General features: G+C 68.0%; 59 protein-coding genes and 1 tRNA gene (2 of these 60 cut by a window edge). 29 read left to right on the top strand and 31 right to left on the bottom strand.

The genetic code is table 11. The features are described from left to right. Together BU124_RS05370 and BU124_RS05365 are read right to left on the bottom strand one after the other, a co-directional pair. A protein-coding gene (locus tag BU124_RS05370) for a MaoC family dehydratase (RefSeq protein WP_084861427.1) crosses the window boundary here: on the bottom strand, positions 1–10 show its start. Its footprint begins 434 nt before the window's first position; the window shows 10 of its 444 coding nt (coding positions 1–10); it begins with the start codon at positions 8–10; its stop codon lies beyond the left edge, outside the window. Between the two features lie 92 nt (positions 11–102). Beyond that, positions 103–975, bottom strand: coding sequence for a TIGR01459 family HAD-type hydrolase (locus tag BU124_RS05365; RefSeq protein ID WP_084861426.1), 873 nt, complete (start codon positions 973–975; stop codon positions 103–105). A 128-nt stretch (positions 976–1,103) separates the two neighbouring features. Here BU124_RS05365 and BU124_RS05360 point away from each other — a divergent pair, with 128 nt between their 5' ends. Further along, positions 1,104–2,357, top strand: coding sequence for an aminopeptidase (locus tag BU124_RS05360; RefSeq protein WP_084861425.1), 1,254 nt, complete (start codon positions 1,104–1,106; stop codon positions 2,355–2,357). Between the two features lie 6 nt (positions 2,358–2,363). Here BU124_RS05360 and BU124_RS05355 read toward each other — a convergent pair whose 3' ends face one another. Then, the gene (locus BU124_RS05355) at positions 2,364–2,903 is read right to left on the bottom strand and encodes a GNAT family N-acetyltransferase (RefSeq protein ID WP_084861424.1); all 540 of its coding nucleotides are present in this window, start codon (positions 2,901–2,903) and stop codon (positions 2,364–2,366) included. Between the two features lie 103 nt (positions 2,904–3,006). Continuing rightward, positions 3,007–3,927 (bottom strand): manganese-dependent inorganic pyrophosphatase, encoded by a 921-nt coding sequence (locus BU124_RS05350; RefSeq protein WP_084861423.1) that lies wholly within the window; start codon positions 3,925–3,927, stop codon positions 3,007–3,009. Between the two features lie 113 nt (positions 3,928–4,040). On the opposite strand from BU124_RS05350, the gene BU124_RS05345 reads away from it, so the two are divergent. After that, a complete protein-coding gene (locus BU124_RS05345; RefSeq protein WP_084861422.1) occupies positions 4,041–4,685 on the top strand; it encodes a DUF2161 domain-containing phosphodiesterase in 645 nt (214 codons plus the stop codon). A 191-nt stretch (positions 4,686–4,876) separates the two neighbouring features. On the opposite strand, the gene BU124_RS05340 is transcribed toward BU124_RS05345, so the two are convergent. Further along, entirely contained in the window at positions 4,877–5,224 is a 348-nt protein-coding gene (locus BU124_RS05340) for a DUF7282 domain-containing protein (protein WP_084861421.1), read from the bottom strand. Positions 5,225–5,535: 311 nt separating this feature from the next. Here BU124_RS05340 and BU124_RS05335 point away from each other — a divergent pair, with 311 nt between their 5' ends. Then, positions 5,536–6,051 (top strand): peptide-methionine (R)-S-oxide reductase, encoded by a 516-nt coding sequence (locus BU124_RS05335; protein WP_179141866.1) that lies wholly within the window; start codon positions 5,536–5,538, stop codon positions 6,049–6,051. A 16-nt stretch (positions 6,052–6,067) separates the two neighbouring features. Here BU124_RS05335 and BU124_RS05330 read toward each other — a convergent pair whose 3' ends face one another. Both BU124_RS05330 and BU124_RS05325 read right to left on the bottom strand, forming a co-directional pair. After that, complete coding sequence (locus BU124_RS05330; RefSeq protein ID WP_084861419.1) at positions 6,068–7,324, bottom strand: glycine cleavage T C-terminal barrel domain-containing protein; 1,257 nt, start codon at positions 7,322–7,324, stop codon at positions 6,068–6,070. Positions 7,325–7,484: 160 nt separating this feature from the next. After that, positions 7,485–8,474, bottom strand: a complete 990-nt coding sequence (locus tag BU124_RS05325; protein WP_084861418.1) for a TraB/GumN family protein — start codon at positions 8,472–8,474, stop codon at positions 7,485–7,487. 243 nt (positions 8,475–8,717) lie between these two features. On the opposite strand from BU124_RS05325, the gene groES reads away from it, so the two are divergent. The 3 genes from groES to BU124_RS05310 all read left to right on the top strand — a co-directional run bounded on the left by groES (position 8,718) and on the right by BU124_RS05310 (position 11,678). Then, the gene (gene groES, locus BU124_RS05320) at positions 8,718–9,005 is read left to right on the top strand and encodes a co-chaperone GroES (protein ID WP_084861417.1); all 288 of its coding nucleotides are present in this window, start codon (positions 8,718–8,720) and stop codon (positions 9,003–9,005) included. 49 nt (positions 9,006–9,054) lie between these two features. Continuing rightward, the gene (gene groL / locus BU124_RS05315) at positions 9,055–10,707 is read left to right on the top strand and encodes a chaperonin GroEL (RefSeq protein WP_084861416.1); all 1,653 of its coding nucleotides are present in this window, start codon (positions 9,055–9,057) and stop codon (positions 10,705–10,707) included. Between the two features lie 119 nt (positions 10,708–10,826). Continuing rightward, positions 10,827–11,678, top strand: a complete 852-nt coding sequence (locus BU124_RS05310) for a DMT family transporter (protein WP_084861415.1) — start codon at positions 10,827–10,829, stop codon at positions 11,676–11,678. On the opposite strand, the gene BU124_RS05305 is transcribed toward BU124_RS05310, so the two are convergent. Continuing rightward, positions 11,648–12,094, bottom strand: coding sequence for an NUDIX domain-containing protein (locus BU124_RS05305; RefSeq protein WP_084861496.1), 447 nt, complete (start codon positions 12,092–12,094; stop codon positions 11,648–11,650). The genes BU124_RS05310 and BU124_RS05305 overlap by 31 nt on opposite strands. Before the next feature lie 78 nt (positions 12,095–12,172). On the opposite strand from BU124_RS05305, the gene BU124_RS05300 reads away from it, so the two are divergent. Continuing rightward, positions 12,173–12,892 carry an esterase/lipase family protein gene (locus tag BU124_RS05300; protein ID WP_084861414.1) on the top strand — a complete coding sequence of 240 codons (720 nt, stop codon included), beginning with the start codon at positions 12,173–12,175 and terminating at the stop codon, positions 12,890–12,892. 57 nt (positions 12,893–12,949) lie between these two features. On the opposite strand, the gene BU124_RS05295 is transcribed toward BU124_RS05300, so the two are convergent. From BU124_RS05295 to BU124_RS05285, 3 genes are all read right to left on the bottom strand, one after another. After that, positions 12,950–14,026 (bottom strand): 5-(carboxyamino)imidazole ribonucleotide synthase, encoded by a 1,077-nt coding sequence (locus BU124_RS05295; RefSeq protein WP_084861413.1) that lies wholly within the window; start codon positions 14,024–14,026, stop codon positions 12,950–12,952. Beyond that, entirely contained in the window at positions 14,019–14,507 is a 489-nt protein-coding gene (purE, locus tag BU124_RS05290; protein WP_084861412.1) for a 5-(carboxyamino)imidazole ribonucleotide mutase, read from the bottom strand. The genes BU124_RS05295 and purE overlap by 8 nt, the downstream gene beginning before the upstream one ends. Positions 14,508–14,580: 73 nt before the next feature. Next, complete coding sequence (locus tag BU124_RS05285) at positions 14,581–14,799, bottom strand: YdcH family protein (RefSeq protein WP_084861411.1); 219 nt, start codon at positions 14,797–14,799, stop codon at positions 14,581–14,583. 180 nt (positions 14,800–14,979) lie between these two features. Here BU124_RS05285 and BU124_RS05280 point away from each other — a divergent pair, with 180 nt between their 5' ends. Beyond that, positions 14,980–15,393, top strand: coding sequence for an Hsp20 family protein (locus BU124_RS05280; RefSeq protein WP_084861410.1), 414 nt, complete (start codon positions 14,980–14,982; stop codon positions 15,391–15,393). A 3-nt stretch (positions 15,394–15,396) separates the two neighbouring features. Next, positions 15,397–15,621 carry a DUF1150 family protein gene (locus BU124_RS05275; protein WP_084861409.1) on the top strand — a complete coding sequence of 75 codons (225 nt, stop codon included), beginning with the start codon at positions 15,397–15,399 and terminating at the stop codon, positions 15,619–15,621. A 12-nt stretch (positions 15,622–15,633) separates the two neighbouring features. Here the strand turns inward: BU124_RS05275 and BU124_RS05270 are convergent, their stop codons facing one another. After that, the gene (locus BU124_RS05270) at positions 15,634–16,290 is read right to left on the bottom strand and encodes a hypothetical protein (RefSeq protein ID WP_143529895.1); all 657 of its coding nucleotides are present in this window, start codon (positions 16,288–16,290) and stop codon (positions 15,634–15,636) included. Between the two features lie 95 nt (positions 16,291–16,385). Between BU124_RS05270 and BU124_RS05265 the strand changes: the two genes are divergently transcribed. Continuing rightward, positions 16,386–17,426, top strand: coding sequence for a succinylglutamate desuccinylase/aspartoacylase family protein (locus BU124_RS05265; protein WP_084861407.1), 1,041 nt, complete (start codon positions 16,386–16,388; stop codon positions 17,424–17,426). A gap of 91 nt (positions 17,427–17,517) precedes the next feature. Here the strand turns inward: BU124_RS05265 and BU124_RS05260 are convergent, their stop codons facing one another. Both BU124_RS05260 and trxB read right to left on the bottom strand, forming a co-directional pair. Next, positions 17,518–19,572 (bottom strand): bifunctional sulfate adenylyltransferase/adenylylsulfate kinase, encoded by a 2,055-nt coding sequence (locus BU124_RS05260; RefSeq protein ID WP_084861406.1) that lies wholly within the window; start codon positions 19,570–19,572, stop codon positions 17,518–17,520. 217 nt (positions 19,573–19,789) lie between these two features. Continuing rightward, positions 19,790–20,779: a thioredoxin-disulfide reductase gene (gene trxB / locus BU124_RS05255; RefSeq protein WP_084861405.1), complete on the bottom strand. Its 990-nt coding sequence runs from the start codon at positions 20,777–20,779 to the stop codon at positions 19,790–19,792. Between the two features lie 177 nt (positions 20,780–20,956). Between trxB and BU124_RS05250 the strand changes: the two genes are divergently transcribed. Then, complete coding sequence (locus tag BU124_RS05250; protein WP_084861404.1) at positions 20,957–21,457, top strand: Lrp/AsnC family transcriptional regulator; 501 nt, start codon at positions 20,957–20,959, stop codon at positions 21,455–21,457. Positions 21,458–21,481: 24 nt separating this feature from the next. Here the strand turns inward: BU124_RS05250 and BU124_RS05245 are convergent, their stop codons facing one another. The 5 genes from BU124_RS05245 to lgt form a co-directional block, all read right to left on the bottom strand. Continuing rightward, positions 21,482–22,165 carry a Hint domain-containing protein gene (locus tag BU124_RS05245; RefSeq protein WP_245831614.1) on the bottom strand — a complete coding sequence of 228 codons (684 nt, stop codon included), beginning with the start codon at positions 22,163–22,165 and terminating at the stop codon, positions 21,482–21,484. A 362-nt stretch (positions 22,166–22,527) separates the two neighbouring features. Then, the gene (locus tag BU124_RS14540; RefSeq protein ID WP_143529894.1) at positions 22,528–22,965 is read right to left on the bottom strand and encodes a hypothetical protein; all 438 of its coding nucleotides are present in this window, start codon (positions 22,963–22,965) and stop codon (positions 22,528–22,530) included. After that, positions 22,966–23,721, bottom strand: a complete 756-nt coding sequence (gene pgeF, locus BU124_RS05240; protein ID WP_084861402.1) for a peptidoglycan editing factor PgeF — start codon at positions 23,719–23,721, stop codon at positions 22,966–22,968. Continuing rightward, positions 23,718–24,776 carry a class I SAM-dependent methyltransferase gene (locus BU124_RS05235; RefSeq protein ID WP_084861401.1) on the bottom strand — a complete coding sequence of 353 codons (1,059 nt, stop codon included), beginning with the start codon at positions 24,774–24,776 and terminating at the stop codon, positions 23,718–23,720. Before BU124_RS05235 ends, pgeF begins: the two co-directional genes overlap by 4 nt. Beyond that, the gene (gene lgt, locus BU124_RS05230; protein WP_084861400.1) at positions 24,773–25,672 is read right to left on the bottom strand and encodes a prolipoprotein diacylglyceryl transferase; all 900 of its coding nucleotides are present in this window, start codon (positions 25,670–25,672) and stop codon (positions 24,773–24,775) included. The genes BU124_RS05235 and lgt overlap by 4 nt, the downstream gene beginning before the upstream one ends. A 103-nt stretch (positions 25,673–25,775) precedes the next feature. Between lgt and BU124_RS05225 the strand changes: the two genes are divergently transcribed. From BU124_RS05225 to BU124_RS05205, 5 genes are all read left to right on the top strand, one after another. Next, positions 25,776–26,021, top strand: coding sequence for an accessory factor UbiK family protein (locus tag BU124_RS05225; protein ID WP_084861399.1), 246 nt, complete (start codon positions 25,776–25,778; stop codon positions 26,019–26,021). A 269-nt stretch (positions 26,022–26,290) separates the two neighbouring features. Beyond that, positions 26,291–26,794, top strand: a complete 504-nt coding sequence (locus BU124_RS05220) for a type III secretion system chaperone family protein (protein WP_084861398.1) — start codon at positions 26,291–26,293, stop codon at positions 26,792–26,794. An 85-nt stretch (positions 26,795–26,879) separates the two neighbouring features. After that, complete coding sequence (proC, locus tag BU124_RS05215) at positions 26,880–27,698, top strand: pyrroline-5-carboxylate reductase (protein WP_084861397.1); 819 nt, start codon at positions 26,880–26,882, stop codon at positions 27,696–27,698. After that, positions 27,688–28,029, top strand: a complete 342-nt coding sequence (locus BU124_RS05210; RefSeq protein ID WP_084861396.1) for a tRNA-binding protein — start codon at positions 27,688–27,690, stop codon at positions 28,027–28,029. The genes proC and BU124_RS05210 overlap by 11 nt, the downstream gene beginning before the upstream one ends. Then, complete coding sequence (locus BU124_RS05205; RefSeq protein WP_084861395.1) at positions 28,023–28,973, top strand: 2-hydroxyacid dehydrogenase; 951 nt, start codon at positions 28,023–28,025, stop codon at positions 28,971–28,973. Before BU124_RS05210 ends, BU124_RS05205 begins: the two co-directional genes overlap by 7 nt. Before the next feature lie 13 nt (positions 28,974–28,986). Here the strand turns inward: BU124_RS05205 and BU124_RS05200 are convergent, their stop codons facing one another. Continuing rightward, positions 28,987–29,583 carry a thymidine kinase gene (locus BU124_RS05200; protein ID WP_084861394.1) on the bottom strand — a complete coding sequence of 199 codons (597 nt, stop codon included), beginning with the start codon at positions 29,581–29,583 and terminating at the stop codon, positions 28,987–28,989. Positions 29,584–29,747: 164 nt separating this feature from the next. Here BU124_RS05200 and arsH point away from each other — a divergent pair, with 164 nt between their 5' ends. Further along, positions 29,748–30,446: an arsenical resistance protein ArsH gene (gene arsH, locus BU124_RS05195; protein ID WP_084861494.1), complete on the top strand. Its 699-nt coding sequence runs from the start codon at positions 29,748–29,750 to the stop codon at positions 30,444–30,446. Between the two features lie 98 nt (positions 30,447–30,544). Here arsH and BU124_RS05190 read toward each other — a convergent pair whose 3' ends face one another. Next, on the bottom strand, positions 30,545–31,663 hold the full coding sequence (locus tag BU124_RS05190; RefSeq protein ID WP_084861393.1) for a beta-ketoacyl-ACP synthase III: 1,119 nt from the start codon (positions 31,661–31,663) through the stop codon (positions 30,545–30,547). A 122-nt stretch (positions 31,664–31,785) separates the two neighbouring features. Continuing rightward, positions 31,786–35,130 carry a carbamoyl-phosphate synthase large subunit gene (gene carB, locus BU124_RS05185; protein ID WP_084861392.1) on the bottom strand — a complete coding sequence of 1,115 codons (3,345 nt, stop codon included), beginning with the start codon at positions 35,128–35,130 and terminating at the stop codon, positions 31,786–31,788. A 243-nt stretch (positions 35,131–35,373) separates the two neighbouring features. On the opposite strand from carB, the gene BU124_RS05180 reads away from it, so the two are divergent. Then, the gene (locus tag BU124_RS05180; RefSeq protein WP_084861391.1) at positions 35,374–36,492 is read left to right on the top strand and encodes an aminodeoxychorismate synthase component I; all 1,119 of its coding nucleotides are present in this window, start codon (positions 35,374–35,376) and stop codon (positions 36,490–36,492) included. A gap of 1 nt (position 36,493) precedes the next feature. On the opposite strand, the gene BU124_RS05175 is transcribed toward BU124_RS05180, so the two are convergent. After that, entirely contained in the window at positions 36,494–37,729 is a 1,236-nt protein-coding gene (locus tag BU124_RS05175; RefSeq protein WP_084861390.1) for an SAM-dependent methyltransferase, read from the bottom strand. Between the two features lie 173 nt (positions 37,730–37,902). Here BU124_RS05175 and aspS point away from each other — a divergent pair, with 173 nt between their 5' ends. After that, entirely contained in the window at positions 37,903–39,681 is a 1,779-nt protein-coding gene (aspS, locus tag BU124_RS05170; protein WP_084861389.1) for an aspartate--tRNA ligase, read from the top strand. 112 nt (positions 39,682–39,793) lie between these two features. Here the strand turns inward: aspS and BU124_RS05165 are convergent, their stop codons facing one another. Both BU124_RS05165 and BU124_RS05160 read right to left on the bottom strand, forming a co-directional pair. Continuing rightward, on the bottom strand, positions 39,794–40,000 hold the full coding sequence (locus BU124_RS05165) for a hypothetical protein (RefSeq protein WP_084861388.1): 207 nt from the start codon (positions 39,998–40,000) through the stop codon (positions 39,794–39,796). A 113-nt stretch (positions 40,001–40,113) separates the two neighbouring features. Then, on the bottom strand, positions 40,114–40,830 hold the full coding sequence (locus BU124_RS05160; protein ID WP_084861387.1) for a response regulator: 717 nt from the start codon (positions 40,828–40,830) through the stop codon (positions 40,114–40,116). A 167-nt stretch (positions 40,831–40,997) separates the two neighbouring features. Here BU124_RS05160 and mce point away from each other — a divergent pair, with 167 nt between their 5' ends. The 3 genes from mce to BU124_RS05145 all read left to right on the top strand — a co-directional run bounded on the left by mce (position 40,998) and on the right by BU124_RS05145 (position 43,534). Next, positions 40,998–41,402: a methylmalonyl-CoA epimerase gene (gene mce, locus BU124_RS05155; RefSeq protein WP_084861386.1), complete on the top strand. Its 405-nt coding sequence runs from the start codon at positions 40,998–41,000 to the stop codon at positions 41,400–41,402. Beyond that, positions 41,402–41,683, top strand: a complete 282-nt coding sequence (locus BU124_RS05150; protein WP_084861385.1) for a DUF1467 family protein — start codon at positions 41,402–41,404, stop codon at positions 41,681–41,683. The genes mce and BU124_RS05150 overlap by 1 nt, the downstream gene beginning before the upstream one ends. A gap of 195 nt (positions 41,684–41,878) precedes the next feature. Then, positions 41,879–43,534: an ABC transporter substrate-binding protein gene (locus tag BU124_RS05145; RefSeq protein WP_084861384.1), complete on the top strand. Its 1,656-nt coding sequence runs from the start codon at positions 41,879–41,881 to the stop codon at positions 43,532–43,534. 28 nt (positions 43,535–43,562) lie between these two features. On the opposite strand, the gene BU124_RS05140 is transcribed toward BU124_RS05145, so the two are convergent. Together BU124_RS05140 and BU124_RS05135 are read right to left on the bottom strand one after the other, a co-directional pair. After that, complete coding sequence (locus tag BU124_RS05140) at positions 43,563–44,687, bottom strand: acetoin utilization protein AcuC (RefSeq protein WP_084861383.1); 1,125 nt, start codon at positions 44,685–44,687, stop codon at positions 43,563–43,565. Next, positions 44,680–45,201, bottom strand: a complete 522-nt coding sequence (locus BU124_RS05135) for a glutathione peroxidase (protein ID WP_084861382.1) — start codon at positions 45,199–45,201, stop codon at positions 44,680–44,682. The genes BU124_RS05140 and BU124_RS05135 overlap by 8 nt, the downstream gene beginning before the upstream one ends. Before the next feature lie 127 nt (positions 45,202–45,328). Between BU124_RS05135 and rimO the strand changes: the two genes are divergently transcribed. The 3 genes from rimO (at position 45,329) to ppk2 (ending at position 48,318) form a co-directional block, all read left to right on the top strand. Beyond that, positions 45,329–46,720: a 30S ribosomal protein S12 methylthiotransferase RimO gene (gene rimO, locus BU124_RS05130; protein WP_084861381.1), complete on the top strand. Its 1,392-nt coding sequence runs from the start codon at positions 45,329–45,331 to the stop codon at positions 46,718–46,720. 95 nt (positions 46,721–46,815) lie between these two features. Then, on the top strand, positions 46,816–47,187 hold the full coding sequence (locus BU124_RS05125) for a thiol-disulfide oxidoreductase DCC family protein (protein ID WP_084861380.1): 372 nt from the start codon (positions 46,816–46,818) through the stop codon (positions 47,185–47,187). Positions 47,188–47,442: 255 nt separating this feature from the next. Further along, the gene (gene ppk2, locus BU124_RS05120) at positions 47,443–48,318 is read left to right on the top strand and encodes a polyphosphate kinase 2 (protein ID WP_143529893.1); all 876 of its coding nucleotides are present in this window, start codon (positions 47,443–47,445) and stop codon (positions 48,316–48,318) included. 88 nt (positions 48,319–48,406) lie between these two features. Here the strand turns inward: ppk2 and BU124_RS05115 are convergent, their stop codons facing one another. After that, on the bottom strand, positions 48,407–48,658 hold the full coding sequence (locus BU124_RS05115; RefSeq protein ID WP_084861378.1) for a DUF6455 family protein: 252 nt from the start codon (positions 48,656–48,658) through the stop codon (positions 48,407–48,409). Positions 48,659–48,810: 152 nt separating this feature from the next. Here BU124_RS05115 and trhA point away from each other — a divergent pair, with 152 nt between their 5' ends. Then, on the top strand, positions 48,811–49,455 hold the full coding sequence (gene trhA / locus BU124_RS05110) for a PAQR family membrane homeostasis protein TrhA (RefSeq protein ID WP_084861377.1): 645 nt from the start codon (positions 48,811–48,813) through the stop codon (positions 49,453–49,455). Here trhA and BU124_RS05105 read toward each other — a convergent pair. Then, positions 49,452–50,153 carry a M48 family metalloprotease gene (locus BU124_RS05105; RefSeq protein ID WP_245831613.1) on the bottom strand — a complete coding sequence of 234 codons (702 nt, stop codon included), beginning with the start codon at positions 50,151–50,153 and terminating at the stop codon, positions 49,452–49,454. The two genes, trhA and BU124_RS05105, sit on opposite strands and share 4 nt — an antisense overlap. Positions 50,154–50,311: 158 nt before the next feature. Here BU124_RS05105 and BU124_RS05100 point away from each other — a divergent pair, with 158 nt between their 5' ends. Beyond that, the gene (locus BU124_RS05100) at positions 50,312–50,575 is read left to right on the top strand and encodes a hypothetical protein (RefSeq protein ID WP_084861375.1); all 264 of its coding nucleotides are present in this window, start codon (positions 50,312–50,314) and stop codon (positions 50,573–50,575) included. Here BU124_RS05100 and BU124_RS05095 read toward each other — a convergent pair. Then, positions 50,567–51,274, bottom strand: coding sequence for an EI24 domain-containing protein (locus tag BU124_RS05095; RefSeq protein WP_084861374.1), 708 nt, complete (start codon positions 51,272–51,274; stop codon positions 50,567–50,569). The two genes, BU124_RS05100 and BU124_RS05095, sit on opposite strands and share 9 nt — an antisense overlap. Then, on the bottom strand, positions 51,271–51,846 hold the full coding sequence (locus BU124_RS05090) for a nitroreductase family protein (RefSeq protein WP_084861373.1): 576 nt from the start codon (positions 51,844–51,846) through the stop codon (positions 51,271–51,273). Before BU124_RS05090 ends, BU124_RS05095 begins: the two co-directional genes overlap by 4 nt. A gap of 156 nt (positions 51,847–52,002) precedes the next feature. Between BU124_RS05090 and BU124_RS05085 the strand changes: the two genes are divergently transcribed. Together BU124_RS05085 and BU124_RS05080 are read left to right on the top strand one after the other, a co-directional pair. Beyond that, positions 52,003–52,076: transfer RNA gene (locus BU124_RS05085), tRNA-Gly, on the top strand. 126 nt (positions 52,077–52,202) lie between these two features. Continuing rightward, on the top strand, positions 52,203–53,153 hold the 5' portion of the coding sequence (locus tag BU124_RS05080) for an ABC transporter transmembrane domain-containing protein (RefSeq protein ID WP_084861372.1). The gene runs 843 nt beyond the window's last position; the window shows 951 of its 1,794 coding nt (coding positions 1–951); the start codon lies at positions 52,203–52,205; its stop codon lies beyond the right edge, outside the window.

Here is a 53,153-nt window from a genome sequence, read left to right as displayed (position 1 = left end):
TGTCGAGCATGTCACATTCCTCGGGCAACAAAAAATCCCCCACTTGGCGTGGTATGAAATTTTGTTACTTCGCGAGCGCAGAAACATCAAGGGCAAACTGCGTCAGCGCAGGAACCCGATGGCATAGGTCGGATGCACCATCTCGCGCGTCGTGTAGGCGTCGAGAGCCTGCGGGTCCGGGTTTTCGCCGGTCTTCGTTTCTTTCGCGGCCAGCCCGCCGGTGATGAAGAGGCTGTCGGTGTCCTCTTGCTGGGCGCCGAGGATATCGGTGCGGATACCGTCGCCGATGGCGATGATGCGCGGGTCGTCGATGGCCCCGGCAAGGGCCGCGTGGCGCCGCCGGGCCAGGTCGTAGATGGGCGGATGCGGCTTGCCGAAATAAAGGCTTTCGCCGCCCATCTCGGTATAGAGCGCGGCCAGCGCCCCGGCGCACCATTCCCGCGCGCCGCCGCGGTCCACCACCATGTCGGGATTGGCGCAGAGCAGTTTCAGCCCCCGCTTCTTGGCGTAAAGGAGCTGCGGCCGGTTGACCGCGGGGTCCGCGTGCGGATCGAAGGGGCCGCAGCAGACGATGCCCTCGGCCCGGTCCAGCTCTACCACCTCGATCTCGACCGGGTCGTCGATGATGCGCAGCGGCTCAAAAAAGGACCGGTCCCGTGTCTCGCCCATGAACCAGACCTTGCGGCCCACCGCGCCGCGGAACATCGCCGCGCGGGCGCTGTCGCCACTGGTGGCGATGCTGTCCCAGGCATCGGCTGGAATCCCGAGGCTGGCGACATGCTCTTCGACCGGCCCACGCGCCCGCGGGGCGTTGGTGACCAGCACGACCTTGCCGCCGCGCGCGCGAAAACCCTGCATCGCCGCCACCGCGCCGGGAAAGGCCCGCACGCCGTCGTGCATGCAGCCCCAGAGATCGACGAAGGCCACGTTGTAATTGTCTGAGATGTCGGCGAATTTTTGGATGATCTCGGTCATTGGGGGCTTTCGGGCTAGGGGGTCGCCGCCAGATAGCCCGTTTTGCCCGCCGGGGGAAAGGGGCGGGGGTGGACTGTGCCGCCGCGGCGCATATCTTGCGCCAAACCCACGGATCACGAGGCGACCCAATGCAAGACCCGCACCTGCCCTTCGACACTGACAAGCTCGACAAGCTGGCCGAGGTGGCCGTGCAGGTTGGGCTTGGGCTGCAGCCCGGCCAGGATCTCGTCCTGACTGCCCCGGTCGAGGCGCTGCCGCTGGTGCGGCGCATCGCGGCGGCGGCCTATCGCGCGGGGGCGGCGAACGTGACGCCGATCCTGTCGGACGAGGCGGTGACGCTGGCGCGCTTCGAGCACGGGCACGAGGCGGCCTTCGATTCCGCCCCCGGCTGGCTTTACAACGGCATGGCCGAGGCCTTTGCGAACAATGCCGCGCGGCTGGCGATCACCGCCGACAACCCGCTGCTGCTCAAGGGGCAGGACCCGGACAAGGCGGCGCGGGTGGCCAAGGCCAATTCCGCGGCCTCGAAGCCCGCGAAGGAGCCGGTCGTCAATTTCGACATCAACTGGAACATCGTCAGCTACCCCGGCCGGGCCTGGGCACGGCAGGTCTTTCCCGACCTGCCCGAGGATGCGGCGGTGGCGCAGCTGGCCGAGGCGATCTTCGCCGCGTCGCGGGTAGACCGGGACGACCCGGTCGCCGAATGGCAGGCCCATAACGCCACGCTGCGCGCCCGCACCGATTGGCTCAATGACCAGGCCTTCAGCGCGCTGCATTTCACCGGGGGCGGCACCGACCTGACGGTGGGCTTGGCCGAGGGGCACGAATGGAAGGGCGGCGCGTCGCGGGCCGGCAACGGCACCACCTGCAATCCGAACATCCCCACCGAAGAGGTCTTCACCACCCCCCACAAGGACCGCGTGGACGGCGTGGCGAAGGCGTCGAAACCGCTGGTCTACCAGGGCACGCCGATCGCGGATATCGAGGTGCGGTTCGTGCAGGGCCGCATCGTCGAGGCCAGCGCCAGCGAGGGCGAAGCGGCCTGGCAGAACCTGATCGACACCGACGCGGGCGCGGCGCGGCTGGGCGAGGTGGCACTGGTGCCGCACGGCTCGCCCATCTCGCAATCGGGGCTGCTGTTCTTCAACACGCTCTATGACGAGAACGCCGCCTGCCACATCGCGCAGGGCCAGTGCTATTCCGATTGCTTCGTCGATGCGGTGGCAGGTGACCCTGACAAGGTCGTGGAGGCGGGCGGCAATTCCAGCCTGATCCACGTCGACTGGATGATCGGCGGGCCAAAGACGGACGTCGATGGCATCACGCCCGACGGCACCCGCGTGCCGGTGTTTCGCCGCGGCGAATGGGCCAGCGAGGCCTGAGCCGGCTCACCAGTAGACGGGGTCGTCGATCGCCTGAACGCAGTGCAACGGCCCCGTGATCGGGGCCAGCGGCGCATCCGTAAGGGACTGGGCCTGCCAGCCCTCGGGGTATTGAAGCCGGCGCGGAGCTGGAACGGTCTCGGTCGTGGCGGGCCGGAAGCCCACCTTGCAGTAATAGGCCGGGTCGCCATAGGTCACCGCCACATCCGCTCCCGCGCGCCGCATCTCGGAAAGGCCATGCCGCAGCAACGACTGCCCCACGCCCTTGCCCTGTTGATCGGGGGCCACGGCAACCGGCGCCAGCAGGAAAACGCGGCGGTGATCGTTGGGGGCTTGCAGACGCGAAAAGATGATCGCGCCGACCATGGTGTCGACGTCCCACGCGGTGAAAACATGCAGGTCTGTATCCGGCACCTCGGACAGCATGTCGCGCGCGAGCCCGCCGATCAGCGCGCCCTCTTCGGCGCCTTCGGACGCGCCGAAGCTGTCCTCGAACAGCCGGGCAATGGCCGTGGTGCGCGACTTGAAGTCGGCCGAATACTGCATGGCGGACACCCGCCCCCTCCTATGAGTATTGCCCGAGCAGCTCGCAAAGAGGAACCCTCGCCGCGGACCACGCGGCGAGGGTGTTCCAGCCGCCTGGCGCGGCTTACAGCGCCAGGTTCGGGATGATCTGCTTCTTGCGCGACATGACGCCGGGCAAGACCACGATGTCGCCCTCGACCGTCGCGCCGAAGCTCTTCTCGGCCACCGCCTTGACGGTGTCGTTGGGCACCAGGAGCGTCGCCTCTTCGCGCAGGATATCGACGACGAAGAGCAGCACTTCGTCCACGCCATCCTCGGCGGCGACATCCCCCATGCTGGCCATCAGGCTGTCCTTGCGCCCCAGCGGCATCTCGGGTGCGGTGGTTTCCAGGACCGAGACGCGGAACTTGGTGTCTGAGACCTCGTATTCCTTGGAGTCCATGCGGATCAGCTCGGCATCCGAAAAGGCCGAGACATCGGACTTGGCCGCGAACATCTCGGCGGCGTAGTCGGTCAGGTTCAGGCCCAGGTCGGCGGCGAGGCTTTCGGCCAGCGCCTTGTCCTGCGCGGTGGTGGTGGGGCTGCGAAACTCCAGCGTGTCCGACAGGATGCACGACAGCATGAGGCCCTTGACCGGATCGGTCAGCTTGTCGGCATCGGCGCCCATGAGGGTGTGCATGATGGTGGCCGTGCAGGCCAGCGGCCGGATGGTGATGTTGATCGGGCCCTTGGTTTCCAGCCCGCCGACCAGCTTGTGATGGTCGATGATCGCCTGCACGTCGGCGCCGTTGATATTGTCGGGAAGTTCGGCGGGGTTGTTGGTGTCGACGACGACACAGGGCTGGTCGTCGGCCACGTCGGCGATGATCTCGGGCGTGTCATAGCCCCAGCGGGACAGGACGAAGGCGGCCTCGGTATTGGGCGCGCCCAGCAGGACCGGCTTGGCGTCCTGACCTTTGATGTCGGACAGATACCAGGCCCAGATCAGGGGCGCGCCGGTGGAGTCGGTGTCGGGGGCCTTGTGGCCGAAAACGAGTGTGGTCATTGTGGAAAGCCCGTGGTTCAGGTGAATTTGCCGGCCTTATAGGGGGGATGGATTGGACTGTCACGCGACACGGTGCCCGGTCTTGCATCGCGGCCACAGCGGGCGGCCCGGCGATGCGTGAGAGCGACCTCTACCCCGCGGTGAAAGCCCATCTCGCGGCGCAGGGCTATGACGTCAAGGGCGAGGTTGGCGCCGCCGACGTGGTGGCGCGGCGCGGCGACGAGGCTCCCGTGATCGTCGAGTTGAAAACCGGCTTCTCGCTGGCGCTTTTTCACCAGGCCATCGCCCGGCAGGCGGTCAGCGATCTTGTCTATGTGGCCGTGCCGAGGCCCAGGCGCGACGCGACGGAGAACGTCAGGCTGGCCCGCATGCTCGGGCTGGGGGTGATCTTCGTGCGGCCCCGTGACGGCTTTGTCGAGGTCATGGCCGATCCCGGCCCGTTCCGCCCGCGCAAGTCGAAGGCGAAGGCGGCGCGGCTGCTGCGCGATTTCGAGCGGTTGCGCGGCGACCCCAACGCGGGCGGGGCCACGCGCCACGGGATCGTCACCGGCTACCGGCAGGATGCGCTGGCCTGCGCGCGGTTCCTGGCCGCGCACGGCCCGTCGCGCGGGGCGGTCGTTGCCGAGGGGGCCGGGGTGCCGGGGGCGACGCGGATCATGGCCGACAACCACTACAGCTGGTTTCAGCGCGTCGCGCGCGGGGTCTATGACCTGACCGAGGCCGGGCGCGCGGGCCTGGTCGATTGGGGCGATGCCTGAAAGACCGACTTTCGGGAAATGGTGCTGTTTCGGGCAGACACCGGGTGGGAATTTCGGAAAAAGGAATATACCCGGACTCTCAAGGTTTTTGTAAAACGCGATGTGCATAAGAAATTCATTTTCGAACGCAAGATAATGGGCTGCCGAATTGGATCGGCAGCCCATTGCGTTTCGGGACTGGTCAAGCAGGATCAGTCCTCGATGTCGATCTCGACGCTGTCCACGGCCATCGAGGGGTCGTTGAAATTCTCGCCCACGAAGAGATAGGCGATCACGTCATTGCGCAGCGGGCGGCCCACCTGGACGCGGGTTTCATTGTTCGCGCCGCCGCGAATCGAGGCCACGCCCAGCAGGTCGCCGGTTTCGCCGCGATGGTGATCGTAGACCGCGACATAGCCGTCACCGCTGGCGCTGAACGGGTCGATGACCACGGTGCTGGTTCCGTCGTCCTGGTCGCCCATGTAGGCGAACATGTTCTGGGCCTGGGCGGCGCCGGCAACGGTGAGGGCGAGGATTCCGGCGGTGATAAGGGTTTTCATGTCGTTTCTCCTGTGCTGCGGTTTCGAAACGTGTTCGAAATTCGCGGTTTCAAAATCGCAATCGTCCTGATTGCTGTTTTCCAATTAGGGCAAAGCCAATTGAAACATCAATTCACGTCGGCATGAGTTTCACGGAGCGCACGGAAACGAGAGACTCCGTTTGAAAAAACGTGAACGGCGAAAACGCGAACGTGTTTTTCCCTGAATTCCCAGTGAGGCACGGCCACGTGAAACGACAGTGATTGAAATCGCGACTATAAAGGCGGGACAGGACAGATCGACGCAAGACATCAATGGAAAGGGGACGAGAAATGCCTGCACTTCATCGACGGGACTTTCTGCGCGGGTCCACGGTCTTCGGTGGCGCCCTCGCGCTTCCGGCTGCGGGCCGGGCCGACGTGCCCGCGGGCCGCGATCCGTTCGACTACGAGGTCATACGCACCGAGGCGGACTGGCGCGCCCTGCTGGGCGAGGACTACGCCATCCTGCGCGAGGGCCGCACCGAAGAGCCGATGTCGAGCGATATCTGGGCCGAATCCCGCAAGGGACGATACGACTGCCGCGGCTGCGAGCTGACGCAATATCATTGGGGCACCAAGGTCAACCTGCCCAAAGGCTGGCTGTTCTTCGTGGCAAGCGAACCCAATGCGCAGCTGATGTCGCAGGACTCAGGCGCGCCCATGGGCGATGATCCCAACATCATGAACATCGAGATCGAGGTGCATTGCCGCCGCTGCGGCAGTCACATGGGCCACATCCTGCTGGTCGAGGGGCAGGTCCTGCACTGCATCAACGGGGCGTCTCTGACGTTCCTGCCCGCGGCTTGAACGACGCCACCGGGGATCAATCGGGCTTTGGTGGCCCGCCCATGCCGACCGGCCGGTTCAGCCCGCGTTCGGGCATTGTGAAGGGCGTTGCGCAGGTCTCGGCCGCGAGCGGCTCGACCGAGGCCGGTGTTCGGACCAGCAGCCGTTGGCCGGGCGTTGCGCGCGCCACCGGCACGCGGGCAAAGGCGATGTTGGCACCGACCCCCGGTGAATGGAAGGCCGAGGTGACATATCCGATCTCCTCTTGCATCTCCGGGTCCAGGACGGGCCAGAAATCCGCGTTGTACCAATCTATCTGCCGGCCGCCAAAGGTCAGACCCACCAGCTTGTGAGTGACGCCACGCGCCGCGACCTCTTCCAGCGCGGCCTTGCCGACAAAGGCGCGCTTGTCCAGGTCGACCTGCCAGTCGAGGCCGACCTCGTAAGGCGTTGTCTCGAGATCCATGTCCTGGCCGTAGGACAGGATGCCCGCTTCCATGCGGCTGATGTGGTTGGGCGCGATCACCCGCAGATGATAGGGTTTCCCCGCCGCGACAAGCCCGTCCCAGAGCGCGTCGGCATCGCGGGTAGCGTTGCGCAGGTAAATCTCGAAGCCTTCCTCGCCGGAGAACCCGGTCTTGGAGATGACGACGTCGCAGCCGAAGAGCGTGGTCTCCCGAAGGTTGAAGAATTTCATCGACGTGACGTCCGCGATCCCGGCGTCCTGCAGGACTGCGGCGCTATCGGGGCCCTGCAACTGAACCGGCGCCACGTCGAGTTCGCGCACCGTGGCATCGAAGCGGCCGTCGACATTCACCCCCTGCGCCCAGAGCGCGACATCGGAGTCCGAGATCGACAGCCAGTATTCGTCCTCGGCGATCCGTAACAGGACCGGGTCGTTGACGATGCCGCCGTGCTGATTGCACAGGATCACGTAGCGCGCCTTGCCCGGGGCCAGTTCTCGGTCGCCGGTCATTGCCCGGGTGACCAGGAAATCCACGAATGCGGTGGCATCCGGCCCCTTGATCTGGATCTGGCGCTCGACCGCCACGTTCCAGAGTGTCACGTGGCGTGTCAGGTAGTCGTATTCGCCAAGCAGCCCGCCTTCGTCCGGCGAGAAGTAGAGACGGGGATGATACATTCGATTGTAGACGGTGACGGCGCGGGCGCCGTGCTCCACCGACTTGTGCCAGAACGGGGACTTGCGCACCCGTGTGCCGATCAGCATGTCGATGCGCGGTGCGCCGCTTTGGCGCAGGTTCACGGGAACGGTGCGGTCGGATGTCGGGTCCATGGTGGCCACTCCCCTCTTGCGATCCTTAACACCGTCGATATGGGCATCTGTGTCCGGCTGTTGAAGATCGGCGCGACCAAGTCGGAGAAAGGGCCGGAGTATCGCCGGCACTGTTGCGGGCTATCGGGCGGGCTCGGTGTTTTTTGGTGCCCGGCGGCGCCTAGCTGTCCAGCCGCGTCACCTGCCAGCCATTGGCCTGCAAAAGCGCGAGCACGCCCTGATCCCCGATCAGGTGGGCCGCACCGAAGGCCACGAAGACGTGGTCATGCGCCGCCGCCGCCTGTTCGATCACCGAAATCCAGCTGCGGTTGCGGTCGATCAGCATCGCCTGTTCCATCTCGCGCATTTCGGCCGTGACGTCGGCCGGGCTCAGGCCCGGCGCAAAGCGGGCCATCGTGCGATTGATGTGCCAGCTGTAGCCTGGCCGGCGGTCGAAATAGCCCTCCAGCATCGAGGCCGCCAGCGCGTCCATGATCTCCGGCGCGACCAGGCCAAGGCGCAGGTCGTCGAGCTGGTCCTCGAAGGTGCCCGCCCGAAGCAGGTCCAGCACAACCCGCCAATCCTCCAGCGCGCGCAAGGGCATCTTTCCCTCGGCCTCGGCCACGATCAGGTTGTCGAGGCCCTTTTCGCCGGCGCCCATGGCCGGAACGGCGCAGGGTGGCATGGACAGCGTCATGGACAGGAACCAGGGCTGCATCCGCGCGGCCATGTAGGGTGGCACGCCGCGGGCCCGGGCGGCCTGCGCGACCGCGTCCCAGGTGGGGCCGTCCAGCCGCTCGATCAGGCCGGGCCCCTCGGTGATGGTATAATACGCCGGGTCCTCGGCGATATGGGCCTGCACAGCGGCCTGATCGTCGGCGGTGGCTTCGACAAGCAGAAGGTTGGCGGCCTCGAGCCGAGGGCGCACACGGGCCAGGACGGCCCCCAGGCGCGGATCGGGCAGGTGGATCGTGCCCAGGAGCGTCAGGACGCGCCCGTCACGCTCGGCTTGCCAATAGAGTCCCTCGGCAAAGGGCGTCTCGGCAACGCGGGACTCGATCCGGGCGGTTTCCTCCGCGTCCAGCCGCGCCTCGAGCCCGGGACCGTTGCATTGCGCGGCCACTGGCAGCGCCAGACAGGCTAAGAGGGCGGCAAGCAGGACACGCGGCATGGGGTCTCCGAAGCGGGGTGTGACACGGCGTCGGCGTGATGCTACCGCCTCGTTTCAATTAGGAAAACACGGATTCGGTACCGTGTCCCGGTCCCAGGTTCGCCCACGGGCGATTTTGTCGCGGCGCGCCGTTGACACCCGCCCGGCACTTGCCTAAATCCCACCCGCTGGCACTCACCGTGGAAGAGTGCTAACATCCCGATGGGACCGAACAAGAACAAGTCTAGCTGAGGAGCTACAAACATGGCTTTCAAACCGCTTCATGACCGGGTGCTGGTGCGCCGCGTGGAAAGCGACGACAAGACCGCCGGGGGCCTGATCATCCCCGACAGCGCCAAGGAAAAGCCCCAGGAGGGCGAGGTCGTGGCCGTTGGCGCAGGGGCCCGCGATGATGACGGAGACCGCATAAAACTGGACGTGTCCGAGGGTGACAAGGTCCTCTTCGGCAAGTGGTCCGGCACCGAGATCACCGTCGACGGTGAAGAGCTGCTCATCATGAAGGAAGGCGACATCCTCGGCGTCATGGCCTGAGGCACCGCCTGTCCCCTGAGAACAACCAACAAAGACGAGGAACGCGACAATGTCCGCAAAAGACGTCAAATTCGATACCGATGCCCGCACCGGCATGCTCCGCGGCGTGAACGTGCTGGCCGATGCCGTGAAGGTGACCCTCGGCCCCAAGGGCCGCAACGTGGTGCTGGAGAAGTCCTTCGGTTCGCCGCGCATCACCAAGGACGGTGTTTCCGTGGCCAAGGAGATCGAGCTGGAAGACAAGTTCGAGAACATGGGCGCGCAGATGGTCAAGGAAGTGGCCAACCGCACCAATGACGAGGCCGGTGACGGCACCACCACCGCGACGGTGCTGGCCCAGTCCATCGTCAAGGAAGGCACCAAGGCCGTGGCCGCCGGGATGAACCCGATGGACCTCAAGCGCGGCATCGACATGGCCACCACCAAGGTCGTCGAAGCGATCAAGTCCGCCGCCCGCAAGGTCGAGAACTCCGAGGAAGTCGCCCAGGTCGGCACCGTGTCGGCCAACGGCGAGAAGGAGATCGGCCAGATGATCGCCGACGCCATGCAGAAGGTCGGCAACGACGGCGTCATCACCGTCGAGGAAAACAAGGGCACCGAGACCGAGACCGACGTGGTCGAGGGCATGCAGTTCGACCGCGGCTACCTGTCGCCCTATTTCGTGACCAACTCCGACAAGATGGTCGCCGAGCTGGAAGACTGCCTGGTGCTGCTGCACGAGAAGAAGCTGTCGAGCCTGCAGCCCATGGTGCCGCTGCTCGAACAGGTCATCCAGTCGCAGAAGCCGCTGCTGATCATCGCCGAGGACGTCGAGGGCGAAGCGCTGGCCACCCTGGTGGTCAACAAGCTGCGCGGCGGGCTGAAGATCGCCGCCGTCAAGGCGCCGGGCTTCGGTGATCGCCGCAAGGCCATGCTGCAGGACATCGCGGTCCTGACCGGCGGCCAAGTCATCTCCGAGGACCTCGGGATGAAGCTGGAAAACGTCACCATGGACATGCTCGGCCAGGCCAAGAAGATCGACATCACCAAGGATGAGACCACGATCATCGAGGGCAACGGCGACACCGCCGAGATCGAGGCCCGCGTCAGCCAGATCCGCCAGCAGATCGAGGACACCACCAGCGACTACGACCGCGAGAAGCTGCAGGAGCGCGTCGCCAAGCTGGCCGGCGGTGTGGCCGTCATTCGCGTCGGCGGCATGACCGAGACCGAGGTCAAGGAGCGCAAGGACCGTGTCGACGACGCCCTCAACGCGACCCGCGCGGCCGTTCAGGAAGGCATCGTTGTCGGCGGCGGCGTGTCGCTGGTCCAGGGCGCCAAGGCGCTCGAAGGGCTGGAAGGCGAGAACATCGACCAGACCCGCGGCATCGACATCGTGCGCAAGGCGCTCGAGACGCCCCTGCGCCAGATCGCGGAGAACGCCGGCGTGGACGGCTCGGTCGTGGCCGGCAAGATCCGCGAGTCCGACGACAAGTCCTTCGGCTACAACGCCCAGACCGACGAATACGGGGACATGTTCAAGTTCGGCGTGATCGACCCGGCCAAGGTGGCGCGCACCGCGCTGCAGGACGCCGCGTCCATCGCCGGTCTGCTGATCACCACCGAGGCCATGATCGCCGACAAGCCGTCCAAGGACGACGGCGGCGGCGCCGGTGGCGGCGGCGGCATGCCCGACATGGGTGGCATGGGCGGCATGATGTAAATTGCCGTCCGGTTTAACGGACACGTCAAAGGGCGCCCTGCGGGGCGCCCTTTTTCACATCGGATCACCTTGTGGGTTCGGCTCTGGCCCCGGCGGTGCATTGAAGACAAGGTGGCGACATGAAACAGGCCCTCCTCGTCCTCTTCGCCATGTGCGCCTTTGCCGCCAATTCGATCCTCAACCGCGCGGGCGTCGGCGGGGCCACGGACCCGCTCACCTTCGCGCTGGTGCGGGTCTGGTCCGGGGCGGCCATGCTTGCCCTTGTCGTCGTGCTGCGCGGCGGGCGCCTGCAGCTTCTGGCCCCGCGCCGGGCGGGCGGGGCGCTGGCGCTGGTGGTCTATCTCGTCGGCTTCTCGCTGGCCTACCTGCGCTTGGATGCGGGTCTTGGGGCGCTGATCCTCTTCGCCACGGTGCAACTGGGCCTCTTCGCCTTGGCGCTGCGCGGGCCCGACCCTGTCGGGCTGCGTCAGGTCTCGGGCATGGTCCTCGCCCTTGCCGGGTTGGTCTGGCTTCTGTGGCCCGGCGGGACGGTCGCCGTGGACCCGGCCAGTGCGGCGCTGATGATTGCCGCCGGGCTGGGCTGGGCCGCCTACACGGCGCTGGGCAAGGGGGCCACTGCGCCGCTGCAGGACACTGCCGGGAATTTCTTTCTGGCCGCGCTGGCGATGGTGCCGCTGATCCTGCTGGGGCCGGGCTGGGATGCCCGCGGCCTGGGGCTGGCGGTGCTGTCGGGCGCGCTGGCCTCTGGGCTGGGCTATGCGGTCTGGTACGCTGTGCTGCCGGGCCTTGGCACCATGCAGGCCGGGGTTGCGCAACTGAGCGTGCCGGTCCTCGCGATCCTCGGCGGCGCGGCTCTGCTGGGCGAGGCGGTCACGGCGCAGATCCTGATGGCCTCGGCGCTGGTGCTGGGCGGGATCGGCCTGTCGGTGCTGGGCCGGTCTCAGCGCAGGATCGGCTCCAACGGATCATAGAGCGGCGCATCCGAATCTTTCCAGGCGACAGCCGCGAGGGCGTCGGGTTTGACGCGCAGCCCGGCCAGCTCGTCGCGCGTGACCCAGCGGCGCAGGCTCACGATGCCCTCCGGGTCGGGCCAATCCGCGCGCAGGTCGCCCGCCACCAGCGCGCAGCGGAAATAGATGTCCACCTGGTGGAAATCGCCGGCGGGGTCGTGAAACTCGTTGACCAGGCAGGGCGCACCCACATCGACCGACAGGCCGGTTTCCTCGTATATCTCGCGGGCCAGGTTCTCGGGCAGGCTTTGGTGCGGGTCCACGCCGCCGCCCGGCGCGCACCACAGGTCGCCGCGCCCGGCGTAGGCGTTGACCAGCAACAGCCGGTTATCCCGCATCAGCAGGCCGCGGACAGCAAGGCGAACGGGTCGGGTCATGCGCGCCAGACTGGCGACGCCCGCGGGGCAGGGCAAGACGCCTCTGTTGAACCGCGCGGGAAACCTATATGCAACGGCATGCGCGCGTTTTTCCTCACCCTGTCTCTGGTGCTGTCGCCGCTGCCCGCGCGGGCGGCGGACTGCGTCGTGCTGCTGCACGGGCTGGCCCGCACCGAGACCTCCTTTCTGGCGCTGGAAGAGAGCCTCGTGGATGCCGGTTACAGCGTCGTCAACGCGGGCTACCCCTCGACCGAGGCAAGCATCGGCGACCTTGTGGCGACAACTTTGCCCGATCAGGTCGCGCAATGCGGCCCGCGCACCGTGCATTTCGTCACCCACTCCATGGGCGGCATCCTGGTGCGCGCCTGGCTGGCCGAGACCCGGCCCGACCAGCTCGGCCGCGTGGTCATGCTCGGCCCGCCCAACCACGGCTCGGAACTGGTGGATGTCTTCGGCGATTTCGAACCGTTCCGCTGGGTCAACGGCCCGGCCGGCCTGCAACTGGGCACCGACGGCGTGCCCGAGGCGCTGCCGCTGCCGGATTTCGAGCTTGGCATCATCGCCGGAAACCGGACGCTGAACCCGATCTATTCCAATGTCATCGACGGGCCGGATGACGGCAAGGTCGCCGTCGCCTCGACCCGGATCGAGGGGATGGACGACCATATCGTCCTGCCCGTGACCCATACCTTCATGATGAACAACCCGCTGGTCATGGCGCAGGTTCAGGCCTTTCTGGAAGCCGGGCGGTTCGACCGTGACCTGACCCTGCGCGATGTGCTCTTCGGGCTGGACTGACCGGCCTGTCATCCGCGCGCGGGACGGAAATTCTGGAATTTCCGTCCTCGCCCCGGGTCAGGACGCGGGGCCGGTGATGCGGTTGATGTGGCCCATCTTGCGGCCCGGCCTGGCTTCGGTCTTGCCGTAGAGGTGGATCGCCGTGCCGGTGCCGGCCAGGTCGTGCACGCGGGCGACATCCGCGCCGATGAGGTTCTCCATCATGACGTTGGCGTGGCGCGACCCGTCGCCCAATGGCCAGCCCGCGACGGCGCGGATGTGCTGTTCGAACTGGTCGATCAGGCAGCCGTTCTGCGTCCAGTGCCCCGAATTGTGCACCCGCGGTGCGATCTCGTTGACCAGCAGAGCCTGCGGGGTGACGAAAAGCTCCACCCCCATGACGCCGACGTAGTGCAGCGCGTTGAGTATATTGGCCGCCGCCAGCACGGCGTCGCTGCGCTGGCTTGGGGACAGCGTGGCGGGCACCGTCGTCGTGTGCAGGATGCCATCGCGGTGGATGTTCTCGCCCGGGTCGAAACAGGCGACAGACCCGTCCAGCCCGCGCGCGGCGATCACCGAGACCTCGCGCGTGAAATCGACCCGGCCCTCCAGGATCGCGGGGGCGCCGGCCAGGCTCTCAAGCGCCGCCTCGGCGTCGTCGGGGGTTTCGATCCGCGCCTGCCCCTTGCCGTCATAGCCGAAACGCCGGGTCTTGAGGATGGCCGGCGTGCCGATCTCCGCGAGCGCCTCGGCCAGGTCGACCTCGTCGTCAACGGCGGCGAAGGGCGCGGTGCCAAGGCCCTGCTCGCTCAGGAATGCCTTCTCGGTCAGCCTGTCCTGCGAGACAGCCAGCACCCGGCGCCCGGGCCGTATGGGGGCGTGTGTCTCAAGCAGGTCAAGCGCCGCGGTTGGGATGTTCTCGAACTCGTAGGTGATCACGTCCACGGCGTCGGCAAAGGCCAGCAGGGCGGTCTCGTCCTCGTAGGAGGGGGCCTTGAAGTGGTAGTTGCTGACATGGCTGGCCGGGCAGTCGCCCGCAGGCTCGAAGATGCAGGTCTTGAAGCCGAGCCGGGCCGCGGCAACCGACAGCATCCGGCCCAGCTGGCCGCCGCCGAGAATGCCGATGGTCGCGCCGGTGTGCAGGGGATCAGTCATCGCGTGGCTCGTCGGGGATGGAGGCGGAGAGCGCGGCGCGCCAGGCGTCCAGCCGCGTCGCCAGCGCCGGGTCCTGCAGGGCGAGGATTCCGGCGGCCATGAGGCCGGCATTCGCCGCGCCCGCGGCCCCGATGGCCATGGTTGCCACCGGATAGCCGCGCGGCATCTGCAGGATGGAATACAGGCTGTCGACACCGGACAGCGCCCTGGTCTGCACCGGTACGCCGATCACCGGCACGCGGGTCTTGGAGGCCATCATGCCCGGCAGATGCGCGGCCCCGCCGGCCCCGGCGATGATCACCTGCAGGCCGCGGTCCACGGCCGTCCGGCCGTAGTCCCACAGCCGGTCGGGCGTGCGGTGGGCCGAGACGATCCGGGTTTCAAAAGCCACCTCCAGCTCGGCCAGCACGTCGGCGGCCGCGCGCAGGGTCGGCCAGTCCGACTGGCTGCCCATGATGATGCCGACGCGCGCCTCGGTCATGATGCGGCCCCCTTGCCAAGGAAAGCCGCACTATAGCCATGTCTGAGGCGCGTGCAACGCGACAGGGGGCCGATCAGGCGATGATGTCGGGAAACAGCCGATCCTCGATCTGGGAGATGCGATCCTTGAGGTTGAGCTTCTGTTTCTTGAGCCGCTTGATCGTGAACATGTCACCCTTTCCGTCGCCTTGCAGGGCGCGGATGGCCTCGTCGAGGTCGCGGTGCTCCTGGCGCAGAACCTCCAGTTCGACGCGCAGGACCTCACGTTCCTCCATGCGGGCAGAGCTGTTCATGCGCGAATCCGCCGTGTCATGTTCAAGGTGGTACCACGATAAGAGCTGGCCCGGCGTTTTCAAAGTGAAACCCGCGCGGGCAGGTCTTGCAAGACGGGCCCGGCCCCACCATCTTCAGTGGGTGGGGTCGCCGTCCCGGGGCCCGCAATAGACGGTCGCTTGCAAAAAAGGGCATGTCGCATGACGAAACTGGCTATGGGAACGCATCCGTTCCTTCTGGGGTTCGAACAGCTGGAACGGCTGGTGGAACGCACCGCGAAAACCGGCAACGACGGCTATCCCCCCTACAATATCGAACAGACCTCGGACACTTCCTACCGGATCACTCTGGCCGTTGCCGGGTTCCGCGAGGATGACCTCTCGATCACGCTGGAAAACAACCAGCTGGTGATCCGCGGCAAACAGGCCGACGACAGCGAAGGCCGCGTTTTTCTGCACCGCGGGATCGCGGCCCGGCAGTTCCAGCGCGCCTTCGTGCTGGCCGACGGGGTCGACGTGGGCGAGGCCGTGATGGAAAACGGCCTGCTGCACGTGGACCTGACCCGGTCCGTGCCCGAAAGCGTTGTCCAGACCATCAACATCCGGAGGAGTTGAGCCATGAACACGAAATACGATTTCGATGCGACGGGCGAGCGGCTGGTGTACGTCAAGCCGGTGGCCGTGGCCGACCTGCCCGACGAGGTGCGCGAACAATCCGACGGAATGGACCGGGTCTATGCCGTGCACGACAGCGACGGTCAGCAACTGGCGCTTGTCGCCGACCGCGCGCTGGCCTTCGCGCTGGCGCGCCAGCACGACATGACGCCGGTGACGGTGCACTGAGCGCGGCGCGTCCTAGCGCCAGATTCCGAACCGATCCGCGCAATAGGTCGCGCAGGCGGCGTTGAGCGCGGCGCGATCGCCGCAGGCCTGAAGTGGCGCGGCCTCGTTTGATGTTGGCCGCGAGAAGCGGCGCAGGGCGGGCAGGGCGCGGATTTCCACGCCATTGGCGGCCAGCAGCGCCGACAGCCAGACATCGTCGACTGGCCGGAACCGCGCGGGCGGCGGCGTTAGGTGGCCCAGCATCGCCGGTGTCACCAGAACCCCGGCAAAACCCTGCGCGATCACGCCACGGGGGCGGCCGATGCGGCGCGCGGCGAAGGGCTGCGCGGCCAGCGCGGCGGCCGGATCCGCGGCATGGGCTGCCGCGAACCCGGTCGCCCAACCGGGCGCGTAGGCCCAGTCGTCGTCGCAGATCAGGATCGGGTCATGCGGGGCCAGCCGCGCGGCCAGCGGCAGCACCTTGGTCGCAGGGCCGATGTCGGCATAGGTCCAGTGCAGCGTCACCCCGTCGGGCAGGGGCGGGGGTGTCACCGGCCCGGCAAAGCGCGTGTAGCGGCGCGGCAGGGTCAGGACCACGCGCCCGACCTCTGGTTGGGCCAGAAGGCTGTCCAGCGTCGCCCCCAGCCCGGCAAGGCGCGGCGGCACGGAGGTGAGCGCCGCGGTCAGCACAGCGGCCTGCGTCCCGGCCCGGTGCGCGGGGCACAAGGGGTTGCCTTGCCGGGTGTTTTGCCTTTTCTGGTCCAACCAACCAGGAAAGGGTCGGCATGGCGCGACGCAAGGGATTTCGGCTGAACGGGCATGTCATTGCCCCGGGGACACGGGCGACGGTGGAACTTCCGGTTAGCCTGCTGTCGGATCACACGCCGGTCAACCTTTCGGTCCATGCCATCCACGGCCGCCGCAAGGGGCCGACCGTCTTTGTCAGTGCCGCCGTCCATGGCGACGAGGTCATGGGCGTGGAAATCTGCCGCCGGCTGCTGCAATCGCCGCTGCTTTCGCGGCTGCGCGGCACGCTGATGGTGGTGCCCATCGTCAATTCCTTCGGCTTTCAGAACCGGTCGCGCTACCTGCCGGACCGGCGCGACCTGAACCGCAGCTTTCCCGGCCATGCCAGCGGCTCGCTGGCCTCGCGGCTGGCGGGGATCTTTCTTGATACCGTGGTCAAGCGCTGCGACCTCGGGATCGACCTGCACTCGGCGGCGGTGCACCGCACCAACCTGCCGCAAGTGCGCATCAACCGCGGCAACGAGCGCATGGTCGCCATGGCCGAGGCCTTCGGCGCGCCGGTGGTGCTGACGTCCTCGCTGCGCGACGGCTCGCTGCGGGCCGAGGCCAAGCGCGCCGGGATCGACGTGCTGCTCTACGAGGCGGGCGAGGGGCTGCGCTTTGACGAGATGGCCACCCGCGCCGGGGTGGCGGGCATCCTGCGCGTGCTGCGCGCCATGGACATGCTGCCCGCGAAAGGCATCGCCAAGGCCCGCCGCAAGCCGTTGTTTTCCTACTCCAGCAGCTGGGTGCGGGCGCCGGCGGGCGGATTGCTGCGCAGCTTTCGCGCCGATGGCGACGTGGTCGAAGAGGGCGAGGTGATCGCCGCCGTCGCCGACCCTTTCGGCGAGGTCGAGACCGAGGTTCCCGCGCCCGGGGCCGGGATTATCGTCGGCCGCGCCGTGCTGCCGGTGGTCAACGAGGGCGACGCACTGTTCCACATCGCCGAGGCCCCGCATGAACGCGCTGCCGACACCGTCGAGGAATTGTCCAGCCAGCTGGAAGCCTCGCCGCTGTTCGACGAGGACGAGATAATCTAGGCCGCCTTGGCGTGCGAGTGAGTGGCGCAACACGCGAAAAAGCCCCCGCCGGCCGTGCCGCGGGGGCCATTCCGGCGGGTCCGGACCCGGCTCAGTTGCCGGCAATCAGCCCGAGGCTTTCGAGCTTCAGAACCACCTGGTGCGCGCAGTTGTCGACCTCGACATTCTCGGTCTCGACGCGCAGTTCGGGGTTTTCGGGTTCGTCGTAGGGGTCCGAGATCCCGGTGAATTCCTTGATCTTGCCCTCGCGCGCCATCTTGTAGAGCCCCTTGCGATCGCGGCGTTCGCATTCCTCGAGGCTGGTGGCGACGTGAATTTCGAGGAAGGCGCCGTAGGCCTCGATCTCTTCGCGAACCGCGCGGCGCGTGGCCGCGTAGGGGGCGATGGGCGCGCAGATGGCGATACCGCCGTTCTTGGTGATCTCGCTGGCGACATAGCCGATGCGCCGGATGTTCAGGTCGCGGTGTTCCTTTGAGAACCCCAGTTCCGAGGACAGGTTCTTGCGCACGATGTCCCCGTCGAGCAGCGTCACCGGGCGCCCGCCCATCTCCATCAGCTTGACCATGAGCGCGTTGGCGATGGTCGATTTGCCCGACCCGGACAGGCCGGTGAAGAAGACGGTAAAGCCCTGTTTTGACCGCGGCGGCCGGGTGCGGCGCAGCTCCTGCACGACCTCGGGAAAGGAGAACCAGTCGGGAATCTCCAGCCCCTCGGCCAGACGCCGGCGCAACTCGGTGCCCGAGATGTTGAGAATGGTCACGTCATCCTTGTCGGCGATCTCGTCGGCGGGCTCGTACTGGGCGCGCTCCTGGACGTAGACCATGTGCTTGAAGTCCACCATCTCGATGCCGATCTCGTCCTGATGCGCGCGGACCATCTCCTGCGCGTCGTAGGGGCCGTAGAAATCCTCGCCTTGGCTGTTCTTGCCCGGCCCGGCATGGTCGCGACCGACGATCATGTGGGTGCAGCCGTGGTTGCGGCGGATGATCCCGTGCCAGAGCGCCTCGCGCGGGCCGGCCATGCGCATGGCCAGGTTGAGAAGGCTCATGGTGGTCGTCGATTGCGGATACTTGTCCAGCACCGCCTCGTAGCAGCGCACGCGGGTGAAATGGTCCACGTCGCCGGGCTTGGTCAGGCCCACAACCGGGTGGATCAGCAGGTTGGCCTGCGCCTCTTTCGCGGCGCGGAAGGTCAGTTCCTGGTGCGCGCGGTGCAGCGGATTGCGCGTCTGAAAGGCGACGACGCGGCGCCAGCCCAGCTTGCGGAAAAGCGCGCGCAACTCGTTGGGGGTGTCGCGGCGGCCGCGAAAATCGTAGTGCACTGGCTGCTGGATGCCGGTGACGGGGCCGCCCAGGTAGACCGTGCCGGCGGTGTTGTGCAGGTAATTCACGGCCGGATGCGCGCTGTCGTCGGCACCGAAGACCATCTCGGCCTCGCGCGCCTTGTCGGGGGTCCAGCGGTCGGTCACCGTCATGGTGCCCAGGATCACGCCTTCCTGGTCGCGCAGGGCGATGTCCTGGCCGATCTCGATGCTGTCGGCGAAGGCTGCGCTCACGTCCAGAGTGATCGGCATCGGCCAGAGCGCGCCGTCGGTCAGGCGCATGGTCTCGACGACGCTGTCGTAGTCCGCCTGCGACAGGAAGCCCTTGAGCGGGTTGAACCCGCCGTTCATGAGGAGCTCCAGATCGCAGATCTGGCGCGGGCTCAGGTCCCAGCTGGTCAGTTCGGCGGCGTCGGCCTTCATCTTCTGGGCGCTGTCGTAGGAGACGTAGAGTTCGGGGATCGGGGCGAGGTTGCTTTGCATCAATGTGGTCCTGGGTCTGGGCGGATAATGACCGCTGGTCGTGCCGGTGAGTTCCGCGTGAAGCGCGTCGTATTCGGCGAATTTGCGGGCGAGGAAGCGATCGGTCAGGCGCGCCTGTTCCGTGGCCCCCTTGTGGGTGAGCACATAGGCGACGCGCTTGCGCCGGTCGGAGCCGGCGTGATCGCTGGTGGTGATGAACCCGGCGTCGATTGCCGACTTGAGCAGGGCGTTGAGCCGCCCCAGGGACATGCCGACAGCCTCGGCCATCGCGCGCTGCGTGGCGTCCGGCGCCAGGTCGACCTGGCGCAGGAGCCGGAAGCGCGCGTCTTCCTCGTCTGTCATGGGCGGTATCTTGGGGGCGATCACGGGCGCGGCTCAAGGTTTGTTCACGGCTGAACAAATCGCACGTTTTGTGGCCTCGGAAAACCCATGGACGGCCATCCGGCCGGCCTGTTGCAAAAACGAAACGTCCGGGCCGGGGCGGGCCGTCGACGGCCCGCGGCGCGCTGCGGGCGCAGCGCGTGGGCAAGGCGCGTCGACGCGCCTTGGGCGCGCCGGGTCAGGCGCTTTCGGGTTCGTTGGCCACCTCGGGGGCGGGGGCGCCCGCGTCCTCCTGCTCGGCCAGCCAGCGTTCGGCCTCGAGCGCGGCCATGCAGCCCATGCCGGCCGAGGTCACGGCTTGGCGATACTTGTGGTCGGTGATGTCACCGGCGGCATAGATGCCCGGTATGCTGGTTTCGGTGCTGTCGGGCTTGGTGACGACATAGCCGCCCATGTGCGTCTCGAGCGAGTCCTTGACCAGATCGTTGGCCGGGGCGTGCCCGATGGCCACGAACACGCCGGTGACGGGCAGGTCGGTCACCGCGTCCGTCTTGACGTTGCGCACCTTGATACCCTCGACGCCCAGCGGGTCTTCGGCGCCGTAGACCTCGTCGAGCTGGTGATCCCACAGAACCTCGACCTTGGGATTCTTGAAGAGCCGATCCTGCAGGATCTTCTCGGCGCGCAGCTCGTCGCGGCGATGAACCAGCGTCACCTTGCTGGCGAAGTTGGTCAAAAACAACGCCTCTTCGACGGCGGTGTTGCCGCCGCCGATCACGGCGATCTCTTGTCCGCGGTAGAAGAACCCGTCGCAGGTCGCGCAGGCCGAGACGCCGAATCCCTTGAACTTCTCTTCCGAGGGCAGGCCGAGCCATTTCGCCTGGGCGCCAGTGGCCAGGATGATGGCGTCGGCCACATACTCGGTACCGCTGTCGGACTGGCAGACGAAGGGGCGCGCGTCGAAATCTATGCGGGTGATGATGTCGCTGACGATCTCGGTGCCGACCGCCTTGGCGTGGGCCTCCATGTTGACCATGAGGTCGGGGCCCTGGATTTCCGTCTCGCCGGGCCAGTTCTCCACGTCCGTGGTGGTGGTCAGCTGGCCGCCCGGCTCAATGCCCTGCACGAGGATCGGGTCCAGCATGGCACGGCTTGCGTAGACGGCGGCGGTGTATCCGGCCGGCCCGGACCCGATGATGAGAACCTTCGTGCGGCGTTGCTCGGCCATGATATTATCCCTTCACGTGACACGCGTTGGGATATAAGCGGGCCGGGCATCTTGCGAAAGGGGCGGATCACCGCAAAAATCCTGGGAAACGATCTTGCGTTTATGCGAAATAATATTGCGTCTTGGGGTTCTTTTGCGTATGGTCTGGCAAATCAGCCCCAACAGGACCGCCAGCCCATGCCCAACACCCGTCTCGACGAGATCGACCGCATGATCCTGGCCCAGTTGCAGGCCGACGGTCGCATGACCAATGTCGAACTGGCCCGGCGCGTGGGAATCTCGGCGCCGCCCTGCCTGCGCCGGGTGCGCACGCTGGAGGAGCAGGGCTTCATCCGCGGTTATCACGCCAAGGTCGACGCGCGCGAGCTGGGATTCGAGGTGCAGGTCTTCGCCATGGTCGGGCTGGTCAGCCAGGCCGAGAAGGACCTGTCCGCCTTCGAGGAGAAATGCGCCGGCTGGCCGCTGGTGCGTGAATGCCACATGCTCAACGGCGAGGTCGATTTCATCCTCAAGTGCGTGGCCCCCGACCTGCGGTCCTTTCAGACCTTCCTGACCGAGGATCTGACAGCGGCGCCCAATGTCGCGAGCGTCAAGACGTCTCTGGTCATCCGCGGCGCCAAGGACGACCCCGGTGTGCCTTTCGAGGTGCTTGAGGCCCGCCTGGCCCGGGAAGCCTGACGATCGCCCTGATCCGTGCGGGTGTCAGGCGACGTCGAAAAGGTCGATGTCGCGCAGGGACAGCCGCGGGTGCATGAGCAGCCCGAAATCCTCGAGCCGCGCGACCTGCGGAAACAGGTCCAGGTAAAGGTCCAGCATATCGCTGCGCAGCCCGAGCGCGCTCAGGTTGCCGGGGTTGTGACTGTCCAGCTCAACGCCGTTGACCAGGATGCGTTCGTGTCCGGCGAACCCCAGCTGGTAGACCGGGACGGCGCCGGGCGGCGTGACCTCGAAAACGGAATTGCCGTCGACGAAATCCGTGATCGGGACGAAGGCCGCGTCATGCCCGGTGATATGCGCGATGCCGGGGGTCGGGTGATGGAGCCGCGCCGCGGGCCCGAGCATGAGGTCGGGCATAGGCCGTCCGATCCCCAGCGCATCCGCCGAGACCCGGATCAGCCGGCCGGCGGCGCTCGATTGCGGGGTCTTGCCGGGCACGACCATGATCGAGCCGCGCCAGAGTACCGTCTGAAAGCTATTGTTGACGGTTCGGACCCGGTCGCCCGGCAGGATATCCTCGATGGCGACGGTGCCGCGATCGGTGGGCAACAGGCACCCGCGCGCAAGTGCGGCGAACCCGTCCTCGAAGGCGGGAACGGCGGGGGCGAGGCGGTGAAACTCCTGTACCGTCCCGTCGGAACGCAGATGGGCAACCTCGTAGCGGCGCATTAGAGGCGATCTGCGCCGAGGTTGCCCGTCTGGTCGAGCGATCCGGCCCGAGTGGGCCGGCGAGGGTATCGGGTCGGCTGCGAGGCCAGCAGCCGTGAGCGGGGTCCGTGTCATGCGATCACCTTGCGGTTGGTCACATCATCTGTCGGCCCCCACCGACAACATCTGAGGAGCGTTGTTCCTGACAATATTTGGACGCTTCAGCGCGGTTGCGTCAAGAATTTGGTGCATTTCACGCCACTGGGTGCCAGTTCGGTGCCCAATACCGAAAACGCCCGGCGATTGTTCGCCGGGCGTGGATGATGTTGCCACAATTCGGGTCTGGTCCGGCCCGTGCGCGGACGAATCGCGCTGAACCGGACTTAGGCGGCAGGACGCGGGGTGGGGATCTCGCGGTCGCGCAAGGACTCGACCGCCCTGCGACTGGCGATGAAAGCCTCACGGCGCAGCCCGCGTTCCCAGGGCATGCGGGTGGTACATTTGTCGGCTTCTTCGATGATGCTCGTCATCCAGCGTTTCTTTATGGCCATGATCCTGTCCTCGTCAGTGTCGTTGCATGCTGTCTGCTCTGGTCTGAACTTGATCGACCAAAGGGGCATCAGTTTGACCGGGTGCGGAAAATCCGGTGACAGCGCGTCCGTGACTCCCGGTAGGGGGCGACGCCGGGGGTCGATCGGCGCAGGGCCCTTCAAACCTTGAACAATCGGCGCATCCGGCGACAATCCAAGGGTGTCTACCGGGATTGTTTCGCGGAATTTGCGGCGGGACCATGGCGCGCGGCCGCCGTCATCCTGCCGCATTCACAGGCGGATCGCGCTGATCAGCCGGCCGTAGTCGGCCTCTTTCGCGTGGGTGCTGCGGCGGTAGCTGAAGAATCGCTCCGGGTCGGCATAGGTGCAGTGACGCGTCCAGGTTGCCTCGCCGATACCGGCCGCGCGCAGCCGGTGCAGCCCGAGGCCTGGCAGGTCGAAGAGATACCGGTTGCCGGTGCCATTGGCGAAGAAGCGGGCGGTCTCGGGGTCGTCGGCCAGGAAATCGTCCAGGACCTCGGGGCCCACCTCGTAGTTGCCCTGGCTGATGCAAGGCCCGACGACGGCGACGGTCGCGCCACGGTCGGCGCCCAGCGCCTCCATCGCGTCCAGCGTGGCCTCCAGCACCCCGTCAAGCGTTCCGCGCCAGCCCGCATGCGCCGCGCCGACCACCTCGGCGTGATGATCTGCGAAAAGCACCGGCTGGCAATCGGCGGCCAGCACCGACAGCGCCAGCCCGGGCCGGTCTGTCACCAGCGCATCCGCCCTGACCGGTCCGGTGACCGGCTCGGTCACCGTGATCGCCCGGGCCGAATGCACCTGGTGCACGCCCAGGAGCGCCTCGGGCGCGACGCCCAGCGCCTCGGCGGCGCGGGTGCGGTTGATCGTCACCGCCTCGTGCTGGTCGGAACTGCCGTAGCCGCAATTCAGCCCCGCGAAGACCCCCGACGACGCCCCGCCCCGGCGGGTGAAGAACCCGTGTCCGAGCGGCGCGAGGCCGGGCGCGGTGATGATCTCGAGCGTCATGTCTCCAGTCCGGGCGGGGGCGGGTGACTTTCAGGGAACAGCCCCAGCACCTTGAAGAGGTGACCCATTTCGTCGGGGTGCGTCAACCTGCGGTGGGCGGCGACATGGCTGTCCAGCGCCGCACCCTCCAGCCCGCGCGCGAGGGTGCGGGCGCGGTCGGTGATCCCCAGCCGTTCGAGAAAGACGCCCTGCGGGGTCAGCCGCGTGTGGGCGGCCGGAGCGGCGGCCCGGGCCAGCGCCTCGAAATCCACATGCGCGGTCAGGTCGGCCAGACCCGGCGCGGCAAGCGGGTCGTCGGGCGTGTGGTCCTGTACCGCCTGAAAGGTATCGCCCAGCGCGCGCCAGTCGCCGTAATCCACGATCAGGGCCGCGCCACCGTGCCGGGCGATGCGGTCGCCGATCTCGGCGGCGATCCCGGGCAGGGCAGGGCAGGTCTCGACGATGTCGCCGGGTGCGGTGTCCGCCAGCCGGTGGTCCAGCGCGGCGAGCGGCGCCGGGTCGGACAGGCCCCGGCAGAGCGTCGTGCCCTCCAGCCCCACCATGACCTCGCGCCAGCCGCCGGGGTCGCGCTGGAACTGGCGGATGGGCAAGGCATCGAAGAACTCGTTGGCCACCAGGAACAGCGGCGCCTCGGGCAGCTCCGCCAGTCCGTCGAGGTGGCGCGCCTGCGGCAGACGCTCGGCCTGCGCCGCGCGCAGCGGGGCCGACGCCTCGACCAGCGTCACCTGCGCGGCCGCGTGAAAGCCCGGAACGCCAGCCGTGGCGCGCAGGGCATCGGCCATCAGGGTGCCGCGGCCCGGGCCAAGCTCGGCCAGCGTGAAAGACCCCGGCGCGCCCTGGTCCAGCCAGGCCTGCGCCAGCGCCAGGCCGATCAGTTCGCCGAACATCTGGCTGACCTCGGGGGCGGTGATGAAATCGCCCGTCCGGCCCAGCGGGTTGCGGGTACTGTAATAGCCGTGGTCGGGGTGCAGCAGGCACTCGGCCATGTAGTCGGACAGCGGCATCGGTCCGGTCGCCGCGATCCGGCGCGCCATAAGCTCGGCCAGCGGCGTCATGCCGTCGACCGCGGCGTGCCGCGCTGCGCCCGAAGGATGACCGCCACGCCCACCACGATCATCGGCAGCGACAGCGCCTGGCCCATGGTCAGGCCGACGCCGTCGATATGCAGGGCCAGCCCGACCGGGTTGTCGGGGCCCACGAACTGCGCATCTGGCTGGCGCACGAACTCCACGAGGAAGCGCGCCGCGCCGTAGCCCGCAAAGAACATGCCCGCCAGCGCCCAGCGCCGTTTCAGCCAGTCCCGCGCGAAGGCCAGCCAGAGCAGCAGCAGGCCCAGAAGCAGTCCCTCCAGCCCCGCCTCGTAAAGCTGGCTGGGGTGGCGCGCGCATAGCCCCGCGACACCCGGGCAGTTCTGCGCGGCCGCACCGGGAAAGATCACGCCCCAGGGCAGGTCGGTGGGCCGGCCCCATAGCTCGGCATTGATGAAATTGGCGATGCGCACCAGGAAGATGGCCGGCGGCGCGGCCAGCGCCACGAGGTTGGCGATATCGCCCAGCCGCAGGCCGGCCCTGCGCGCCACCAGCCAGACCGCGGCGATGACGCCCAGGAACCCGCCGTGAAAGGCCATGCCCCCCTGCCAGAGCATCGGGATTTCCAGCGGGTTCTGCATGTAGTAGCCGGGCCGGTAGAACAGTACATAACCCAGCCGCCCGCCAATGATGACCCCGAGGATGATCGCGGTCAGAAGGTCCTCGACCTGGGCGCGGCTCATCGGTGCGGTGTCGCCGGGCCAGAGCCGCGGCCGGGCCACCGCCATCACCGCCAGCCGCCAGCCCAGCAGGATGCCGACGATATAGGCCATGGCATACCAGCGCAGGGCGAAACTGGCACCGAACAGCTCGATCGAGACGATCACGGGGCTGATGTCGGGAAAGGGAATGCCGGAGGTCATGAGCGGTGCTTGGGGCGCGGAACCGGTGAAGTCAAGCCGGCGGCAGGGTTGCCAAGCCGACCGGCGCCGCCCATATACGCAAAGGATTTGACCGGAGGCTGACATGCAGACCCGCAACAAGGTGCTTGATGATTTTTCGCAACTCATGACCAACGCCATGGGCGTGGCCCAAGGCGCCAAGGACGAGGCGCAGACGGCGATGAACTCCATGGTCGACCGCTGGCTGGCCGACCGCGACCTTGTCACGCGCGAGGAATTCGAGGCCGTCCGCACCATGGCCCAGAAGGCCCGCGAGGAGAACGAGGCCCTCAAGGCCCGGATCGAAACGCTGGAAGGCGGGGCCGGGTAGCCGCGGGAAGGCGGCGGGCAAACCCGACGTGACCGGCGCCGCTGCCAAGGCGCGGGCCGCCTGAATCGCGCGAACATCACGCGACCGTGTTGATCCAAGGCCCGTTTCGACGGGCCTTTTCGGTTATCCCCAAGAAAGTGCTTTACAGAATGGCCCGCCGCGGCCCACCATATCTTGTGAGGGATATGGCAAAAGACCGCTGTCCCTAGAGCAGGCAGCTAGCGTTGGGGGCTTCGCAGGCTCCCGCCGCTAGCAGGACAGGAGGCCACATGGCACTGACTGAGCAGTTCCCCGATTCCGCCGAGATTCATCCCATCGACCTGGTCGAGCATATCGCCGCGCATCACGATTGGGAGTTTGACCGGATCGCCGATGACCAGATCGCCATGGCGGTCGAAGGGCAGTGGCGGACCTATTCGATCACGCTGGCCTGGTCGGTCTGTGACCAGACGCTGCGGCTGATCTGCACCTTCGAGATGGAACCGCCCGAGCATCGTGTGCCCGCGCTCTACGAGGCGCTCAACAGGGTCAACGACATGTGCTGGGCCGGGGCCTTCACCTACTGGGCCGAGCAGACGCTGATGGTCTATCGCTACGGCCTGGTTCTGGCCGGCGACCAGATCGCCAGCCCCGAGCAGATCGACACCATGATCTCGGCCGCCGTGCTGAGCGCGGAACGCTATTACCCGGCCTTTCAGCTTGTCACCTGGGCCGAGCGCACCCCCGCGGAGTCCGTCCAGGTTGCCATCGGCGAGACCTATGGCACCGCCTGATGCCGGGTTGCCGGGCCAGTGCCGGCCCGGCCTTGAACCCCCGCGAGGCTGTCCCTAACACTCGGGCCCAGTCAGGGAGGGTTTCATGGACATGACGGAAATCGAACGCCGGGGCATGGTCCTGCTGGGCTGTGGCAAGATGGGATCGGCCATGCTGGCGGGCTGGTTCGACCGGGGCGTGCCCGCTGACGCGGTCTGGGTGATCGACCCTGACCCGTCGAAGTGGGTGCAATCGCAGGGCGTGAACCTGAACACGGACCTGCCCGCGGACCCGGCTGTCGCGCTGGTGGCCGTGAAGCCGCAGATGATGGGTGAGGCCCTTCCCGCGATGCAGGCGCTGGGCAACGGGGCGACCGTGGTCATCTCTGTCGCCGCGGGCACGCCGATCGCGGCCTTCGAGGCGGCACTGGGCGCGGACACCCCGGTGATCCGCGCCATGCCCAACACGCCCGCGGCGGCGGGGCGCGGGATCACCGCCATCGTCGGCAATGACCGGGTCGGCGCGGCCCGGATGGACCTGGCCGAGGCGCTGCTGTCCGCGGTGGGCCAGGTGGTCCGGCTGGACGACGAAGAACAGATGCACGCGGTCACCGCCGTCAGCGGCTCCGGCCCGGCGTACGTCTTTCACCTGATCGAGACGCTGGCGGCGGCGGGCACGGCCGAGGGGCTGCCCCGCGACCTCGCGCTGCGGCTGGCCCGGGCCACGGTTGCCGGGGCCGGGCAGCTGGCCGAGACGGCCGAAGCAGACCCCGGCCAGCTGCGCGCCAACGTCACCTCGCCGGGCGGCACGACGCAGGCCGCTCTGCAGGTCCTGATGGACGACACGGGCGGGTTCCCGCCGCTTCTGCGGCGGGCGGTCGGGGCGGCGGCGGATCGCAGCCGGGAGCTGGCCAATGGCGGATGAGATCGGACTCGACGATTTCCTGAAAGTGGACATCCGCGCGGGCCGCGTGACCCGCGCGGAGCCCTTCCCCGAGGTGCGCAAACCGGCCCTCAAGCTCTGGGTGGATTTCGGTGCGGAGATCGGCGAACGCAAGACCAGCGCCCAGATCACCGATCACTACGCGCCGGAGGACCTGCCCGGGCGGCAGGTCATCGCCGTGGTCAATTTCCCGCCCCGCCAGATCGGCAGTTTCATGTCCGAGGTTCTGGTGCTCGGCCTGCACGATGACGCGGGTGGCGTCGTCCTGCTGTCGCCCGACCGCGATGTGCCCGACGGGGCGCGGCTGTGCTGAAGCTTCTCATCACCCGCCCCATCGCTGGAGCGGTGCTCGACCAGGCCCGCGCGCGGTTTGACGTGACCCTGGGCGAGGCGGCCCTGTCCGAGGATGACGCAGCGTTGGCGCTGACCGCGTACGACGCGATCCTGCCGACGCTGGGCGATGCCTTCACCGCGGGGGCCTTCGAGACGGCCGGGGCCCCGCGCGCGAAAATTCTCGGCAACTTCGGGGTGGGCTACAACCATATCGACGTGGCGGCGGCCACCGCCGCGGGCGTGGTCGTGACCAACACGCCAGACGTGCTGACCGACGCGACGGCCGATATCGGCTGGACCCTGATCCTGGCCACGGCGCGGCGCGCGGGCGAGGGCGAGCGCATGGTCCGGGCCGGGCAGTGGGGCGGCTTCGGGCCGCAATCGCTGCTGGGCACGGATGTGACCGGCAAGGTGCTGGGCGTGGTCGGCATGGGCCGGATCGGGCAGGCGGTGGCCCGGCGCGGCCACTACGGCTTCGGCATGGAGGTGATCTACCACAACCGCTCGCCCAAGGACGCGGGCCTGCCCGCACGGCAGGTCGCGACGTTGCACGACCTAATGGCGCAGGCGGATTTCGTGGTAGTCACCGTGCCGGGCGGGGCCGGGACGGCCCGGCTGATCGACGCCGACGCGCTGGCGGCGATGAAACCGGGCGGCATATTCGTCAACATCTCGCGCGGCGAGGTTGTTGACGAGGCCGCCCTGATCGCGGCGTTGGAACAGGGCAGCATCGCCGGGGCGGGGCTGGACGTCTACGCCGCCGAGCCGCATGTGCCCGACCGGCTGCGCGCGCTGGACAACTGCGTGCTGCTGCCGCACCTGGGCTCGGCCACGGTCGAGACGCGGCAGGCCATGGGGCAGATGGCGCTGGACAACATCATCGCCTTCACCGAGGGGCGCGACCCGCTACAGCGGGTCAACTGAGGCGGAACGGCCGCTACACCAGCGGCGGCGTGTCGCCCTGGGTGGCCGCGCGCCAGTGGCGGCGGCACAGGCTGACGTAGCTTTCGTTGCCGCCGATCTGGACCTGGTCGCCCCCGGTCAGCACGCGGCCCGCGGCATCCATCCGCGCCACCATGGTGGCCTTGCGGCCGCAATGGCAGATGGTGCGCACTTCGCGCATCTCGTCGGCCAGTGCCAGCAGGGTGGCCGAGCCGGGAAAGAGCTGGCCCATGAAATCGACGCGCAGCCCGTAGCACATCGCCGGCAGGTCGAGATCGTCCACCACCCGGGCCAGTTGCCAGACCTGGGTTTCGGTCAGGAACTGGGCCTCGTCGACGAAGACGCAGGCGCAGGGACCCTGCGCCAGCCGCGCCTCGATCTTGCGGAAAAGATCCTCGCCCGGGGCGAAGGTGTCGGCGGGCGTGCCGATGCCGATGCGGCTGGCGATGCGGCCCTCGCCGGCGCGGGTGTCGAGCTGCGCGGTCAGAAGGTAGGGCTGCATGCCGCGCTCGATGTAGTTGTGGCTGGCCTGAAGCAGCACGGTCGACTTGCCCGCGTTCATGGTCGAGTAATTGAAATGAAGCTTGGCCATGGCGCCATCCCGGTTCGAGGTGTGCAAGGGGTTGCGCCGTGGTGTCCCGGACCGGCGCCGGGCGCAAGGACAAAGGCGCCGGGTCTTGCGCGCGGGGCCGTCCCGCGACAGGGTCGCGGCGCTTGTCCACCATCCCCGAGGTTACCGTGACCCACGACGACACCATGCCCAACATCGACGCGGCCGCGCTGCGCCAGCCCGACCGCGCCGCGCTGGCCGCGCCGGGCGATCCGGGGCATCCGCCGCGCATCTTGCTGCTTTACGGTTCGCTGCGCGAGACAAGCTATTCTCGCGGCGTTGCCGAAGAAGGCGCGCGGGTGCTGCGCGCGCTGGGCTGCGAGACACGCTTCTTCGACCCGCACGGGTTGCCGCAGGTGGACGATCACGGCGTGGATGCGGAGCACGAGAAGGTGGCCGAACTGCGCGACCTGGCGCTGTGGTCCGAGGGGATGGTCTGGTCCAGCCCCGAACGCCACGGCGCGATGAGCGGGCTGATGAAGACCCAGATCGACTGGCTGCCGCTGGCGCCCATCGGCGGCGTCCGGCCCACGCAGGGCAAGACGCTGGCCCTTTGCCAGGTCTCGGGCGGCTCGCAAAGTTTCAACGCGGTGAACCAGATGCGGATCCTCGGGCGCTGGATGCGCATGGTGACGATTCCCAACCAGTCCTCGGTGCCCAAGGCCTGGGGCGAGTTCGAGGCGGGGCGGATGCGGCCCTCGCCGCTCTACAACCGCATCGTCGACGTGATGGAGGAACTGACCCGCTTCACGTGGATGGCACGCGGGCGCAAGGACATGCTGGTGGACCGCTATTCCGAGCGCGTCGAGAGCCTGGAGGAGGTCCACACGCGGGTGAATTCCTGACCCGGCCGTGACCATGCGGTGTGCTGCGCACGCTCTATTCGCGATTGGGGGCCAGCCCCCAAACCCCCGGAGTCTAGCCGCCAAGAGGAAGGGGTGGCTCAGGCGCGTTGCACGAGCACCGAGCCCACGGAATAGCCCGCCCCGAAGGAACAGATCAGTCCGGTCTCGCCCGGGGCGAGGTCGCCTGAGTGCTGGGCGAAGGCGATGATGGACCCGGCCGAGGATGTATTGGCGTAGTCCTGCAGGATGTTGGGCTGCTCCTGCGGCGTCGGGGTGCGGCCCAGGACCTTTTTGCCAATATAGTCGTTCATGCCCCTGTTGGCCTGGTGCAGCCAGAGGCGCCGCAGGTCGTCGCCGGTCAGGCCCTCTTGCGCCATGTGATCGGCGATGTGGCGCGACACCAGCGGCAGCACCTCCTTGAAGACCTTGCGGCCCTCCTGCATGAACTGCATGTCGCGCCGGTCCTCCATCTGGTCGCGGGTGCGGCGCAGGAAACCGTCGTTGTTGCGGATGTTGTTGGAAAACTGCGTCGCTGCGCGGGTGGATTTGATCTTGAAGTGCGGGGCCTGCAGGCCCTCGTCACGCTCGATCAGCACGGCGGTGCAGACATCGCCGAAGATGAAGTGGCAGTCGCGGTCGCGCCATTCCAGGTGGGCGGAGCAGATTTCGGGGTTGACCACCAGCGCCCGGCGGATCGTGCCGGCGCGGATCATGTCGGTGGCCGTCAGGATGCCGAAGGTGGCCGAGGAACAGGCGACGTTCATGTCGAAGGCAAAGCCCCCGGCCCCGAGCAGGTTTTGGATTTCCACGGCAATGGCCGGGTAGGCGCGTTCGTGGTTGGAGGCGGCGCAGATGACGGCGTCGACATCCCCGGCATCGACCCCGGCCGTGTCGAGCGCCTGCCGGCTGGCGTCCAGCGCCATCTCGGCCATCAGGCTGGGGGCGTCGTCGGCGCGCGGGGGCAGGCGCGGGAACAGGCGGTCGGGGTCAAGGACGCCGGACTTGTCCATCACGTAGCGGCTGCGGATGCCCGAGGCCTCTTCGATGAAGTCCGAGGAAGAGTGCGGGATGGGCGCGGCCTCGCCGGCGGCGATCGCCGCGGCATTGGCCGCGTTCTGCCGGTCGGCGTAGGCGTTGAAGGCCGTGACCAGTTCGGCGTTCGAAATGCTCTGGTCCGGGGTGAAAACCCCGGTTCCGGTGATCGCGGCGCTATGCATGGTATTCCCCCCTGATCAGTCTTCAGAATGGGCGAAAGGCCCGGGTCGGGGCAAGGGTGACGGCACGTCCGTCGATGACGGTGTCGTGCCGGACCGCCGCCCGGACAAGCCGGGATCGGCGATCACCCCTGCAGCGCCCGCACGCGCACGGCATCGCTGACCTTGGCGGTCATGGCCAGCGCGGCAGCGTGCGAGCCGGCCAGCGTGGTGTAATAGGGGATCTTGTCGGCCAGGGCCACGGCGCGGATCGAGCGGCTGTCCTCGACCGCCGCGGCCCCCTCGGCCGAGTTGAAGACCAGCGCGATCTCGCCGTCCTTGAGGCGGTCGACCACCGTGCGGCCGCCCTCGTAGACCTTGTTGACGACCTGCGCCGCGATCCCCTGGTCGGCCAGCCACTGCGCAGTGCCGCGGGTGGCGCAGATGGTCATGCCGAGGTCGGTCACCATCCGCGCTGTCTCGGCCAGCACCGGGCCCTTGTCGGGGTCCTTGATGGAAAAGAACACCGTGCCGGCGGTCGGCAGGTCCTGGCCCGCGCCCATCTGCGCCTTGAGAAAGGCGCGGCCGAAGTCGCGCGCCCAGCCCATGACCTCGCCGGTCGAGCGCATCTCGGGCCCCAGGATCGTGTCCACGCCGGGAAAACGGTTGAAAGGCAGCACGGCCTCTTTCACCGAGAACCAGGGCGTCTCGGGGTCGGCCAATGTGTAGGGATTGCCCAATGGCAGAACATCCATCGGGTCCTCGGCGGGCGGGTAGGGGGGGCGATGCGGGAAGTTCGACAACGGCTCGCCCGCCATCAGCCGCGCGGCGATCGACGCGATGGCGGAATCGGTGGCCTTGGCCACGAAGGGCACGGTGCGGCTGGCGCGGGGGTTGACCTCAATCAGGTAGACCTGGCCATTCTTGACCGCGAACTGCACGTTCATCAGGCCCCTGACCTGCAGTGCGAGGGCGAGGTCGGTCGCCTGGCGCGTCATCTCGTCGACGATGGCCGGGTCCAGCGAATGCGGCGGCAGGCAGCAGGCGCTGTCGCCCGAATGCACGCCGGCTTCCTCGATGTGCTGCATGATCCCGGCGACATGCACTGCCGCGCCGTCGCACAGGCAGTCGAGGTCCACCTCGACCGCGCCGGACAGATAGCCGTCCAGCAACACGGGGCTGTCGCCCGAAACGATCACCGCCTCGGCGATGTAGCGTTCCAGGTGGGCCATGTCGCGCACGATCTCCATGGCGCGCCCGCCCAGCACGTAGGAGGGGCGGATCACCAGCGGAAAACCGATGCTTTCGGCGATGGCCAGCGCCTCGGCGTCGCTGCTGGCGAGGCCGTTGCTGGGCTGCTTGAGCCCCAGCTTGCCCACCAGCGCCTGGAAGCGCTCGCGATCCTCGGCCAGGTCGATGGCGTCGGGCGGCGTGCCCAGGATCGGGATGCCGGCCGCCTCCAGCCCGTTGGCCAGTTTGAGCGGGGTCTGGCCGCCGAACTGCACGATGACGCCGTGCAGCGTGCCCCTGTCCTGCTCGACCGCGAGGATCTCCATGACGTGCTCGAAGGTCAGCGGCTCGAAATAGAGCCGGTCCGAGGTGTCGTAGTCGGTGGACACGGTCTCGGGGTTGCAGTTGATCATGATGGTCTCGTAGCCCTGTTCGCTCAGGGCGAAACAGGCATGACAACAGCAATAGTCGAACTCGATCCCCTGCCCGATGCGGTTGGGGCCGCCGCCGAGGATCACCACCTTCTTGCGGTCGGTGGGCCGGGCCTCGCATTCGACCTCGCCCATCATCGGGGCCTCGTAGGTGGAATACATGTAAGGGGTCTGGGCCTCGAATTCCGCCGCGCAGGTGTCGATGCGCTTGAAGGCGGCGGTGACACTGGCCGCCCGTCGGGCCTTGCGCACATCTGCCTCGCCCCGCGCGGTCAGCATGGCCAGGCGCGCATCCGTGAAGCCCATCATCTTGAGCCGGCGCAGCGCCGTCGCGTCGCCGGGCAGACCGTTGGATTCGACGTCCTGTTCGGCCTCGACGATTTCGCGGATGCGGGCCAGGAACCACGGATCATAGGCGGTGATGCCCTGAATGTCCGCGTCGGAAAAGCCCTCGCGCATGGCCTGGGCGATGACGCGCAGCCGGTCGGGGGTCTGCTTGGCCAGTTCGCGGGTGATGGCGGCGCGCCCGCCGGCCGGGTCGTCGGCGCCGGGAATTGCGATCTCGTCGAAGCCTGAAAGGCCCGACTCCATCGAGGCCAGCGCCTTTTGCACGGATTCGTGAAAGCTGCGGCCGATGGACATGGCCTCGCCCACGGATTTCATGGCCGTGGTCAGGTGCGGCTCGGAGCCGGGGAATTTCTCGAAGGCGAATTTCGGGATCTTGGTGACGACGTAGTCGATCGTCGGCTCGAAACTCGCGGGCGTGACCTTTGTGATGTCGTTATCCAGCTCGTCCAGCGTGTAGCCGACGGCCAGTTTCGCGGCGATCTTGGCAATCGGGAAGCCGGTCGCCTTGGAGGCCAGTGCCGAGGAGCGCGACACCCGCGGGTTCATCTCGATCACGACCATACGGCCGTCCTCGGGGTTGACGGCCCATTGCACGTTGGACCCGCCGGTTTCCACGCCGATCTCGCGCAGCACGTTGATCGAATGCGTGCGCATCAGCTGGTATTCTTTGTCGGTCAGCGTCAGCGCCGGGGCCACGGTGATGGAATCGCCCGTGTGCACGCCCATGGGGTCCACGTTCTCGATGGAGCAGACGATGATGGCGTTGTCGGCGCGGTCGCGCACGACCTCCATCTCGAACTCCTTCCAGCCCAGCAGGCTCTCGTCGATCAGGATCTGCCCGACCGGAGAGGCATCCATGCCGGTGCGGCAATAGTGGATGTAGTCTTCGCGGTTGTAGGCAACGCCGCCGCCGGTGCCACCCAGCGTGTAGGCGGGGCGGATGATGGCCGGCAGGCCGACCTCTTCCAGCGCCTCCAGCGCGACGGACACGCCGGCGTCGAGGTCATGATGGCCGTCCGTGCCCCGCGGGGCGGTGACGATGGTGGCCTTGGGGTTCTCGATGCCCAGCCGGTCCATCGCCTCGCGAAAGAGGTTGCGGTCCTCGGCCATCTCGATGGCCGCGCGCCGGGCGCCGATCATCTCGACGCCGTAATCCTCCAGCACGCCCATGTCGGCGAGCGCCAGAGAGGTGTTCAACCCGGTCTGTCCGCCCATGGTGGGCAGCAGCGCGTCGGGGCGTTCCTTGGCGATGATCTTGGCCACCGTCTCGGGGGTCAGCGGCTCGATGTAGGTGGCATCGGCCAAGCCGGGGTCGGTCATGATCGTGGCCGGGTTGGAGTTGACCAGGATCACCCGGTAGCCCTCTTCGCGCAGCGCCTTGCAGGCCTGCGCGCCGGAGTAGTCGAACTCGCAAGCCTGGCCGATGATGATGGGCCCCGCACCGATGATCATGATCGACTGGATGTCGGTTCTCTTCGGCATTCTGGCGGCCCCTCGGATGTCAGCTGTGCGGCGCGGGCTTGCTGTGCTCTGCCCAAACCGTCACGGGTTATAGGGATGGTGCACGCCGGTGCAAGGGCTCATTGGCGCAGGCCCTCGCCCGCGCGCGGCGGCGCAATCGCCCCCTGCGGCGTCTTTGCCGCGCGATGGGGCGTTTTCCGCCCTGTTCGCGGGGCGCGGTCCGGGCTAGGTCGCGTGCAGAACGGGGCCGGAAAGGGGGCGCGGGTGCGGCTGAGGTTCGACAGCATGGCAGGGCCGGAAATGGCCGGCGGCGCGGCGCAATTCGGCGGCGCGGTGCAGGTCATCCGGGCCGATGATGCGGCCGAGGTGCCCGCGGCGCTGGCCGCGCTGGAGAGCGCGCGCGCGGCGGGCAAGTGGCTGGCGGGTTATGCCAGCTACGAGCTGGGCTACGCGCTCGAGGCCAAGCTGGCCGCGCTCATGCCCGAGACGCGCCGCCTGCCGCTGCTGTGCTTCGGGGTTTTCGACGCGCCGGAGCCTGCGGCCCCACTGCCCGACGGCCCGGCACGGATCGGCCCGCTGGCCCCACGCTGGGGCGCGGATCAGTACCACGCGGCCTTTGCCAGGGTGCATGAGTGGATCGGCGCCGGCGACATCTACCAGGCCAACCTGACCTTTCCCGTCGACGCGCCCGTCGCAGGCGAGAGTGCCGCGCTCTACGCCGCACTTGCCGCGCACCAGCCGGTCGGCCACGGCGTGCTGGTCGAACAGGAGGACCTGCCCGACATCCTGTCGCGCTCTCCCGAATTGTTTTTCCGCATACACGCTGATGGCCGTTTGGAAACCCTGCCCATGAAGGGGACGGTGGCCCGCGGCGACACTCCCGAGGCAGACGCCCTGGCCCGCGCGCACCTGTCCGGTGACGTCAAGAACCGGGCCGAGAACCTGATGATCGTGGACCTGCTGCGCAACGACCTGAGCCGCATCGCCGAGGTCGGCTCGGTCCGGGTGCCCGAACTGTTCCACGTCCAGACCTACACCACCGTCCACCAGATGGTCAGCCGTGTGGTCGGCCAGTTGCGCCCCGGTGTCGGGCTGGGCGAGGTGCTCGCGGCCCTCTATCCCTGCGGGTCGATCACCGGCGCGCCCAAGCTGCGCGCCATGCAGATCATCCGCGCACTGGAGGCGGCCCCGCGCGAGGCCTACTGCGGCACGATCGGCTGGGCCGCGCCGGACGGGCGCGCCGAGTTCAACGTGGCCATCCGCACCCTGCTGCGCGCGGGCGACACGGCCACGCTCAACGTCGGCGGCGGCGTGGTCTGGGACAGCACGGCGGGGGACGAATACGACGAGGCCCTACTCAAGGCCAGCTTCGCGGTGCTCTAGATCACTGCGCCGCGTGCTGGCGGGCCGGCGCCTTCGAATAAAGGTAGTCGCGCGTCAGGGGCACGGCGTCCTGCGCATGGCTCAGCTGGAACTGGAACACGCCCTGGCGAGCCTGCGCGAAGGTCGCCTCGCAGGCCACCAGATAGAACCGCCACATGCGGATGAAACGGTCGCCGTTCATGGCCCGGACCTGCGGCAGCGCGGCCTCGAAGCGCTGGCGCCAGTGGTTGAGCGTGCGGGCATAGTGCCCGCGCAGCACCTCGATGTCCGTCGCCCATAGCCCCGAGCGTTCGATCGGCGGGGCCAGTTCCGACAGCGAGGGCACGTAGCCGCCCGGAAAGATATACTTCGCCAGCCAGTCCGAGGTCGGCCGCGGCGGGGCGACCTGCCCGATGGTATGGATCAGCGCCACGCCGTCGGGGGCCAGCAGCTCGTGCACCTTGGCGAAATAGGTGTCGTATTGCGGCAGCCCGACATGTTCGAGCATGCCGACGCTGACAATGCGGTCGAAGCTCTCGTCCAGCTTGCGATAATCGGCCAGGCGGAACTCGACGCGATCCGACAGGCCCGCGGCCTCGGCCCGCCGGCGCGCGGTTTCAACCTGGTTTTGCGACAGCGTCACGCCCGTGACCCGCGCGCCGTGATCGCGTGCCAGCGTCAGCGCCATGCCGCCCCAGCCGCAGCCGATATCGAGCACGCGGCACCCCGGCTCAAGCCGCAGCTTGGCGGCGATATGCGCCTTCTTGGCCTCCTGCGCCTCGTCCAGGGTCATGTCGGGGCGGGCGAAATAGGCGCAGGAGTACTGCATGTCCGCGTCCAGAAACAGACCATAGAGGTCATCGGACAGATCGTAGTGATGCGCCACGTTGCGCCGCGCCCGGCGCGGGTCGTTGCGCTGCAGAAAGCGGTTCATCCGCCGCCGCAGGTCCTGCATGGCCCGGACCCAGGCCGGCATCCGGCCGCGCCCGTGCATGTTGCGGGTGAACAGCGCGACAAGGTCGTAGAGCCCTTCCGGCGCCACCTCGACCTGGCCGTCCATGTAACCCTCGCCGAAGGCCATGACAGGGCTGAGGCAGAGCGCCCTGTAATGCGCCGGATCGGTCAGCCGCACCATGGCCGGTGCCACGGCGGTGCTGTCGCGGCCGTAGGTGCTGACCGATCCGTCCGCCCATGTCACCTCGAGCCGGCCCTCGACGACGAGCCGGTGCAGCAGCTTGTCCAGCGTTGATTTCCACATGGCACCCTCCTTCGTTCGCACGTCACTTGCCCGGTGCGATCCCCAAAAAATGCACGATGAGCATACGCCGATGCCCCGGCCTGTCAAAGCCCGCGCCGCCTGCGCCCTTGCCCCCGCCGGTGCCACGGTGTATCGGCCCGACCGACGCCCGGCCCATCGCAAGAGGACACCCCATGCACGCCTATCGCACCCACAGCTGCGCCGCCCTGACACGGGACAGCGTCGGCGAGACCGTCCGCCTCTCGGGCTGGGTCCACCGCGTGCGCGACCACGGCGGGGTGCTCTTCATCGACCTGCGCGATCACTTCGGCGTCACGCAGGTGCTCTGCGACCCCGACAGTGCGGTCTTCGCCGAGGTCGAAAAGGTGCGCAGCGAGTGGTGCATCCGCATCGACGGCGTGGTCAAGGCCCGCGATCCCGAGCTGGTCAACCCCAAGCTGCCCACCGGCGAGATCGAGGTCTACATCCGCGACATCGAGGTGCTGGGCGCGGCCGAGGAACTGCCCCTGCAGGTCTTCGGGGATCAGGACTACCCCGAGGACACGCGCCTGCGCTATCGCTACCTCGACCTGCGCCGCGAACAGATGCAGCGCAACATGACCCTGCGGTCGGACGTGGTGGCCGCGATGCGCCGGCGCATGTGGGATCAAGGCTTTCGCGAATACCAGACGCCGATCATCACGGCCTCCAGCCCCGAGGGGGCGCGCGACTTCCTCGTGCCCTCGCGCCTGCATCCGGGCAAGTTCTACGCGCTGCCCCAGGCGCCGCAGCTGTTCAAGCAGCTGATCATGGTCTCGGGCTTCGACAGGTATTTCCAGATCGCGCCGTGCTTTCGCGACGAGGACCCGCGCGCTGACCGCTCGCCCACCGATTTCTACCAGCTCGACATGGAAATGTCCTTTGTCGAGCAGCAGGACGTCTTCGACACCATCCAGCCGGTCATCCAGGGCATCTTCGAGGACTTCGGAGGCGGCAAGACGGTCGACACCGTCTGGCCGCAGATTTCCTATGCCGATGCGGCGAAATGGTACGGCACCGACAAGCCCGACCTGCGCAACCCGATCAAGATGCAGGACACCTCCGAGCATTTCCGCGGCAGCGGCTTTGCCATCTTCGCCAAGCTGCTGGAGCAGGCGGGCACGGAGGTGCGCGCCATCCCCGCGCCGGGGGGCGGGTCGCGCAAGTTCTGCGACCGGATGAACGCCTTTGCCCAGAAAGAGGGCCTGCCGGGGATGGGCTATATCTTCTGGCGCGACGGCGAAAACGGCATTGAGGCCGCCGGCCCGCTGGCCAAGAATATCGGCCCTGAGCGGACCGAGGCGATCCGCCAGCAGCTGGGACTTAGCGTGGGCGACGCGGCCTTTTTCCTGGGCGGCAAGCCTGCCGGGTTCGAGCGGATCGCGGGCAAGGCACGCGATGTCATCGGCGAGGAACTGGGCCTGACCGACCACGACCGCTTCGCCTTTGCCTGGATCGTCGATTTCCCGATGTACGAGGCCGACGAGGAAACCGGCGTTGTGGACTTCAGCCACAACCCCTTCTCCATGCCCCAGGGCGGGCTGGCCGCGCTGGAGGGCGATCCGCTGCAGGTGCGGGGCTACCAGTACGACCTGGCCTGCAACGGTTACGAACTGGTCTCGGGCGCGATCCGCAACCACCGGCTCGACGTGATGATCCGCGCCTTCGAGAAGGCCGGCTACGACGAGGCCGAGGTCCGCAAGCGGTTCGGCGGACTGGTCAGCGCCTTCCAGTACGGCGCGCCCCCGCACGGTGGCTGCGCCGCGGGCATCGACCGCATCGTCATGCTGCTGGCCGAGGAACACAACATCCGCGAGGTCATCATGTTCCCCATGACGCAGCGCGCCGAGGACCTGATGATGGACGCCCCCTCCGAGCCGACCAACGCGCAGCTGCGCGAGTTGCACCTGCGCGTGATCCCGCCCGAGGCGTAAAGCCTGCGCCCCGGCCGGGGCGTTCAAGATATGGCGCGCATGCGGCCGGGCGGATGGCCTCGACAGGGGCCGGGGCGCGTGATCTGTCGGGTGCGGGAGGCCGTGCCGCGCATCAGGCGTCGGTGTCGCGGCTGGCGGCCGCCGCCTCGGCCGGCGGGGCGACGATTGATCCGTCCGTTTGGGCGATCTCGTGCGGGGCGGGTGTTACAGCGGCCGTGACGGCGGTCGCCAGCAGAACCAGACCGGTTGTCAGAACCAGCCAATCGACGGTGCTGTTGCCCTTGTCCCCCGACCAGAGGGTGGCGACGATGCGATCCATTTTTCCGCCCCTTTCGTGGTGACCACGGCCGAAATCTGGCTGGCGAATCGGGCGGCAATTGGACGGCGAGGCGGCGATCCCGGGGAAACCGGCCCCCGCGGCGGGGCACGCCGTCATATCGATCGCGCCCGGGCCAGCCGGTCCTGCACCATGACGGCGACGCGGTCGCGCTGGTGCCCGGTGGGCTGGCCGCTGACGAGACGGTCTTCCAGGCAATCGACAGCCTCGGACAGCGGCGTGTCCGCGGCGCTTCGGGCCACACCGCCGAGGAACTGTGTCAGGTAGCGCAAGCGCCTTCCCTCGGGCGCCCCGGAAAGAACCCCGGCGGCCGCCGCGAGGTCGTCGCGCAGGGCGATCGCGTCGGGCTCGACCCGGGCGTCGGTCAGCACGCGCAGGCCGGATGGCCGCTGTGCCGGGGGCAGGTGATGCAGGATCACCGACTGGAACTGGCTCAGGTTGGCCACCGGCTTGGCCAGGAACCCGTCGGCGCCGGCCTTCAGTGCGGTGTCGTGCGTGTCGAGATCGCCGCTCATCCCCAGCAGGACGTCCACGCGCGGGCTCGCCTGGGCGAGGTCGGCGATCAGCGCTGCGCCCGACCCGTCGGGCAGGCCCATGTCGACCAGCACCACCGAGGGCCGGTAGACCCGCAGGTGCCGGCGGGCATGGTGCAGAGTGTCCGCCCGCCGGATGCGCGCGCCCGAGCGCAGGCACAGAAGGCGCAGCGCCTCCGAGGTGAAGCGGCTGTCCTCGACCGCGAGCACGGTCAGGCCCAGCAGCGGGCGCGTCGCGGTCGGCGGGCGGGTGGTGACGATGTCGTCGAGGCTGTCCATACGGCGATCCCCCCCGGAGGCTGTGGTGGTGGTCGGCTCATTGGGACTCAGCTTGGTGAAGGCCCGGTTAACGCCCGCGACGTTGGAACGCGGGGGGCGCCGTGGCGCGACGGATTGCCCCGGCGGCGCGGCTGGCCCATACAGGAACTCTCAGACCGGAGGCGAGTATGATCGGACGCTTGAATCACGTGGCCATCGCCGTGCCCGACCTCGAGGCGGCGGCGGCGCAGTATCGCGACGCGCTGGGCGCCACGGTGGGCGCGCCGCAGGACGAACCCGACCACGGCGTCACGGTGGTCTTTATTGACCTGCCCAATACCAAGATCGAATTGCTGTACCCGCTGGGCGCGGACAGCCCCATCGCCGGGTTCCTGGAAAAGAACCCCGCGGGCGGCATCCATCACGTCTGCTACGAGGTCGAAGATATCCTTGCGGCGCGCGACAGGCTGAAAGAGACCGGGCTGCGGGTTCTGGGCGACGGCGAACCGAAGATGGGCGCCCACGGCAAGCCGGTGCTGTTTCTGCACCCCAAGGACATGAACGGCACCCTGACCGAACTGGAACAGGTCTGATGGGTATCACCTCCTCGCTCGTGCTGCTGGCCATCGTCTGGTTCATGGTCTTCTTCGTGGTGCTGCCGCTGCGCCTGACAACGCAGGGAGAGGCCGGCGACGTCGTGCCCGGCACCCACAAGAGCGCCCCGTCCGATCCGCAGCTCAAGCGCAAGGCCCGGATCACGACCGTCTGGGCGCTGCTGATCTGGGCGGTGCTGGCCGGCGTGATCTGGTCCGGTTTTATCACCGTGCAGGACTACGACTGGGCCGATCGGCTGGGTGACACGCGCCAGCAATAGGCGGGGTGCGCGAGGCACGACGCCGGGGCACGCCGCAATTTTTCCTTGGTTCCCCGCCAAGGCCGCCTACCATTAGCGAATGGCGCGGATGAGCCGCGCCGCCCGTTGCCCGCCAACGGCCGAGCCATGACCGCGCCCTGCCATGTTCCGGCGGCGCGAGCTTCTCTCCTCAAATCTCATCAAAACGGAATCCTCATGGATAAAGATACCCCCCATCCCGCCGCCCGCGACCTTGCCGCCGAACATGACGCCGGGAAACTGTCGCGGCGCGAATTCCTGACCCGCGCGACCTCGCTCGGCGTGTCGGTCGGGGCCGCCTACGGCCTGATCGGCCTGACCGCGCCGGCCCCCGCGCGCGCCCAGGGCGCGGCCCGGCAGGGCGGCACGGTGCGCATCCAGTCCGACGTGCGCGCGCTCAAGGACCCGCGCACCTACGACTGGCCGCAGATGTCCAACTTCTCGCGCGGGTGGCTGGAATACCTCGTCGAATACCAGCGGGACGGGTCGATCACCCCGATGCTGCTCGAAAGCTGGGAGGTCAATGCCGACGCCACCGTCTACACCCTGCGCGTGCGGCCGGGCGTGACCTGGAACGACGGCAGCGATTTCACCGCCGCCGACGTCGCCCACAACATCACCCGCTGGTGCGAAAAGGATGTCGAGGGCAATTCCATGGCCTCGCGCATGACGCCGCTGATCGACCCCGAGACCGGCGTGGCGCGCGACGGCGCGATCGAGGTAACCGACGATCTGACCGTCACGCTCACCCTCTCGTCCGCCGATATCACGCTGATCGCGGGCTTTTCGGATTACCCGGCCGCGATCGTGCCGCAGGACTTCTCGGGCGATCCCATGGCCAACCCCAAGGGCACCGGCCCCTACCTGCCCGAGGAGCTTCAGGTCGGCGTGCGCTCCGCGCTGGTGCGCAACACCGATCACGCCTGGTGGGGCAGCGATGTCTTCGGCGGGCCTTACCTCGATCGGATCGAGTATATCGATTTCGGCACCGACCAGGCCTCGCACTTTGCCGCTGCGCAATCGGGCGAGGTGGACATGGTCTACGAATCGCTGGGCGAGTTTGTCGAGCTGATGGACACCCTCGGCTGGACCAAGTCCGAGGCCGTGACCGCCAACACCGTGGTCATCCGCCCCAACCAGCAGGCCGAAGTGGACGGACAGCGCCCCTACGCGGACGTGCGGGTGCGTCGCGCGCTGGCCAAGGCGGTGTCCAACGACGTGCTGCTCAGCCTGGGCTATGACGGGCGCGGCCGCGTGGCCGAGAACCACCACGTCTGCCCCATCCACCCCGAGTATGCCGAGCTTCCGGCCCCCGAACACGACCCCGAGGGTGCCGCCGCCCTTATGGCCGAGGCCGGCATGGCCGACTACGAGCACGAGCTGATCTCGATCGAGGACAACTGGCGCCGCGCCACCTGCGATGCCGTCGCCGCCCAGCTGCGCGACGCGGGCATCCCGGTCAAGCGCACGGTGATCCCCGGGGCGACCTTCTGGAACGCCTGGACGGATTATCCCTTCTCGGCGACGGACTGGGCGCAGCGGCCGCTCGGCGTGCAGGTGCTGGCCCTGGCCTATCGCTCGGGTGAGACGTGGAACGAATCCGGGTTTTCCAACCCCGAGTTCGACGCGACCCTCACCGAGGCGCTGTCCGTGGCCGATGCCGACACGCGCCGCGCGCTGTCGGAGAAGATGCAGCGGATCATGCAGGAGGAGGGCGTGATCGTGCAGCCCTACTGGCGCTCGACCTATCGCCACGCGCGGGCCGATATCCTGGGGGCCGAACAACACCCCACCTTCGAGATCCACGTCTACAAGCTGGGTCTGGCGGCCTGACCACTGACTGACGCGGGTCGCCGCCCGCTCAGGCGGCGCGGCGGCCCGCAAGCATGCCGATCCGGTCGCGTATCTCGGGCCGGATCGGTCCCTCGCGCGGGGCATCGGCCAGGGTGGTGATCCAGTGCGGCTCGGGTCGGATCTGCCGGGTCGAGCCCTGCCGCGTCCAGTGCAGCCCGCGCAGCACGTCCTGCGCCGCCGCGGGCAGGCGATCAGGCACCTCGCGGTCGTTCACCACGGCCCAATTGCCGACCCAGAGCCGGGCGACCGTCCAGGGGTTGTAGCCACCCCCGCCCAGCACCAGCAGGCGCGGGGCCATGGGTCGCAGTGCCCGCAGAACGGCCCAATGCGCGCGGTTGGACAGCGCCAGCCGCGACTGAGGGTCCTCCAGCACGGCATCGGCGCCGCATTGCAGCACCACCGCGTCGGGCCGGTGGGCCGCGACCTGCGGCAGGATCAGCGCATCGCGGATCAGAGCCATCTCGCTGTCGTTCAGCCCGCGCGGCACCGGCAGGTTGAAGACTTGCCCGACCCCGCGGTCACCCAGCCCGCCGGTGCGCGGCCAGCGCCCCTCTTCGTGGGTCGAGATCACCAGCACCTCGGGCGTGCGCGCAAAGGCGTGTTCGACCCCGTCGGCGTGGTGCGCGTCGATGTCGACGTAGGCGACGCGCCGCGCGCCATTGCGCCGCAGCGCCTGAACGGCCAGCACCGCGTCATTGAGGTAACAGAACCCGCTGGCCCGGTCGGGCAGGCCGTGATGCGTGCCCCCGGCGGGGGAATGCACGACGCCGCCGCGCGCCAGCAACTCGCCGGCCAGAAGCGAGGCCCCGGCGGCCGTGGCCGGGCGCGAGTACATCTCGGGAAAGACCGGGTTGGACGGCGTGCCGATATTGTGCCGCGCGCGGATCGCCTCGGGAACCTGCTGGTCGCGCTCGGCCCGGTGCAGCGCCGCGACGTAGCGCCGTGTGTGAAAGCCCGTCAGCGCGGCGGGCTTGGCGCGCGGGCTGGTACGGTATTGATCCGGCCCCAGCCAGCCCAGCGCGCGCGCGAGGTCGATCACCGTCGACACGCGCGGGATGCGCAGCGGGTGCCAGGCCCCATAGCTCGATCCGCGGTAAATCTCGGAGCCGAGGAACAGCGGGGTGTCAGCCACCAAGGGCGGCCTCGACTGCGCCGGTGATGGCGGGGGACGTCGGCGATACCGGCGAGCCCCACTGGCCCAGAACCGCGCCCTCGGGTCCGATCAGGACCTTGTGAAAGTTCCAGCGCGGCACGATGTCGTGATCCTGCGCCAGCCAGCGATAGAACGGGTGCGCCTGCGGCCCCTTGACGGGGGTGATAACCGTCATCGGCAGGGTCAGGTCGAAATTGACCTCGCAGAACTCTTTCACCTCTGCCTCGCTGTCCAGCTCCTGGCGGAAATCCTCGGACGGGACGGCCAGCACGGTCAGCCCCGCCTCGGCGTAGTCCTCGTGCAGGGCCTGCAGGTCATCGAACTGCGAGGTATAGGCGCAAAGCGAGGCGGTATTCGTGACCAACGCCGGGCCGTCCAGCCGCAGTGTGCCCCCGTCGATGGAGTCAAAGGCCATGCGGTCGGGCTCGGCCGCCACGGCAGGGGCCGCCAGGGCGATCAAAGCGACGACAAGGGCATGGATACGGGCGGGCATGGGCGTGTCTCCTCTTTTGCGGGGCGGGTGCGAGCACCGCGTCAGGAAATAGTCCGAAGCGGCAAAAGGACCATGACCCGGCGATGCCCCCTTCCCGCAGGAGCGCGCGCAGGGTAAGGCACTCGCCATGGCCCCCAACCCGCCCGACCTGCGCCCCGACCTCGCCAGTGCCCGCGTCAGCGAACCCGCCCGGCCCGAGGGGCGTGACAGGCAGCCCACCATCGGCATGGTCAGCCTTGGCTGTCCCAAGGCGCTGGTGGACAGCGAACGCATCCTGACGCGTCTGCGGGCCGAGGGTTACGCCATCTCGCCCGACTATGCCGGTGCGGACGCGGTGGTGGTCAACACCTGCGGCTTTCTCGACAGTGCCAAGGCCGAGAGCCTGGAGGCCATCAGCGAGGCGCTGGCGCAGAACGGGCGCGTCATCGTCACCGGCTGCCTCGGGGCCGAGCCGGCCTATGTCACCGGTGCGCATCCCAGGGTCCTCGCCGTGACAGGGCCACATCAGTATGAACAGGTGCTCGACGCCGTTCATGCCGCGGTGCCGCCTGCCCCCGACCCCTTCGTCGATCTGCTGCCTGCACGCGGGGTCAGCCTGACGCCGCGGCACTACAGCTATCTCAAGATATCCGAGGGCTGTAACCACTCGTGCAGGTTCTGCGTCATCCCCGACATGCGCGGGAAACTGGCGAGCCGCCCGCACAAGGCCGTGCTGCGCGAGGCGGAAAAGCTGGTCGAGAACGGCGTGCGGGAACTGCTGGTCATCAGCCAGGACACCAGCGCCTATGGCACAGACTGGCCCCGCGCGGACCGCGTCGGCCCCCAACAGCCCATCACCCGGCTGGCCCGCGACCTTGGCAGTCTGGGGGCCTGGGTACGGCTGCACTACGTCTATCCCTACCCGCACGTGCGCGAGTTGATCCCGCTCATGGCCGAGGGGCTGGTGCTGCCGTATCTGGACATTCCATTTCAGCACGCCCACCCGGACACGCTGAAACGGATGGCCCGCCCGGCCCATGCCGAACGCACGCTCGACCGCATCGCCGAATGGCGCGGGCTGTGCCCTGATATCACCCTGCGCTCGACCTTCATCGTCGGCTATCCGGGCGAGACCGAGGCCGAGTTCCAGCACCTGCTGGACTGGCTGGACACGGCGCAGCTGGATCGCGTCGGCTGTTTTCAGTACGAGAACGTCGCAGGCGCACGCAGCAATGCGCTGGCCGATCATGTCCCCGACGAGGTCAAACAGGACCGCTGGGACCGTTTCATGGAAAAGGCCCAGGCCATTTCCGAGGCCAAGCTGGCCGCCAAGGTGGGCCAGCGGCTGGAGGTGATCGTCGACGACCTCGACGACGACGGCATCGCCACCTGCCGCACGAGGGCCGACGCGCCCGAGATCGACGGCAACCTGTTCATCGACGCGGGCACCGAGGGCCTGTCCGTCGGAGAGATCGTGCGCGTCGAGGTGGACGAGGCGGGAGCTTATGATCTGTGGGGGTGTCTGGCGAAACGCGATTGACGCGAGGAGTCAAGTGCAGGCAACCCTAGCCTTTCGCAGGGCCATGTCGGGCGCTTCTCCTTGCCGGGGGGGATCGCCCCCCTATTTCACTGACCATGACGAAAGTGCTCCACAACGACACCTGCCCGATCTGTTCGCGCGAGGTTGCCGCTTATGCACGGCAAGCCGAGCGGGCGGGCGTGGCGCTCGAGATCGACGGGCTGGACGCGGCCTCCGCCTGGGGGCTGGACCGGGACGCCGCCGCGCGCACCTTCCGCGTGCAGCACGACGGCGACTTGCACGAGGGGCTTGACGCCTTTCGCCTGCTCTGGGCGCGGTTGCCCGGCTGGCGCTGGCTGGCCCGTCTGACGGGGCTGCCGGGTATCCACGGGCTGGCCGACCGCGGCTATCGCCATGTGGCGGCCCCGGCGCTCTATGCGATGCACCGCCGACGTGCGCGCCGCGCCGCTCGCGGTGTTGCGCGGTAAGCCCGCGCCGCCACTTGCACAGGACGTAACCGGCTCCTGTCCCAAGGCTTGCCGCCGAATCAGCGACCGTCGTCAGCAGCCAAGCGGACAGCTACACGGCTCAGCCGTCAGGCGCGGCCTTGGCGGACTTCCGTCTCGTGGCACAGCGCCGGGATGAACACTTTGGGCGGACCTTCCACGGGCCTTGCGCCATATCAAGGCGGCTTGCAGCGGACGCGTATACGCTCTGTCCCATCAACACGGGCAGGAGACACCATGTACGACACCGCTACCCGCGACACAGCCATCAAAGCGGCCCGGCACACCGGCGACAGCCGGACCAAGCTGCCCAAGCTGGGCCGTGTTCCCTACGAGTCGGAAAAGGCCCGCCTCCAGGCGGAGTTGCTGAAAGTGCAACTCTGGGCGCAGGAGACGGGGCAGAAATTCGTCCTGCTGTTCGAGGGTCGCGATGCCGCCGGCAAGGGCGGCACGATCAAGCGCTTCACTGAACACCTGAACCCGCGCCAGGCCCGTGTTGTCGCGCTCAACAAGCCCACTTGGGAGGAACGGGGCCAGTGGTACTTCCAGCGCTACATCACCGAGTTGCCGACAACCGGCGAAATGGTCTTCTACGACCGGTCCTGGTACAATCGTGCCGGGGTGGAACGGGTCATGGGGTTCTGCGAGCCAAACGATTATCTGGAATTCATGCGCCAGACCCCGGACTTCGAGCGCATGCTGGTGCGGGCGGGCATCCGGCTCTACAAGTACTGGTTCTCGGTCACGCAGGACGAACAGCAACGCCGCTTCAAGGCGCGCGAAACCGACCCGCTGAAACAGTGGAAACTGTCGCCCATAGACAAGGCCAGCCTCGACAAGTGGGACGACTACACCGAGGCGAAAGAGGCGATGTTCTTTTACACCGACACCGCCGACGCGCCCTGGACCGTGGTGAAATCCGACGACAAGAAACGGGCGCGTATCAATTGCATGCGCCATTTCCTGTCGACGCTGGATTATCCCGACAAGGCCCCCGAGGTCGCCCGCGCGCCCGAGCCCGAAATCGTCGGCCCCGCGGCACGGGTGATCCACCGGACCGATCATATCCTGGGCAAGTCGCTGCACCCGGACGCGCGCCACGTTCAGGGCTAAGGCGGATCACGGGCCGGCGGCTCTGGTCACTGGCGGCCCGGGCATCGCGTTCCGGGCGCGAGAGTGACCGCGGCCGCGGTCAGCCGCTTCAGTCGCGCAGGTCTGTCAGCCGGTCGCGATTCACGCAATAGGCCGGGCCGGTTTCCAGCGCCTCGTGCGTGTTCGTCAGGGCCTTGCACGCGCCGGGTCGCGAACAGCTGCGGCAGGCCGTGACCATCCCGGCATATCCCGTCGTGCTCAGGCGCCCTTCGGTCATGGCCCGGCCCAGGTCCACGCCCCGCGCCCGCGCCATGCCCTTCATCAGCCAATAATGCTTGCGTGCATCGCCCAGTTTCGTCATCGGTCATCTCCCAACGGATCATGTGGGATGAGCGTGCCGCAGCCGATCACGGGGTGCCTTGCGCCAGATCAACCCGGCGTGACGACGCCGGCCGCGCGCGCTTGACGCCACGTTTGCTGTGACACCCCGCCGGGAATTGCTAACATCAGGGCATGACCGATCGCGCCCACAGCCGCGCCGAAGTGATCGCGGATGCGGTCCTGCACGCTCTCGGCATCGGGTTTGCCGTGACCGGCACGGCGTTGCTGCTCGTCTTCGCGAGTGCCCATGTCGATGGGGGCACCATGGCCGGCCTGGCGATCTACGGGGGCGCGTTGATCGCGTCCTTCGTGATCTCGGCGGTTTACCACCTCGCCCCGTGGGAGGCGCTGCGCGATACCCTGCGGCGGATCGACCAGGCGGCGATCTATTTCAAGATCGCGGGCACCTACACGCCCTTTGCGGTCTTCATTGGCACGGGCTTTGCCTATGGGGTGCTGACGCTGGTCTGGGTGCTGGCCAGCATCGGCGCGGTGGTCAAGCTGGCCCTGCGCAAGCGCCCCGGCAAATGGGCCGCGGTGATGTATCTGACCCTCGGCTGGATGAGCCTGCTGCTGGCCTGGCCGCTGGTGCAGCTTTTGCCGGTGGGGGCCTCGGTGCTGATCCTGGCCGGCGGGATCACCTATTCGGTCGGGGTTGGCCTGTTCTACTGGGCCGAGATGCGGTTTGCCAACGCGCTCTGGCATGGGCATGTCCTCGCGGCCTCGGCCTGTTTCTTTATCGCCATTTCCCTGGGCACCTTCAGCCTGCCCGGCTAAAGGCCCGCCACCGCCGCGCGCACCGCCGCGATCCGGTCGGCGTTGGCCGGGTGCGTGCCGAGGAACCGGTCGCCCGGGTCGGGAATGCGAAAGAAGAAATCCGCCCCGCGCAGCGGGTCGAAGCCGGCCCTGGCGGCGACGATCGCGCCGAGGCGGTCGGCCTCCAGTTCGAACTCCTTGGAATAGCTGCGCGCGGCCAGCGCGGCACCGAGTTCCTGCGCCTCGGCCACGTTGCCGCCCGTCGCCCCGGCGAGCTGGCCGAAGACCAGCGCCCCCAGCGTCGCGTTGCGCCGTTGGCGGGGGATATGCCCGGCGATGTGGTGCGCAGCTTCGTGGGCCATGACGAAGGCCAGTTCGTCGCGGTTGCGCGCATCTGCGATCAGGCCGAGGGTAAAGACGATCACCGGCCGGCCGTCCTCGTTCAGCGTCTGAAAGGCATTGGCCGGCACCTCGGGCCGGTCGTCCACGGCGATCAGGAAATCGCAGTTGCGGCGCGGGTCGACGCGGCGGCACTCGGCCTCGGCCACGGGTTCCACCCGATCGACCACATCGACGAAGGCGCGCTGGATTGCCCGCGGCTGGCGCGGGATGTCGAAGGCCTGCGCCGCGGGGGCGGCTGCGGACGGCGTGTCAGCGCCGGGCGCGGGGCCCGGGGACACGGGCGGCATGGTGCAGCCTGCCAGCAGCAGACCAGCCACCACAGCAGCCCATCGTGCCAGCATCGCGCCTCGCCTCCTACCATATCCCATGCTAGGGATATAAGGCCGGGGCCAGCCTGCGCCAGACCCGTCCGCCTTGACATCGCGGGCCTTGGCGAAAGACTGCCGCCACTTGCCCCAGCCAGGAGCCCGACCCCATGTTCACGATCGAGCACGACTTCGACGCCACGGTCGTCACCCTCGTCGACGAGAGCGGCCCGCACCTGCAGGAGGACGTGACGATCAACGCCTTCGAGGAATGCGTGACCCTCGAACAACTGGACCCGCGCCGCGACGCGGTGGTGCGGGTGACGCTGTCGATGGCGCAACTGCGCGACCTTGGCATGGCGCTGGACCTGCCCGAGGGGGTCTATCGGCTCAAGCCCGAGGGGCGCGCCACCGGCCGGAACGGATCAGACTGACGGCGCCGGCGCCGAGCCCGCCAGCCGGTGGTAGAGATGCGTGAAGGTCGCCGCCCCGAGGATCGGGATGAACAGGTTCATGAGCGGCACGGTCAGCGGCAGCGCCATCAGCACCCCGGCCATCCAGATCTGCGGCAGGTTGGCGCGGCGCATGGCCTCGGCGCCCGCGCGCCCCTCGCGGCGCATCGCCGCCACGGTGAAATACTCGCGCCCCAGAAGGAACCCGTTGAGCCCGTAAAAGATTAGGGGCGCGGCGAAGGGCAGAACCGCATAGGCGAAGAACGCCAGCAGGTTGGCCCCGATCAGCACGCCCAGGAAATTTATGGTGTCGCGAAACGCGTCCCACAGGCTCTGCTGTCCCAGCGGCGGCAGATGCGGATAGTGCCGGTCCTCGACCGCTTGCGCCACGTCGTCGAGAAACATCGAGGTGATGGCCGAGGCGACGGGAATCATCAGAAATACCGACAGGAACAGCATGAAAAGGGCGCTGCCCCAGGTCAGCAGGTCGCCGATCCAGGTGATCTCGCCGAGAAACGGAAGCGAGACCGGACCGGGGTCCGCCATCGCGGCCAGTTGCAAAAGCCCCGCGTAGGCCGCCACCAGCAGCGCCAGCGTCAGCCCCACGCCCCACCACAGCACCCGGCGAAAGCGGGGGTCGCCGATCTGGCCAAGGGCCTTGGCGAAATCGGACAGGATCATTCGAGAAAGGTCACTTTCCGGCCCAGGTCGGGGCGGGGGCGCTCGGGCGGTGCGCTGGTTTCGGTTCCGATATGGACGAGGCCCGCGACACGCTCGGCGGGGGCCAGGCCCAGATGGGTTTCCACGAAGGTCCGGTCATGCACCGGCCAGCCGGTCAGCCAGTTCGCCCCCCAGCCCGAGGCCAACGCCGCGTTGAGCAGCGCCAGACAGGCCGCGCCCGCCGAATAGCTCTGCTCGATGGCCGGGATCTTGTCGGACATCACCGGGCTTTCGATCACGGCCACCGCAAGGCCGCCGTCGCGGAACTGCGCCAGACCCTTTTCCAGCTGCTCCTCGGGCAGGCCCAGGGCAGCGTGGCGCGCGGGGACGACCTCGGCCAACCGCTGCAGGACCGTGCGTTCGAGCACGACAAAGCGCCAGGGTTCCAGCTTGCCGTGGTCGGGCGTGCGCGCGGCGGCGGTCAACAGCTGCTCAAGCGCCGGCCGGTCGGGCACCGGGGTCGTCAGCGTCTTGGCCGGGCGCGACCGCCGGGTCAGCAGGAAATCGAGCGCGGCCTCGTTGCGGGGCGGCATGGGCTGTGTCCTCCGGGCTGCTTTGGGGCCGAAATAGGGGGTTTTCGCCGCCGAGGCCAGAGCGAAGCGGCCCCGTGGGGTCCACCTGCCCGACAAGATGCCGGAACCTTCGGCTTGACCGCTCGGCCACCATCAAATAGCTAGCGAGTATCGCGAGCGGGTATGGTGAAATGGTATCACACGAGCCTTCCAAGCTCTTGGTGCGGGTTCGATTCCCGCTACCCGCTCCAGGATCCTTCCGCTGACGCGCGGTGCTGACCGCGCCCGCGGCCACGTGGCGCGCACCGCACCCCAGGCTTGTGCTTGGTGGGGTCTGTCGCTAAGTCAAGCGCAGCGACGCGACGAACAGGACCATCATGGCAGCGCCCCCCAACAGCACTGACGACGACCGCGCCAAGTCCCGGCGCGTCGGCGCGCTGGCCGAGCTCTGGCCCTTCATGCGGCCCTATCGCGTGATGCTGACGGCGGCGATCCTCGCGCTGGTGGTGACGGCGGTGATCTCGCTCATGCTGCCCATCGCGGTGCGCCGCGTGGTGGACAATTTCGACACATCCTCGGGCCGGTTGCTGGATCAGTATTTCGCCGCCGCCCTGCTCTTTGCGGGGTTGCTCGCGCTGGGCACCGCGGTGCGCTACTACCTTGTCACCCGGCTGGGCGAGCGTGTGGTCGCCGATATCCGCACGGCCGTCTACGACCGGATGATTTCCATGTCGCCGGCCTTCTTCGAGCGGATCATGACCGGCGAGGTTCTCAGCCGGATCACCACCGACACCACCCTGATCCTCAGCGTGATCGGCTCGTCCGTCTCGATCGCGCTGCGCAACCTGCTGCTTTTCATCGGCGGGCTCGCGCTGATGCTCGTCACCTCGGGCAAGCTGACGGGCATGGTGCTGCTCGTGGTGCCGGCGGTGATCGTGCCCATCGTGGTGCTGGGGCGGCGCCTGCGCAGCCTGAGCCGCGAGAATCAGGACTGGATCGCGGCCTCGTCGGGCAATGCCTCCGAGGGGCTTCTGTCGGCGCAGACGGTGCAGGCCTTCACCCACGAGGGCCGCAGCCGTGCGCGGTTCCACGACGTCACCGAAAAGAGCTTCGTCGCCGCCCGCCGCCGGATCGGGGTGCGCGCCCTGATGACGGCCATCGTGATCTTTCTCGTCTTCGCCGGGGTGGTGGGGGTGCTCTGGATCGGCGCGCGCGACGTTCGCGCCGACCAGATGTCCATCGGCGAACTGGTGCAGTTCGTGATATACGCGATCATGGTCGCCGGCGCCGTGGGCGCCCTGACCGAGATCTGGGGCGAATTGCAGCGC

This window comes from Salibaculum halophilum (assembly GCF_002094885.1).
Taxonomy (GTDB): domain Bacteria; phylum Pseudomonadota; class Alphaproteobacteria; order Rhodobacterales; family Rhodobacteraceae; genus Salibaculum; species Salibaculum halophilum.
Note: the sequence above shows the minus strand (reverse complement) of the source record. Positions and strands in the feature narration are given on the sequence as shown.

Excerpts from the sequence above, each read along its gene's own strand:
- BU124_RS05225 (WP_084861399.1), top strand. The coding sequence starts at position 25,776 with ATGCAGACCCGCAACAAGGTGCTTGATGATTTTTCGCAACTCATGACC.
- BU124_RS05135 (WP_084861382.1), bottom strand. The coding sequence starts at position 45,201 with ATGCCCGCCCGTATCCATGCCCTTGTCGTCGCTTTGATCGCCCTGGCG.
- BU124_RS05190 (WP_084861393.1), bottom strand. The coding sequence starts at position 31,663 with ATGCATAGCGCCGCGATCACCGGAACCGGGGTTTTCACCCCGGACCAG.
- BU124_RS05300 (WP_084861414.1), top strand. The coding sequence starts at position 12,173 with ATGCGCGCGTTTTTCCTCACCCTGTCTCTGGTGCTGTCGCCGCTGCCC.
- BU124_RS05360 (WP_084861425.1), top strand. The coding sequence starts at position 1,104 with ATGCAAGACCCGCACCTGCCCTTCGACACTGACAAGCTCGACAAGCTG.
- BU124_RS05200 (WP_084861394.1), bottom strand. The coding sequence starts at position 29,583 with ATGGCCAAGCTTCATTTCAATTACTCGACCATGAACGCGGGCAAGTCG.
- trxB (WP_084861405.1), bottom strand. The coding sequence starts at position 20,779 with ATGGCCGAGCAACGCCGCACGAAGGTTCTCATCATCGGGTCCGGGCCG.
- BU124_RS05100 (WP_084861375.1), top strand. The coding sequence starts at position 50,312 with ATGTTCACGATCGAGCACGACTTCGACGCCACGGTCGTCACCCTCGTC.
- BU124_RS05115 (WP_084861378.1), bottom strand. The coding sequence starts at position 48,658 with ATGACGAAACTGGGCGATGCACGCAAGCATTATTGGCTGATGAAGGGC.
- BU124_RS05345 (WP_084861422.1), top strand. The coding sequence starts at position 4,041 with ATGCGTGAGAGCGACCTCTACCCCGCGGTGAAAGCCCATCTCGCGGCG.
- BU124_RS05340 (WP_084861421.1), bottom strand. The coding sequence starts at position 5,224 with ATGAAAACCCTTATCACCGCCGGAATCCTCGCCCTCACCGTTGCCGGC.
- BU124_RS05175 (WP_084861390.1), bottom strand. The coding sequence starts at position 37,729 with ATGTGGAAATCAACGCTGGACAAGCTGCTGCACCGGCTCGTCGTCGAG.
- BU124_RS05150 (WP_084861385.1), top strand. The coding sequence starts at position 41,402 with ATGGGTATCACCTCCTCGCTCGTGCTGCTGGCCATCGTCTGGTTCATG.
- BU124_RS05145 (WP_084861384.1), top strand. The coding sequence starts at position 41,879 with ATGGATAAAGATACCCCCCATCCCGCCGCCCGCGACCTTGCCGCCGAA.
- BU124_RS05355 (WP_084861424.1), bottom strand. The coding sequence starts at position 2,903 with ATGCAGTATTCGGCCGACTTCAAGTCGCGCACCACGGCCATTGCCCGG.
- BU124_RS05295 (WP_084861413.1), bottom strand. The coding sequence starts at position 14,026 with ATGACTGATCCCCTGCACACCGGCGCGACCATCGGCATTCTCGGCGGC.
- BU124_RS05325 (WP_084861418.1), bottom strand. The coding sequence starts at position 8,474 with ATGCCGCGTGTCCTGCTTGCCGCCCTCTTAGCCTGTCTGGCGCTGCCA.
- mce (WP_084861386.1), top strand. The coding sequence starts at position 40,998 with ATGATCGGACGCTTGAATCACGTGGCCATCGCCGTGCCCGACCTCGAG.
- BU124_RS05330 (WP_084861419.1), bottom strand. The coding sequence starts at position 7,324 with ATGGACCCGACATCCGACCGCACCGTTCCCGTGAACCTGCGCCAAAGC.
- proC (WP_084861397.1), top strand. The coding sequence starts at position 26,880 with ATGGACATGACGGAAATCGAACGCCGGGGCATGGTCCTGCTGGGCTGT.
- groL (WP_084861416.1), top strand. The coding sequence starts at position 9,055 with ATGTCCGCAAAAGACGTCAAATTCGATACCGATGCCCGCACCGGCATG.
- BU124_RS05160 (WP_084861387.1), bottom strand. The coding sequence starts at position 40,830 with ATGGACAGCCTCGACGACATCGTCACCACCCGCCCGCCGACCGCGACG.
- BU124_RS05350 (WP_084861423.1), bottom strand. The coding sequence starts at position 3,927 with ATGACCACACTCGTTTTCGGCCACAAGGCCCCCGACACCGACTCCACC.
- BU124_RS05260 (WP_084861406.1), bottom strand. The coding sequence starts at position 19,572 with ATGACAGACGAGGAAGACGCGCGCTTCCGGCTCCTGCGCCAGGTCGAC.
- aspS (WP_084861389.1), top strand. The coding sequence starts at position 37,903 with ATGCACGCCTATCGCACCCACAGCTGCGCCGCCCTGACACGGGACAGC.
- BU124_RS05305 (WP_084861496.1), bottom strand. The coding sequence starts at position 12,094 with ATGACCCGACCCGTTCGCCTTGCTGTCCGCGGCCTGCTGATGCGGGAT.
- BU124_RS05235 (WP_084861401.1), bottom strand. The coding sequence starts at position 24,776 with ATGACGCCGCTGGCCGAGCTTATGGCGCGCCGGATCGCGGCGACCGGA.
- BU124_RS05285 (WP_084861411.1), bottom strand. The coding sequence starts at position 14,799 with ATGAACAGCTCTGCCCGCATGGAGGAACGTGAGGTCCTGCGCGTCGAA.
- BU124_RS05275 (WP_084861409.1), top strand. The coding sequence starts at position 15,397 with ATGAACACGAAATACGATTTCGATGCGACGGGCGAGCGGCTGGTGTAC.
- BU124_RS05220 (WP_084861398.1), top strand. The coding sequence starts at position 26,291 with ATGGCACTGACTGAGCAGTTCCCCGATTCCGCCGAGATTCATCCCATC.
- ppk2 (WP_143529893.1), top strand. The coding sequence starts at position 47,443 with ATGTACGACACCGCTACCCGCGACACAGCCATCAAAGCGGCCCGGCAC.
- BU124_RS05310 (WP_084861415.1), top strand. The coding sequence starts at position 10,827 with ATGAAACAGGCCCTCCTCGTCCTCTTCGCCATGTGCGCCTTTGCCGCC.
- trhA (WP_084861377.1), top strand. The coding sequence starts at position 48,811 with ATGACCGATCGCGCCCACAGCCGCGCCGAAGTGATCGCGGATGCGGTC.
- BU124_RS05280 (WP_084861410.1), top strand. The coding sequence starts at position 14,980 with ATGACGAAACTGGCTATGGGAACGCATCCGTTCCTTCTGGGGTTCGAA.
- pgeF (WP_084861402.1), bottom strand. The coding sequence starts at position 23,721 with ATGACGCTCGAGATCATCACCGCGCCCGGCCTCGCGCCGCTCGGACAC.
- BU124_RS05250 (WP_084861404.1), top strand. The coding sequence starts at position 20,957 with ATGCCCAACACCCGTCTCGACGAGATCGACCGCATGATCCTGGCCCAG.
- BU124_RS14540 (WP_143529894.1), bottom strand. The coding sequence starts at position 22,965 with ATGCGGCAGGATGACGGCGGCCGCGCGCCATGGTCCCGCCGCAAATTC.
- BU124_RS05245 (WP_245831614.1), bottom strand. The coding sequence starts at position 22,165 with ATGCGCCGCTACGAGGTTGCCCATCTGCGTTCCGACGGGACGGTACAG.
- BU124_RS05365 (WP_084861426.1), bottom strand. The coding sequence starts at position 975 with ATGACCGAGATCATCCAAAAATTCGCCGACATCTCAGACAATTACAAC.
- BU124_RS05095 (WP_084861374.1), bottom strand. The coding sequence starts at position 51,274 with ATGATCCTGTCCGATTTCGCCAAGGCCCTTGGCCAGATCGGCGACCCC.
- rimO (WP_084861381.1), top strand. The coding sequence starts at position 45,329 with ATGGCCCCCAACCCGCCCGACCTGCGCCCCGACCTCGCCAGTGCCCGC.
- BU124_RS05125 (WP_084861380.1), top strand. The coding sequence starts at position 46,816 with ATGACGAAAGTGCTCCACAACGACACCTGCCCGATCTGTTCGCGCGAG.
- BU124_RS05165 (WP_084861388.1), bottom strand. The coding sequence starts at position 40,000 with ATGGATCGCATCGTCGCCACCCTCTGGTCGGGGGACAAGGGCAACAGC.
- carB (WP_084861392.1), bottom strand. The coding sequence starts at position 35,130 with ATGCCGAAGAGAACCGACATCCAGTCGATCATGATCATCGGTGCGGGG.
- BU124_RS05335 (WP_179141866.1), top strand. The coding sequence starts at position 5,536 with ATGCCTGCACTTCATCGACGGGACTTTCTGCGCGGGTCCACGGTCTTC.
- lgt (WP_084861400.1), bottom strand. The coding sequence starts at position 25,672 with ATGACCTCCGGCATTCCCTTTCCCGACATCAGCCCCGTGATCGTCTCG.
- arsH (WP_084861494.1), top strand. The coding sequence starts at position 29,748 with ATGCCCAACATCGACGCGGCCGCGCTGCGCCAGCCCGACCGCGCCGCG.
- BU124_RS05210 (WP_084861396.1), top strand. The coding sequence starts at position 27,688 with ATGGCGGATGAGATCGGACTCGACGATTTCCTGAAAGTGGACATCCGC.
- BU124_RS05090 (WP_084861373.1), bottom strand. The coding sequence starts at position 51,846 with ATGCCGCCCCGCAACGAGGCCGCGCTCGATTTCCTGCTGACCCGGCGG.
- purE (WP_084861412.1), bottom strand. The coding sequence starts at position 14,507 with ATGACCGAGGCGCGCGTCGGCATCATCATGGGCAGCCAGTCGGACTGG.
- groES (WP_084861417.1), top strand. The coding sequence starts at position 8,718 with ATGGCTTTCAAACCGCTTCATGACCGGGTGCTGGTGCGCCGCGTGGAA.
- BU124_RS05265 (WP_084861407.1), top strand. The coding sequence starts at position 16,386 with ATGGCGCGACGCAAGGGATTTCGGCTGAACGGGCATGTCATTGCCCCG.